The organism is Sporomusaceae bacterium (genome assembly GCA_031460455.1).
Taxonomy (GTDB): Bacteria; Bacillota; Negativicutes; order Sporomusales; family UBA7701; genus Anaeroselena.
Genome location: JAVKTQ010000004.1, coordinates 1 through 57,063, shown reverse-complemented (window position 1 = coordinate 57,063; position 57,063 = coordinate 1). Strand labels below are relative to the sequence as shown.

Annotated in this window: 58 protein-coding genes and 1 rRNA gene (1 of these 59 only partly in view); 53 read left to right on the top strand and 6 right to left on the bottom strand. The window is 63.2% G+C overall.

The window, feature by feature from the left end:
• From RIN56_08300 to RIN56_08235, 14 genes are all read left to right on the top strand, one after another.
• A protein-coding gene (locus tag RIN56_08300) for a SpoIID/LytB domain-containing protein (protein ID MDR7866808.1) crosses the window boundary here: on the top strand, positions 1-22 show its final stretch. 995 nt of this gene lie to the left of the window's left edge; the window shows 22 of its 1,017 coding nt (coding positions 996-1,017); its start codon lies beyond the left edge, outside the window; it ends in the stop codon at positions 20-22.
• Positions 13-522: a hypothetical protein gene (locus RIN56_08295; protein MDR7866807.1), complete on the top strand. Its 510-nt coding sequence runs from the start codon at positions 13-15 to the stop codon at positions 520-522. The genes RIN56_08300 and RIN56_08295 overlap by 10 nt, the downstream gene beginning before the upstream one ends.
• A gap of 496 nt (positions 523-1,018) precedes the next feature.
• Positions 1,019-1,441 (top strand): DUF1934 domain-containing protein, encoded by a 423-nt coding sequence (locus RIN56_08290; GenBank protein MDR7866806.1) that lies wholly within the window; start codon positions 1,019-1,021, stop codon positions 1,439-1,441.
• 1 nt (position 1,442) lies between these two features.
• Positions 1,443-3,134 carry an arginine--tRNA ligase gene (gene argS / locus RIN56_08285; GenBank protein ID MDR7866805.1) on the top strand — a complete coding sequence of 564 codons (1,692 nt, stop codon included), beginning with the start codon at positions 1,443-1,445 and terminating at the stop codon, positions 3,132-3,134.
• A 191-nt stretch (positions 3,135-3,325) separates the two neighbouring features.
• Positions 3,326-3,721, top strand: coding sequence for a DNA-directed RNA polymerase subunit delta (gene rpoE, locus RIN56_08280; protein MDR7866804.1), 396 nt, complete (start codon positions 3,326-3,328; stop codon positions 3,719-3,721).
• Between the two features lie 68 nt (positions 3,722-3,789).
• Positions 3,790-5,406: a CTP synthase gene (locus tag RIN56_08275; GenBank protein MDR7866803.1), complete on the top strand. Its 1,617-nt coding sequence runs from the start codon at positions 3,790-3,792 to the stop codon at positions 5,404-5,406.
• Positions 5,407-5,516: 110 nt separating this feature from the next.
• Entirely contained in the window at positions 5,517-6,449 is a 933-nt protein-coding gene (gene sppA, locus RIN56_08270; protein ID MDR7866802.1) for a signal peptide peptidase SppA, read from the top strand.
• A 9-nt stretch (positions 6,450-6,458) separates the two neighbouring features.
• Positions 6,459-7,034 carry a Yip1 family protein gene (locus RIN56_08265; protein ID MDR7866801.1) on the top strand — a complete coding sequence of 192 codons (576 nt, stop codon included), beginning with the start codon at positions 6,459-6,461 and terminating at the stop codon, positions 7,032-7,034.
• 5 nt (positions 7,035-7,039) lie between these two features.
• Positions 7,040-9,379 carry a hypothetical protein gene (locus RIN56_08260; GenBank protein MDR7866800.1) on the top strand — a complete coding sequence of 780 codons (2,340 nt, stop codon included), beginning with the start codon at positions 7,040-7,042 and terminating at the stop codon, positions 9,377-9,379.
• A gap of 111 nt (positions 9,380-9,490) precedes the next feature.
• Positions 9,491-9,892 (top strand): response regulator, encoded by a 402-nt coding sequence (locus tag RIN56_08255; GenBank protein MDR7866799.1) that lies wholly within the window; start codon positions 9,491-9,493, stop codon positions 9,890-9,892.
• A gap of 190 nt (positions 9,893-10,082) precedes the next feature.
• A complete protein-coding gene (locus RIN56_08250) occupies positions 10,083-10,712 on the top strand; it encodes a hypothetical protein (protein ID MDR7866798.1) in 630 nt (209 codons plus the stop codon).
• Positions 10,713-11,006: 294 nt separating this feature from the next.
• Complete coding sequence (locus RIN56_08245) at positions 11,007-11,858, top strand: peptidoglycan DD-metalloendopeptidase family protein (protein ID MDR7866797.1); 852 nt, start codon at positions 11,007-11,009, stop codon at positions 11,856-11,858.
• 353 nt (positions 11,859-12,211) lie between these two features.
• Positions 12,212-12,592, top strand: coding sequence for a hypothetical protein (locus RIN56_08240; GenBank protein ID MDR7866796.1), 381 nt, complete (start codon positions 12,212-12,214; stop codon positions 12,590-12,592).
• Positions 12,593-12,617: 25 nt separating this feature from the next.
• A complete protein-coding gene (locus tag RIN56_08235) occupies positions 12,618-12,860 on the top strand; it encodes a DUF2757 family protein (GenBank protein MDR7866795.1) in 243 nt (80 codons plus the stop codon).
• Positions 12,861-12,895: 35 nt separating this feature from the next.
• Here the strand turns inward: RIN56_08235 and RIN56_08230 are convergent, their stop codons facing one another.
• Positions 12,896-13,072 (bottom strand): hypothetical protein, encoded by a 177-nt coding sequence (locus tag RIN56_08230; GenBank protein ID MDR7866794.1) that lies wholly within the window; start codon positions 13,070-13,072, stop codon positions 12,896-12,898.
• A gap of 152 nt (positions 13,073-13,224) precedes the next feature.
• Between RIN56_08230 and mfd the strand changes: the two genes are divergently transcribed.
• From mfd to RIN56_08200, 6 genes are all read left to right on the top strand, one after another.
• Positions 13,225-16,512: a transcription-repair coupling factor gene (gene mfd / locus RIN56_08225; protein MDR7866793.1), complete on the top strand. Its 3,288-nt coding sequence runs from the start codon at positions 13,225-13,227 to the stop codon at positions 16,510-16,512.
• 100 nt (positions 16,513-16,612) lie between these two features.
• Positions 16,613-17,179: a stage V sporulation protein T gene (gene spoVT / locus RIN56_08220; GenBank protein MDR7866792.1), complete on the top strand. Its 567-nt coding sequence runs from the start codon at positions 16,613-16,615 to the stop codon at positions 17,177-17,179.
• Positions 17,180-17,341: 162 nt separating this feature from the next.
• On the top strand, positions 17,342-18,952 hold the full coding sequence (locus RIN56_08215) for a polysaccharide biosynthesis protein (protein MDR7866791.1): 1,611 nt from the start codon (positions 17,342-17,344) through the stop codon (positions 18,950-18,952).
• 1 nt (position 18,953) lies between these two features.
• On the top strand, positions 18,954-20,420 hold the full coding sequence (gene mazG / locus RIN56_08210; protein MDR7866790.1) for a nucleoside triphosphate pyrophosphohydrolase: 1,467 nt from the start codon (positions 18,954-18,956) through the stop codon (positions 20,418-20,420).
• Positions 20,421-20,516: 96 nt separating this feature from the next.
• Positions 20,517-20,795, top strand: a complete 279-nt coding sequence (locus tag RIN56_08205; protein ID MDR7866789.1) for an HU family DNA-binding protein — start codon at positions 20,517-20,519, stop codon at positions 20,793-20,795.
• 279 nt (positions 20,796-21,074) lie between these two features.
• Positions 21,075-22,226 carry a glycosyltransferase gene (locus RIN56_08200; GenBank protein ID MDR7866788.1) on the top strand — a complete coding sequence of 384 codons (1,152 nt, stop codon included), beginning with the start codon at positions 21,075-21,077 and terminating at the stop codon, positions 22,224-22,226.
• A gap of 80 nt (positions 22,227-22,306) precedes the next feature.
• Here the strand turns inward: RIN56_08200 and RIN56_08195 are convergent, their stop codons facing one another.
• Positions 22,307-22,762, bottom strand: coding sequence for a universal stress protein (locus tag RIN56_08195; protein ID MDR7866787.1), 456 nt, complete (start codon positions 22,760-22,762; stop codon positions 22,307-22,309).
• A gap of 166 nt (positions 22,763-22,928) precedes the next feature.
• Here RIN56_08195 and RIN56_08190 point away from each other — a divergent pair, with 166 nt between their 5' ends.
• The 4 genes from RIN56_08190 (at position 22,929) to RIN56_08175 (ending at position 27,963) form a co-directional block, all read left to right on the top strand.
• Positions 22,929-23,885 carry a SpoIID/LytB domain-containing protein gene (locus RIN56_08190; GenBank protein MDR7866786.1) on the top strand — a complete coding sequence of 319 codons (957 nt, stop codon included), beginning with the start codon at positions 22,929-22,931 and terminating at the stop codon, positions 23,883-23,885.
• A 110-nt stretch (positions 23,886-23,995) separates the two neighbouring features.
• Positions 23,996-25,642 carry a spore germination protein gene (locus RIN56_08185; GenBank protein ID MDR7866785.1) on the top strand — a complete coding sequence of 549 codons (1,647 nt, stop codon included), beginning with the start codon at positions 23,996-23,998 and terminating at the stop codon, positions 25,640-25,642.
• 1 nt (position 25,643) lies between these two features.
• Positions 25,644-26,762, top strand: a complete 1,119-nt coding sequence (locus tag RIN56_08180; GenBank protein MDR7866784.1) for an endospore germination permease — start codon at positions 25,644-25,646, stop codon at positions 26,760-26,762.
• Entirely contained in the window at positions 26,737-27,963 is a 1,227-nt protein-coding gene (locus RIN56_08175) for a Ger(x)C family spore germination protein (GenBank protein MDR7866783.1), read from the top strand. Before RIN56_08180 ends, RIN56_08175 begins: the two co-directional genes overlap by 26 nt.
• Before the next feature lie 35 nt (positions 27,964-27,998).
• Here the strand turns inward: RIN56_08175 and RIN56_08170 are convergent, their stop codons facing one another.
• Positions 27,999-28,226, bottom strand: coding sequence for a hypothetical protein (locus tag RIN56_08170; GenBank protein MDR7866782.1), 228 nt, complete (start codon positions 28,224-28,226; stop codon positions 27,999-28,001).
• Positions 28,227-28,355: 129 nt separating this feature from the next.
• Between RIN56_08170 and yabP the strand changes: the two genes are divergently transcribed.
• The 15 genes from yabP to pssA all read left to right on the top strand — a co-directional run bounded on the left by yabP (position 28,356) and on the right by pssA (position 41,770).
• Complete coding sequence (gene yabP / locus RIN56_08165) at positions 28,356-28,637, top strand: sporulation protein YabP (protein ID MDR7866781.1); 282 nt, start codon at positions 28,356-28,358, stop codon at positions 28,635-28,637.
• Between the two features lie 7 nt (positions 28,638-28,644).
• Positions 28,645-29,388 (top strand): lytic transglycosylase domain-containing protein, encoded by a 744-nt coding sequence (locus tag RIN56_08160; GenBank protein ID MDR7866780.1) that lies wholly within the window; start codon positions 28,645-28,647, stop codon positions 29,386-29,388.
• A gap of 18 nt (positions 29,389-29,406) precedes the next feature.
• Positions 29,407-29,868 (top strand): spore cortex biosynthesis protein YabQ, encoded by a 462-nt coding sequence (gene yabQ / locus RIN56_08155; GenBank protein ID MDR7866779.1) that lies wholly within the window; start codon positions 29,407-29,409, stop codon positions 29,866-29,868.
• Positions 29,869-29,979: 111 nt separating this feature from the next.
• Positions 29,980-30,255 carry a septum formation initiator family protein gene (locus tag RIN56_08150; GenBank protein MDR7866778.1) on the top strand — a complete coding sequence of 92 codons (276 nt, stop codon included), beginning with the start codon at positions 29,980-29,982 and terminating at the stop codon, positions 30,253-30,255.
• A 96-nt stretch (positions 30,256-30,351) separates the two neighbouring features.
• Positions 30,352-30,762, top strand: coding sequence for a S1 domain-containing RNA-binding protein (locus RIN56_08145; GenBank protein ID MDR7866777.1), 411 nt, complete (start codon positions 30,352-30,354; stop codon positions 30,760-30,762).
• Positions 30,763-30,970: 208 nt separating this feature from the next.
• Positions 30,971-32,047 (top strand): aromatic acid exporter family protein, encoded by a 1,077-nt coding sequence (locus tag RIN56_08140; GenBank protein MDR7866776.1) that lies wholly within the window; start codon positions 30,971-30,973, stop codon positions 32,045-32,047.
• A gap of 158 nt (positions 32,048-32,205) precedes the next feature.
• Entirely contained in the window at positions 32,206-34,611 is a 2,406-nt protein-coding gene (gene spoIIE, locus RIN56_08135) for a stage II sporulation protein E (GenBank protein ID MDR7866775.1), read from the top strand.
• A gap of 123 nt (positions 34,612-34,734) precedes the next feature.
• Positions 34,735-35,445: an NHLP leader peptide family RiPP precursor gene (locus RIN56_08130; protein MDR7866774.1), complete on the top strand. Its 711-nt coding sequence runs from the start codon at positions 34,735-34,737 to the stop codon at positions 35,443-35,445.
• 176 nt (positions 35,446-35,621) lie between these two features.
• Complete coding sequence (locus tag RIN56_08125; protein MDR7866773.1) at positions 35,622-36,380, top strand: threonine/serine exporter family protein; 759 nt, start codon at positions 35,622-35,624, stop codon at positions 36,378-36,380.
• A gap of 10 nt (positions 36,381-36,390) precedes the next feature.
• Positions 36,391-36,837: a threonine/serine exporter family protein gene (locus RIN56_08120; GenBank protein ID MDR7866772.1), complete on the top strand. Its 447-nt coding sequence runs from the start codon at positions 36,391-36,393 to the stop codon at positions 36,835-36,837.
• Positions 36,831-38,207: a tRNA lysidine(34) synthetase TilS gene (tilS, locus tag RIN56_08115; protein MDR7866771.1), complete on the top strand. Its 1,377-nt coding sequence runs from the start codon at positions 36,831-36,833 to the stop codon at positions 38,205-38,207. Before RIN56_08120 ends, tilS begins: the two co-directional genes overlap by 7 nt.
• Position 38,208: 1 nt before the next feature.
• Entirely contained in the window at positions 38,209-38,754 is a 546-nt protein-coding gene (gene hpt, locus RIN56_08110; protein MDR7866770.1) for a hypoxanthine phosphoribosyltransferase, read from the top strand.
• 137 nt (positions 38,755-38,891) lie between these two features.
• Positions 38,892-40,823: an ATP-dependent zinc metalloprotease FtsH gene (gene ftsH, locus RIN56_08105; protein ID MDR7866769.1), complete on the top strand. Its 1,932-nt coding sequence runs from the start codon at positions 38,892-38,894 to the stop codon at positions 40,821-40,823.
• Positions 40,808-41,200, top strand: a complete 393-nt coding sequence (locus RIN56_08100; protein MDR7866768.1) for a thioesterase family protein — start codon at positions 40,808-40,810, stop codon at positions 41,198-41,200. The genes ftsH and RIN56_08100 overlap by 16 nt, the downstream gene beginning before the upstream one ends.
• 66 nt (positions 41,201-41,266) lie before the next feature.
• Positions 41,267-41,770 (top strand): CDP-diacylglycerol--serine O-phosphatidyltransferase, encoded by a 504-nt coding sequence (gene pssA / locus RIN56_08095; GenBank protein MDR7866767.1) that lies wholly within the window; start codon positions 41,267-41,269, stop codon positions 41,768-41,770.
• Positions 41,771-41,891: 121 nt separating this feature from the next.
• Here the strand turns inward: pssA and RIN56_08090 are convergent, their stop codons facing one another.
• The 3 genes from RIN56_08090 to RIN56_08080 form a co-directional block, all read right to left on the bottom strand.
• Positions 41,892-42,545, bottom strand: coding sequence for a hypothetical protein (locus RIN56_08090; protein ID MDR7866766.1), 654 nt, complete (start codon positions 42,543-42,545; stop codon positions 41,892-41,894).
• Positions 42,546-42,761: 216 nt separating this feature from the next.
• The gene (locus RIN56_08085; GenBank protein ID MDR7866765.1) at positions 42,762-44,156 is read right to left on the bottom strand and encodes a HAMP domain-containing sensor histidine kinase; all 1,395 of its coding nucleotides are present in this window, start codon (positions 44,154-44,156) and stop codon (positions 42,762-42,764) included.
• Positions 44,153-44,830: a response regulator transcription factor gene (locus RIN56_08080; GenBank protein ID MDR7866764.1), complete on the bottom strand. Its 678-nt coding sequence runs from the start codon at positions 44,828-44,830 to the stop codon at positions 44,153-44,155. Before RIN56_08080 ends, RIN56_08085 begins: the two co-directional genes overlap by 4 nt.
• 262 nt (positions 44,831-45,092) lie before the next feature.
• On the opposite strand from RIN56_08080, the gene panC reads away from it, so the two are divergent.
• From panC to RIN56_08010, 14 genes are all read left to right on the top strand, one after another.
• The gene (gene panC / locus RIN56_08075) at positions 45,093-45,947 is read left to right on the top strand and encodes a pantoate--beta-alanine ligase (protein ID MDR7866763.1); all 855 of its coding nucleotides are present in this window, start codon (positions 45,093-45,095) and stop codon (positions 45,945-45,947) included.
• A 2-nt stretch (positions 45,948-45,949) separates the two neighbouring features.
• Positions 45,950-46,333, top strand: coding sequence for an aspartate 1-decarboxylase (locus tag RIN56_08070; GenBank protein MDR7866762.1), 384 nt, complete (start codon positions 45,950-45,952; stop codon positions 46,331-46,333).
• A 100-nt stretch (positions 46,334-46,433) separates the two neighbouring features.
• Complete coding sequence (locus RIN56_08065; GenBank protein MDR7866761.1) at positions 46,434-47,420, top strand: biotin--[acetyl-CoA-carboxylase] ligase; 987 nt, start codon at positions 46,434-46,436, stop codon at positions 47,418-47,420.
• Between the two features lies 1 nt (position 47,421).
• Positions 47,422-48,000: a biotin transporter BioY gene (locus RIN56_08060; protein MDR7866760.1), complete on the top strand. Its 579-nt coding sequence runs from the start codon at positions 47,422-47,424 to the stop codon at positions 47,998-48,000.
• 94 nt (positions 48,001-48,094) lie between these two features.
• The gene (locus RIN56_08055) at positions 48,095-48,871 is read left to right on the top strand and encodes a type III pantothenate kinase (protein MDR7866759.1); all 777 of its coding nucleotides are present in this window, start codon (positions 48,095-48,097) and stop codon (positions 48,869-48,871) included.
• Between the two features lie 250 nt (positions 48,872-49,121).
• A complete protein-coding gene (dusB, locus tag RIN56_08050) occupies positions 49,122-50,105 on the top strand; it encodes a tRNA dihydrouridine synthase DusB (protein ID MDR7866758.1) in 984 nt (327 codons plus the stop codon).
• Positions 50,102-51,061, top strand: a complete 960-nt coding sequence (locus RIN56_08045) for a hypothetical protein (GenBank protein MDR7866757.1) — start codon at positions 50,102-50,104, stop codon at positions 51,059-51,061. The genes dusB and RIN56_08045 overlap by 4 nt, the downstream gene beginning before the upstream one ends.
• 100 nt (positions 51,062-51,161) lie before the next feature.
• A complete protein-coding gene (locus RIN56_08040) occupies positions 51,162-51,683 on the top strand; it encodes a transcriptional regulator (GenBank protein ID MDR7866756.1) in 522 nt (173 codons plus the stop codon).
• A gap of 14 nt (positions 51,684-51,697) precedes the next feature.
• Positions 51,698-52,603, top strand: a complete 906-nt coding sequence (locus RIN56_08035) for a quinate 5-dehydrogenase (protein ID MDR7866755.1) — start codon at positions 51,698-51,700, stop codon at positions 52,601-52,603.
• Positions 52,604-52,616: 13 nt separating this feature from the next.
• On the top strand, positions 52,617-53,711 hold the full coding sequence (locus tag RIN56_08030; GenBank protein MDR7866754.1) for a shikimate dehydrogenase: 1,095 nt from the start codon (positions 52,617-52,619) through the stop codon (positions 53,709-53,711).
• Positions 53,712-53,908: 197 nt separating this feature from the next.
• Positions 53,909-54,388 (top strand): transcription elongation factor GreA, encoded by a 480-nt coding sequence (greA, locus tag RIN56_08025; GenBank protein MDR7866753.1) that lies wholly within the window; start codon positions 53,909-53,911, stop codon positions 54,386-54,388.
• Between the two features lie 25 nt (positions 54,389-54,413).
• Positions 54,414-55,910: a lysine--tRNA ligase gene (gene lysS, locus RIN56_08020; protein ID MDR7866752.1), complete on the top strand. Its 1,497-nt coding sequence runs from the start codon at positions 54,414-54,416 to the stop codon at positions 55,908-55,910.
• Between the two features lie 67 nt (positions 55,911-55,977).
• Positions 55,978-56,613, top strand: coding sequence for a LysE family transporter (locus tag RIN56_08015; GenBank protein MDR7866751.1), 636 nt, complete (start codon positions 55,978-55,980; stop codon positions 56,611-56,613).
• A 385-nt stretch (positions 56,614-56,998) separates the two neighbouring features.
• Positions 56,999-57,063: ribosomal RNA gene (locus RIN56_08010) — 16S ribosomal RNA — on the top strand; the annotation flags it as partial.

Here is a 57,063-nt window from a genome sequence, read left to right as displayed (position 1 = left end):
GGTCAAGAAGATTTGGGAGTAGAGGTTGAACTGTTTTCGCCTGGGTACCCGCCCTGGCGTTATCTTTGTCGCCGCCGGTCGAATATTTATCTGGAAAGCCTTTGTGAGGTGGTGACGGCCCGCCGGGGCGAGCTGGCCGATATCGCGGCGACGCCTTTCCGCAAGAGCGTGGAGGCGGAGCGCGTGCTGCTGGCCGATATGCAGACGCTGGGGTTCTGGCATTCGGTGACCAACCGCAAATACCGGCCGCTGTTCAAAACGGGGCTGAACTTCGAGGTGGATTTTTACCACCCCGATTTCCAGGTGGCGGTGGAGATCGAGAAGGGCGAGGTCAGCAATGTGTGGAAGAATATCTGCAAGTTCGCCGAGTCGCCGGTCATCCGCCACGGGGTGATAATGGTGCCGGTGATCCGCAAGGGGCAGACGGGCAGCACGGAGTTTTACCAGAACACGCTCAAGCGGCTGGGCAGCCTGGAGAGCATTTTCGCGTTTGTGGACAGTGTGCTGATAATAGGGTATTGATGGAACTGGGGACGGAAGCTGTGTGCCGGCCGGCGCCGGGAACAATGAATTAATATTCGCAACATTGGTCGGAGGCGACGGAGGACACAGGCGTACTGCGCCGAAGCTCCGGCCGAACGCGCCGTAAGGCTAGGGCCGACACAGCCGTACCGTCGCCAACTGTCATCCGTGACAGATGGCTCCTCGCCCGTCCGTCCATGGACGGGCGTACGTTCGTGTTACCGGCCTGCTTCGCCAACGGCGCGTATCGTCCTCCGCAACGTCGCATTACGCCTATGCCTCCGTCATCAGATTTTTTGCGTTGTTTCAAAAGCAACTGACTCGGCAATTTTGCGGCCTTGCGGGCATAGATTAATAGCGGAGAGGCCGGCGTCCGCCACAGCCTCCCCATAACAGGCGCCGCCATTCAGCTTTTGCTGAGGGCGGCGCTACGGTTTTTATTGGCAAGCTTGGCCATTATGGGTTATAATATATGAATGTGGTTAGGAGAGAATATATGCGTAAGGTTGTCGTGACGGTAGTCGGCACCCAGACCGACGCGGGCGGCGAGGAGCACCGCATCGAGTTCATGACCGTCGGGTCCCGCCAGGACAGGGACGGCGTGAGTTATATTACATATCCCGAGAGCGAGATCACCGGCATGGAGGGTACGACGACGCTGCTCAAGCTTTATCCCGACAGGCTGATCCTCGTTCGCATGGGTTCGGTGGAGCTGAAGCAGGAGTTTTTCCCCGGCCTGAAGAGTTATTGCCTGTATATAACCCCGTACGGCAGCCTGAAGATGGCGGTGTCGACCCGGCACTTCGCGATTACGGCCGAAGGCGGCAAGGAAGCGGTCAATGCCGGCTACGATCTGGAGATCGACGGCCGGTGGCAGAGTTACAATACGTTAGCGGTTGAGATTCGGGAGGAAGAATAGCATGAATGTGAAAGAGCTGCTCGCCGGGGCTATCCACGAGGCGGCGGCCGGGATCGAGGCTCTGGCCGGGGCCGAGCTGCCGGCGGTGATGCTTGAGGTGCCGCCGCAGAAGGAGTTCGGCGACTTTGCGACAAATATAGCCATGCAGCTCGCCCGGCCGGCCCGCCAGAATCCGCGGGCGCTGGCCGAAGCGATCGCCGGGCGGCTGAACGCGCGGGCCGCGCTGACCAAGCACGACCCTGCGGCGCTTCTCTGGCTTAAAGAGGCCAAGGTGGCCGGGCCAGGGTTTATCAACTTTTATCTCACGCCGGACTGGCTGTACGCGCTGCTGGCCGATATCGCGGCGGCGGGCGCGGCCTGGGGCCGCTCGGGCAGCGGCCGCGGCGAGAGGGTCCAGGTGGAGTACGTGAGCGCCAACCCGACCGGACCCCTCCATGTCGGCCACGGCCGGGGGGCGGCGGTGGGCAGTGCGCTGGCCAACTTGCTGAAGGTCGCCGGCTACGACGTGTCGAGCGAGTTTTATATCAATGACGCCGGCAACCAGATCGACTGCCTGGCGGCGTCGGTGGACGCCCGCTACCGCGAACTGCTGGGCCAGCAGGTGGAGTTTCCCGAGGACGGCTACCGCGGCCGCGATATTATCGACACCGCCCGGCGGATCGCCGACCAGGCGGGACCGCGTTATCTGCTGATGGACCCGGCCGAACGGCTGACGGTGTTCAAGGAGCTGGCCCGCGAGGAGAAGCTGGCGCTGCTGCGCGAGGACCTGGAGGCGTTCGGGGTGACCTTCGACGTGTGGTTCAGCGAGCGGACGCTGCACGCGGCCGGGGCGATCGAGGAGACCTGCCGCCAGCTGAAGGCAAGCGGCCATATGTACGAGCAGGACGGGGCGCTGTGGCTGAAGTCGACCGCTTACGGCGACGATAAGGACCGGGTGGTTATCCGCGACAACGGCGTGCCGACTTATCTGGCCGCCGATATCGCTTACCACCGCGATAAGTTCGCGCGCGGCTTCGACCGGGTGATAAATATCTGGGGCGCCGACCACCATGGCTATATCAGCCGGGTGAAAGCGGCGGTGGCTGCTCTGGGGTACGACCCGGAGCATCTTGAGGTGCTTATCCTCCAGATGGTCAACTTGTACCAGAACGGCGAGCTTGTCAAGATGTCGAAGCGCACCGGCCAGGGGGTCACGCTGTCCGAGCTGATCGAGGAGGTCGGCCGCGACGCCGCCCGCTTCTTTTTCATCATGCGTTCGACCGACAGCCAGCTGGATTTCGATCTCGATCTGGCGAAATCGCGCACTAACGAGAACCCCGTTTTTTATATCCAGTACGCCCACGCCCGCATCGCCAGCATATTCCGCCAGGCGGAGGAGGCGGGGCTGACGGCGCCCGCGCCGGGAGAAGCGCCGCTGGCGGCGCTGACGGAGGAGGCGGAGGCCGACCTGATAAAGAAACTGGGCGAGTACCCGGACGAGGTGGCGGCCGCCGCCCGCGAGCGGGCGCCGCACCATATCGCCCGCTATGCCCACGAGGTTGCCGCCCTGTTCCATTCTTTTTACAACCAGTGCCGCGTGATCGGCGCCCCGCCCGACGTCCAGGCCGCCCGCCTGACGCTGGCGGCGGCGGTGCGGGATACGCTCCGCTCGGCGCTCGCCATTCTCGGCGTCGCCGCTCCCGACAAGATGTGACAGGAATGACGCGACTTCCGCCCCGTCTGTGTCGACGGCGGCGGAAGCTTGTGCGAAAAAGCGAATAAAATTGGTGAATTTGTCAACCTTTTTTGCGCGAAATTGCCGCCGTGTCAGGCGGAATAAGGCTTTGCCGTTCGTCAGCAAAAGGAGGATTTTATCCCCCCGCGGTGAATATTACCATGTAATTTTTGAACGACGCAGCGGAGGGGGCCGAATTCATGGGCGAAATGGTGAAACAGTTGTCAGACGTTGATGCAGCTTATCAGGTTTTGGCGGAAAAAGGCTCGCCGATGTATTTCCGCGATCTTATCGGCAAGGTTCTCGAAGGCAAGGGACGACCCGTCGCTTCGGTTGCGCACGCCATGGCCGAGGTGCATACCCAGATTAATATGGATAGCCGGTTCGTCCATGTGGGCAAGGGGACGTGGGGACTGGCCGAGTGGCTGCCTCAGCGCGGCGGCCGGGCTGTCGAGGAGACGGCGGCCACCGTTTCAACGGATAGCAACCTGCGCCGGGAAAAGCTGCTGGCGGAGATTCAGCAGGATTACCCCGCCGCCGCCGTTGACGCTGAGGAAGGCGAGTAAGCAGCGTATATGATTACGGCCATGCTTGGGATAATACAGCGTGAGGCCGGTTTGTAGGAGGATAATTTATGGCTAAGTTCATTTTCGTCACCGGGGGGGTCGTTTCGTCGCTCGGAAAGGGTATCACCGCAGCGTCGCTGGGACGCCTCCTGAAGAGCCGCGGCTATAAGGTAACGATCCAGAAATTCGATCCCTACATCAACGTGGACCCCGGCACCATGAGCCCATATCAGCATGGCGAGGTTTTCGTGACCGAGGATGGCGGCGAGACCGACCTCGACCTCGGCCATTACGAGCGGTTTATCGATATCAACCTGACGAAGAGTTCGAATGTTACGACCGGGAAGATTTACTGGTCGGTAATCACGAAGGAGCGCAAGGGCGATTATCTGGGCAGCACCGTCCAGGTCATCCCCCATATCACGAACGAGATCAAGGAGCGCCTGTACCGGATCGCGAAGGAGGACAACGCCGATATCGTCATCGCCGAGATCGGCGGTACGGTGGGCGATATCGAGAGCCTGCCCTTCCTGGAGGCCATCCGCCAGGTGCGCAAGGAAGTGGGCCGCGACGACGTGGCGTATATCCACGTGACGCTGGTGCCTTATATATCTGCTGCCGGCGAGCTTAAGACCAAGCCGACCCAGCACAGCGTGAAGGAACTGAGGAGCATCGGTATCCATCCCGATGTCATCGTCTGCCGGACGGAACACGAGATTTCGGCCGACATGCGCGAGAAGCTGGCGCTGTTCTGCGATATCGACCTGAACGCCGTCATCCAGAACAAGAATGTCGCTTCTATTTATCAGGTGCCGCTGATGCTCGAGGAGGAGGGCCTCGATAAGATCGTCCTTGAGAAGCTGGGCCTGAAGAACGGCCGGCCGGATCTGAGCGAGTGGAAGGCGATGGTGAAGAAGATTCTCCAGCCGCCGCAGAGCGTGTGTATCGCGATCGTCGGCAAGTATGTCGCCCTGCAGGACGCTTATATGAGTGTGTCGGAGGCGCTGCGCCACGGCGGCATCGCCAATGACACCGCCATAAATATCAAGTGGGTGAACGCCGAGGAGATCGAGCCGGCCAAGGTGGACCTGGACGCCGTTTTCGGCGGCGTGGACGGCATTCTCGTGCCCGGCGGCTTCGGCGACCGCGGTATCGAGGGCAAGATCAAGGCGATCCGCTACGCCCGCGAGAACAACATCCCGTTCTTCGGGCTGTGTCTGGGGATGCAATGCGCGGTGATCGAGTTTGCCCGCAATGTGTGCCGCCTGAAGGGCGCCAACAGCAGCGAGTTCAACCCGGAGACGCTTTATCCGGTCATCGATTTGATGCCCGAGCAGGTGGATGTGGAGGAGAAGGGCGGCACGATGCGGCTGGGCGTTTATCCCTGCAAGGTGACCGAGGGGACGCATACGTGGGCCGCTTATCAGGACGAGCTTATCTATGAGCGCCACCGCCACCGCTTCGAGTTCAATAATGCGTACCGCCAGCAGTTCGCCGCGGCGGGGATGGTGATCGCCGGGATGCTGCCGAGCGGCCGGCTGGTGGAGATCGTCGAGCTTACCGATCACCCGTGGTTCGTGGGCACGCAGTTCCACCCCGAGTTCAAGTCCCGCCCGACGCGGCCCCACCCGCTGTTCCGCGATTTCGTGAAGGCGGCGCTGACGAAGCGGACGGGGACGCGCTAACGCAATACATGACCGGCCCGGCCGGCACATATAATGTTTATCATCGAGAACTGTTGGGCCTGCTCAACAGTTTCTTTTTCCTATCCCGAAAGGAAAGGTAGTGGATGCCTGTGTTTAAACGGTCTGTGGTGCTTTTGATCGCCGGGGTCGTCGTGGTTTCGCTGGCGGCGGCGGCTTTTCTCGTGCCGGGGATGAAGAGCAAGCGCTCTGGCGGCGAGCGGAGCAAGGTGGCGATTATTTATGTGGACGGGGTTATCGTGGGCGGCCGCGGCCAGGCTGGTCTGCTGGGCGAGTCGGGCGGCACGGACGCGATTATCAAGCAGCTTCACCAGGCGCGCGACGACGCGGCGGTGAAGGCGGTGGTGCTGCGGATCAACAGCCCCGGCGGCAGCGCGCCCGCTTCCCAGGAGGTGGGGACGGAGATCAAGAAGCTCCGCGCGACCGGCAAGCCGGTGGTGGCGTCGATGGGCGATGTGGCCGCTTCGGGCGGCTACTGGCTGGCGGCGGTGACCGACCGCATTTACGCCAACCCGGCGACGCTGACGGGCAGCATCGGCGTGTATATCCCGTACGCGAACTGGCAGGAGCTTTATAATAAGATCGGCATCCGCTCGGAGAAGATCAAGAGCGGCCCGCATAAGGATATCCTTTCCCCCGACCGGCCGATGACGGCCGAGGAACGGGCCATCATCCAGGTGATGGTGGATGATCTGTACGGCCAGTTTGTGGCTGTGGTGGCCGAGGGGCGGAAGATGGAGCCTGCCAGGGTGCGCCAGCTGGCCGACGGGCGGATTTATACCGGCAGCCAGGCGAAGGAGCTCGGCCTGGTGGATGAGCTGGGGACGATGTACGACGCGATCGACGGGGTGGCGGCGATGGCCGGGATCAAGGGCAAGCCGGTGCTGAAGGAGTATGGCAAGGTCAGCCCGTGGTCGCTGCTGTTCGGCTCCGGCGAGGACGTGAGCCTGGAGAGGCTGTTTTTCCGTCAGATCAGGCAGGATGCGCCGCTGACCGCGCCGCTGGCGATTCCGGAAAAGTGGTAGGTGAGGGGAATGGGACCGTTTCTTGAGCTGCTTTATGACGTTATCTTCAGCCCGGCCGCGGCGATGCGGCAGATCGCGGCCCGCCGCCCGGTGGGGCAGGCGTTCGCCGCTTTCCTGCTGAGTATCATCATTCCGGCGGGGGCGATATATTTCGCTCTTCAGGCGACGGCCGCCGGGAAGTTCGCCGGCGTGTTCTTCGCCGCGGCGGTCTGCGTCCGGCTGCTGATGTGGTTCGTGGGTTCGGCCGTGCTGCAGCTGATTGCTGAACTTTTCGGCGGCCAGGGGACGGCGGTCGGCCTGTTCGCGGCGATCGGTTTTGCGCATTTGCCGTTTATTTTCGCCGTGCCGCTGGCGGTGGCCGGGCTGCTGCTGCCGGCAGGGGCGGCGGCGATGCTTTTTGCCGCGGGGGTGCTTGTGCTGATTTTCTGGGTGCTGGCGCTGACGGTGGTCGCCATCCGGGGCGTCCACGGCCTGAGCGTGGCCAAGGCGACACTGGTGCTGCTGACGCCGCTGCTGGCGGCGCTGGCGGCGCTTGTGGCGGCGGTGGTGTTCGTCGGCGCGGCCTTCTGGCCGCCGCTGGGGTGACGGCTATGGGCAGATGGTTTTGTGTGGCGGCGGTGGCCGCGCTGCTGCTGACCGGGTGCGGGCTTGACAGGTCCGCGCCGTCGGCCGGCCTGGCGCCGCAGCCGCCGGCGGCGCTGGCGGCCTGGGGCGTGCCGGGGAATGTGATCGAGAAGGGCGCCGGCAACAGCTGCCGGGTTGTGAAGGGGGCTTTTCTGTCCGCGGAGGCGGCGCTGGAGCTGGCGGCCGGCGGACAGGGCGAGCTGGAGTATTTCCGTGAGGCGCCGGCGGGCGAACTTGCCGGCCGGGGCCGCGTGCAGTTTTTGTCGACGATGGGGACGGGCAGGCTGAAGCTGACCGCCCTGGACGAGGGCGGCCGGCCGCTGGGGACGGTGGGCTGGGTTTATACCGGCCCGCTGCCGGCGGACGATAAGGCGGCCAAGTGGCTGGACGGCCGCTATACGGCCAATTATGTCGGCGACTGGCTGGCTTTCGACCATGACGTGGCGGCGCTGTTCGCCGCCCACCGGCCGGAGGCGGCGGCGAAGGCGGCCAGGTTCCGGCTGAGTGTGGTGGTGGGCCAGGGCCAGCACGCGCTGGTGACGGCGCTGGGGCTGGAGAGCGTGCCCGCGCGGGCGGTGCGCGTGACGCCGGCCGCGGCGACGCTGTCGGCCGCTGTGGGCCAGGCGGTGACGGTGGCCGCCGATGTGGAGAATATTTCCCCCCGGCCGCTGGCTAACGTGGCGGTGGCGCTGGTCGAGCCGTTCGGCTACGGCCTGGCGGCGGCGGGGGACAGGCAGCAGCTTGTCGCCAGCCTGGCGCCGGGCGAGAAGCGTCGCCTGACCTGGGAGGTGCAGGCGCGGCGGCCGGACGCGGTCAATCTCGGCCGTCCGTGGCCGCTGGCTTTTACGGTGAACGGGGCGGCGGCGCCGGCCGGGACGCTGGTGACGGTGACCGACCCGCGGCCGGGCAAGGTTTTCTATGTGATGACCGAGGATCTGGAGGCTATTGACGGCGCCGGTTACGGAGCGGCGTGGGGCAACGCCGACGGCTGGCTGCAGCCGCAGGAGCTGACGGTGCAGATGGTGGCCAAGGCGGAGCGGGTGAACGGTATCGCCGAGAAGTACGGCGCCCGTTGGACCCATTATATCGCCTGGCCGCTGGTGAACGCCGCCGAGTGGGCGGCCGGGCAGTCGGCGACGGGCGAGTGGCAGAAGGCGGCGGCGGCGATCGCGCAGTCGGTGCGGAGCCAGTCGGCCCGCGGCCACGAGTACGGCATCCATCTCCATTCCGATTACGATCCTTTGCTGCCTGGCAACGTGCTGTCGTATAACCCGGCGGTGGACGGGCTGTGGGCCAACCACCTGCGCCACGGCTGGGCGCATTCGCTTGGGAGCGAGGGCGGTTACCGCGACCGCACGGGCCGGACGGGCTTCCTGTATGTTTACCAGCGTAAATTGGACGAGCTTGCGGCCGCTTCGCCGCACGGCCAGCTGATAACCGCGCGGGTCGGGTCGTTCGATTTCGGCAACGGCGAGGCGAACGAGGCGATGAGCACGCGGGTGTACCGCCGGATCGGCCTGCTGGCGGGGAGCGACGCGGACGGCAACCGCGGCGGCATTACGGCCGGCGACTGGAGCCAGGCGATTTATCTGGCAAAACCGGACGATATCAACACCCGGGCCGCCGATCTGAAGGCTATCGGGTTGGTCGAGTTCCGGCCGACGCCGAAGGATTTCATCCAGTACGACAGCCAGAGCGCGGCGGTGATGAACGCCAAGGCGGACGAGGGGATGGCGGCTTATACCGCGGGCGGCAAGGCGGTGCCCGGGGTGCACGCGATTGTCGGTTTTACGCATGTGATGTTCATCATGGGCGAGGGTGGCTGGCAGAGCACCGCCGGCGGCCAGTTCGCCGCTCTCGAAGGGCATCTGGCCTATCTGAAGGAGCGCTACGCCGACATGGGGCTGCTGTCGTTCGCGACCGCCGGCGAGCTTGTCAGGGCTTATCTCGATTATTACGCGCCGGCGCCGGTGGTTGTCTACGGGCCGCGCAGCAAGACGGGCTGGGGCAGGAGCGAGTACCCGCTGACGGTGCTGGGGCGGGATATCCCGATCGACGCCGCCCATCCCCACGCGGTGCGGGTCAAGTATCCGCTTTATCTGCGCGATTCGGCTTTCCGGATCAGCGTGCTGAAGGACGGCCGGCCTATATATACGACCTGGGGGCTGCCGACGCCGGAGAACGACATTGCTTTTACCGTCGACGACAGGAATGCCCAATATTCGCTGGAGATTTACCACAACGAAACGGCCGGCAGACTGCTGTCCCTCTGGCGTTTTGCCAGGTCGCGCCTGACGCGCGGCTGACGGTGCGCGAAAAAAATTCGAAAACGCTGATTTTTTTCCAATTTCTAGGAGGAGAATTGTCGGGCGATGGGGAATAGGGAAGTACTACTCAGTCAGCGGGAGGTTTCTCTTATGGCGGTGAAAAGACCCGTAGTGCTTGTTATCGATGATCAGCCCGGTATCCGGCGGCTGCTGATGGAGGTGCTGCAGGAGGAAGGCTATGCCGTTCTGGAGGCGTCCAACGGTTACGATGGGCTGCAGAAGGCCCGCGACCACCGGCCGGCGCTGATTCTCATGGATATGAAGATGCCCGGCATGGACGGCATCGAGACGCTGCGCGAACTCAGGCGGCTCGGTATCGGCGAGCGGGTTATCATGATGACCGCTTACGGCGAACTGGACCTCGTCACCGAGGCGAAAGAGATCGGTGCGGCCGATTATATCACCAAACCGTTCGATATCCTGGCGCTGTGCGAGATGATCAATAAGAACCTGGCGGTCGACCTGGCACCGGGCCAGATGGCTATCAGCTAGGCATTTGCGAGGGGTGCGCGGCCGGTTTCTCCGGGCCGCAGTCCGGCGCGGGATCCGGGGTTTGCAAGGGCCCCGGGTTTTGTTTGGCAAAGGAGGAGGGCGCGGGGGCGCTGCCGCGACGGCCTTTTCTCCGCCGGCGGCAGGATATTTTTCCTCACCGGCGAAGTACCTAGAGGGAAGGGGGATTAATATGCTCATCAACACAGTTTCCACGTTGGCGCTGTATTGTTCGCGCTGCGGCAAGATCGAGATGCATGACTTATCCCGCTTTACTTTGAAGAGCTCGGTGGGGCGTGAACTCACGTGCGGCTGCGGTCAGCGGCTGGCGACCGTGTCGGGTGTGGGTCACGACCAGTACCTTCTCGATATACCGTGCGTCGTTTGCGAGACGAGCCACATCGTGTGCGTGGCTGTGAAGGATTTCTGGCAGGGCCGGGTCAACAAGATTTACTGCTCGGCCGCCAACCTCGAGCTTGGCTTCAGCGGCGGACGCCGGGCCATCGAGCAGGCTATCGCCGCCCAGCAGCAGGAGTTCGCCAGCATGGTCCGCGATATGACGAGCGAGGAGTATGTCGATAATCCGCAGGTGATGTTCGAGGTGCTGAACATGGTCCACGATATCGCCGAGCGCGGCGGGGTTTACTGCCGGTGCGGCGGGAGCATCATCGAGGCCGATGTGCAGCCGGATTCGATCGAGCTGGTGTGTGTCCACTGCAACGGCCGGCGGGTGATCGCCGCCAAGACGGAGGAGGACGTGGCGGCGGTGCAGGACATCGCTTCCATCGAGATCGGCTCCGGACGCCGCTCCCATCGCCGTTAAATTTGCGAATATGATAAGCCGCCGGCACTTCAAGTGCCCGGCGGCTTTTTTGTTGCGTGGGAATGCGGACAGCGCAGGCCGCTCAGAAAGCCCCAGATGCAAGGCGCACCGGAGGCTGACACCGGAAGCGTACACGGATGTACGCTGAGGATGGCAGCCGAGGAGCAACGCCGCAGATGGAGCTTTATCAGCGGCCGTAATTTTTCCAGGGGAGGGAAGTGGAACCATAACATGCATAAAACAGCAACGCCGCGCTTATGATAGTAAGGGTAGTCCATAAGCGAGGTGAAGCGGATGCAGCTATTTATAGCGTTTGTGCTGGCTGCCGCGGTGCTGCTGTTCGGCCAACTGGCGGTGCCGGCAGGCAGAACTGCCGGGCCGCAACGCGAGGCAGTGGCCGCTCCGGCTCCGGCTGTCGCTGCTGTTATACCGGCCCCGGCCGCCAAGCCGGCGGTGAGGGTGCATACGGTGGCGGACGGGGAGAGTCTGAGTGTCATCGCCGCCCGGTATGCCATCGATGTCGATACTTTGCTGGGCGCCAATCCGGACGCGGCGGAGCTTATCCATCCGGGGGACGAGCTTGTCGTGCTGCCGCAGAAGGGCGTGCTGCATGTAGTGGCCGCCGGCGATACGCTGTGGGCGATCTCGCGGGTATACGGCGTGGGCATGACGGTCGTGAAGGAAGCTAACGGCCGGCAGGACGACGCGCTGGCGGTGGGCGAGAAGCTGTTCATCCCCGGCGCGCGGCCGCGGGGCGAGGCGGTGTCGCGCGCTTACGGCCAGAGATTTGTCTGGCCCGCGGGGGGCGAGATATCGTCGCCGTTCGGGTACCGCTGGGGACGCCATCACGCCGGGATAGACATCGCCGCCGAGGCGGGGGCGCCGGTGCGAGCGGCCAGGGCCGGGCGGGTGACGTTCGCGGGCTGGTACGGCGGCTACGGGTATACGGTGGTGATCGAGCACGGCCAGGGGTATGCAACGCTGTACGCCCATCTCGACGATTATGTCGTGGAGCGGGGCGAGTATGTGGCGACCGGCCAGCGGGTCGGCTATGTGGGCGACACGGGGTATTCGTTCGGGGCGCATCTGCATTTTGAAGTGAGGGTGAACGGTCAGACGGTGAATCCGCTGCAGTTTTTGCCGTAAAACCGGCGGGCGGAGAACGCAGGCTACGCGCCGAAGCTCCGGCCGAACGCGCCGTAAGGCTTGGGCTACCCGACCGCGACCACCGTCGCCAACGGACTTCCGTGTCCGATGGCTCCTCGCCCGACCGTCCATGGCCGGGCGTGTGGCGTCGGGTAGCCGCTACGCCGACGGCGCGTATTCGTCCTCCACAACGGCACGGTACGCCTGCATTATCCGCGCCTGACGCGCAGGTGGGCGCTTATCAACGTCCGATTACGGGCGGCGGGAAATGTTCCCGCCGTTTTTGTTTGTATATGGCTTGGGGGCGGCGGCAATAATAGGTTTAGCAGATTTTTCCGCCGGAGGGACAAGACTTGGCTTATGTTCTCGCTGTTTTGATGGCGGCGCTGAGTTTTCTGCTCAACCGGGCGGCGCTGCGGTACGCCGGTGTGCAGGCGGTTATCGGCTGGGGGCCGGTTATCGAGGAGACGGCGAAGACGGCGCCGGCGTTTTATCTGGGTGCGGATGTGCTGTTGACCCACGCGCTGTTCGGCGCGATCGAGGCGGGCCACGACTGGCGGGCGGGCGGGGGGAACGGCCCGGCGGCGGCGCTGCTGAGTGTGGCGGGCCACAGTCTGTTCGGCGGCCTGACGGTAGGGGTCATTTATTTGACAGGCAGCCTGCCGCTCGCTCTGGTGGCGGCGGCGGCGGCCCATATCGGCTGGAATGTGGCGCTCGTCCGCCTCAAGGGATAGAGCGGGAGCAGGAAAGGGAGACACGATGAGAATCCATTACAGTTGCGACAATTGCGGCGAGCCGATCGACACCATCGAGGTGGCCGCGCTCGACGAGGCGAGGTTCGGGTTCGACTGCCTGACCGGCGAGGAGAGGCAGGAGATCATCAGGTTCGATGAGGCCAGCGGCACGCTTTACGTGCAGTCGCTGTGCGATGCGTGCATCGAGGCGATGGGGCTGGCGGGCGCCGATTTGCCGGCCGCGCCGGCTAAACTTCTGCTGCACTGAACAGCCCCCGGGCTGCTGGCCCGAGGGCTGTGGCGCTATTCGACGTCTTTCTGGAGGTTGTCGGCGGAGACGGTTTCGTTGGCGACTTCGTATTTGGCGGCGGTTTTGCCGTCGCGCGGGCCTGCGGAGATGAGGCTCTGGTCGCCGACGGCGGAGCTGCCTTTGAGGTTTTTCCCGCTCCAGTATTTGTACGGGAGGTTTTTGGAGTCCATAGGTTCTCACCTGCCTTCCGTTTTAGTGTGCCCGCGTTTGTCGGCGCCATCTGTTGTAATATTTGGTTTCGCCGGCTAATACTTTGTGTTAGAATGGGTAATAACGGGGCTTTGCTGTCTGCAAAGCCCTTTTCGGCATGCGAGGTGCATAAATGGAGTTCTTGTTGAAAGCGATGCGCAGGGATCAGACGGTGGAACGGGTGGTGGCCGCTTTCGGCGCCGCCGCCCGCCAGAGCTCGGTTTACGGGGTGACGGGGACGCATAAGGCGGCGGTCATCGCCGCGTGTTTCAGCGCCCACTCCCGGCCGACGGTGGTCGTTACCTCCGGCCGCGACGCGGCGGGGGAACTGGCGGCCGACCTCGGCGCCCTGCTGCCGGCGACGCCGGTGCTGGAACTGCCGCCGCTCGATATTGTGACATTTACCGCCGCCGCCCGCAGTATCGAGCTGGCGGCCGTCCGCATGGACGTGCTCGGCCGCCTGGTCCGCGGCGAGCAAGTGATCGTGCTGGCCGGCGCGGAGGCGGCGATGCAGAAGGTGCTGCCGAAGGAGGATTTCCTTGCCGGGCGGCTTACCCTGACGGTCGGCGAGACGCTGGGCCGCGACGATTTGCTGGCGAAGCTGGTGCGGTTCGGCTACGAGCGGAACGATCAGGTCGACAGCCGCGGCCAGTTCAGCGTGCGCGGCGGCATTGTCGATGTGTTTCCCGTCAACCGCGAGCTGCCGCTTCGCCTGGAGCTGTGGGGCGACGAGATCGATTCGCTTAGGGAGTTCGATCCGGCGACCCAGCGCTCGCTGGATAGTCTGCCGATGGCCGATGTGCTGCCGATGGCCGAGCCGGAGCATGCGAGCAAATCGGCGGCGTTCCTGTCCTACCTGACCGCCGGGACGAATGTCGTCTTCGACGAGCCGACGCGGATCAGGGAGCAGATAAGCCGGCTGACGCGGGAGAACCCGGAGGTCAAGAAGCACGTTTTTTCCTGGGCTGATCTGACGGCGGCCGCCAAGGCGTATAATGTCCTGTATTTTTCGCTGATGCTGCAGCGGGTGCCGCACACCGAGCCGGCGGAGATCGTGAGCATAACCGCGAAAGGGGCGCCGCCTTTTCACCGCCAGATGGATATGCTGGTGGACGAGCTGAAGGGCTGGCAGGCCCGCGACCGCGCGACGGTGATTTTTATGGCCGGCGCCGAGAAGGCGATGGCGCTGCAGAAGAGCCTGGCGGCGGAAGGGGTGCGGGCGATATACGCCGCGAGTCCGCCGGCGCTGGTCGGCGGGACGGTGACGGTGACGGCGGGCACGCTGGCCGGCGGCTTCGAGCTGCCCCACGCCGGCCTGGTGGCCGTGACGGAGATGGATATTTTCGGGCGGCAGAAGAAGCGCCGCCTGCCGCGGGTGGCGAAGGACAAGCAGATCGCTTATTTCCGCGATATAAATATCGGCGACTATGTGGTGCACGTCAACCACGGCATCGGCAAGTACGCCGGGGTGGAGACGCTGGATGTCGGCGGCGTTCACAAGGATTATTTCCTCGTCCGCTACGCCGGCGAGGATAAGCTGTTCGTGCCCACCGACCAGGTCCACCTGCTGCAGAAGTATATCGGCTCGGAGGGCGAGGCGCCGCGCCTCACCCGCATGGGCGGCAGCGACTGGCTGAAGGCCAAGACGAAGGCCAAGTCGGCGGCGACCGACCTGGCGAAGGAGCTGCTGGCCCTGTACGCCGAGCGCCAGGTCAGCAAGGGGTTCGTATTCGGGGCGGATACGCCCTGGCAGGGGGAGTTCGAGGAGGCGTTCCCCTTCGAGGAGACGCCCGACCAGCTGACGGCGCTGGCGGAGATCAAGAAGGATATGGAGGGCGATACTCCTATGGACCGCCTGTTGTGCGGCGACGTGGGGTTCGGCAAGACGGAGGTGGCGCTGAGGGCGGCCTTCAAGGCGGTGATGGGCGGCAAGCAGGTGGCGGTGCTGGTGCCGACGACGGTGTTGGCCCAGCAGCATTACCAGACGTTCAGCGCCCGCCTCGCCGGCTTCGGGCCGGTGGTGGAGGTGATAAGCCGCTTCCGCAGCCCGCGGGAGCAGCGCGAGGTGGCGGCCCGCACGGCCGAGGGCCGGGTGGATGTGCTGATCGGCACCCACCGCATTTTGCAGGGCGACGTGACGTTCAGGGATCTCGGCCTGCTGATCGTCGACGAGGAGCAGCGCTTCGGCGTGGCGCAGAAGGAGCGGCTGAAGAGGTGGCGGACGAATGTCGATGTGCTGACGCTGACCGCGACCCCTATCCCCCGCACGCTGCATATGTCGCTGGTGGGGGTGCGGGATATGAGCGTGATTGAGACGCCGCCCGAGGACCGGCTGCCGGTGCAGACGTATGTGGTGGAGTACGACGAGGAGATAATCCGCGACGCTATCAGGCGCGAGCTGAAGCGCGGCGGGCAGGTGTATTTTGTCTATAACCGCGTGCAGAGTATCGACCGCATGGCAGAGCGGCTGAGCGAGATGATGCCGGACGCGCGGGTGAAGGTGGCTCACGGCCAGATGGCCGAGGAGCTTTTGGAGCAGGTGATGCTGGAGTTTTACGAGGGGCGCTACGATGTGCTGGTGTGTACGAGCATCATCGAGAACGGTCTCGATGTGCCGAACGCCAATACGATTATCGTGTACGACGGCGACCGCTTCGGCCTGTCGCAGCTTTACCAGATGCGCGGCCGGGTCGGCCGCTCGCCCCGGATGGCGTACGCGTATTTCACCTACCGCCGCGAGAAGGTGCTGACCGAGGTGGCGGAAAAACGGCTGCAGGCGATCAAGGAGTTCGCCGAGCTGGGGGCGGGTTTCAAGATCGCGATGCGCGACCTGGAGATCCGCGGGGCCGGCAATCTGCTGGGTTCGCAGCAGCATGGCCATATCGTGAGCGTCGGCTTCGAGATGTACTGCCGGCTGCTGGATGAGGCGGTGGCGGAGCTCAGGGGCGGGCGGCCGCCGGAGACGACGCCCGAGCCGGTGCTGGAATTTAATGTCGATGCGTATCTCGACGGCGACTATATCGGCGACGCGATGCATAAGATTGAAGTGTATCAGCGGATCGCGGCGATCAGGAACGAGGCCCATATCGGCGAGATCGTCGACGAGTTGATCGACCGTTTCGGCGAGCCGACCACGCCGGTCATGAATCTGCTGGCGGTGGCCCGGCTGAAGAATCTGGCCCGCCGGATCGGCGCCCGGTCGGTGGTGGAGTACGCCGACAGGGTGGAGATTACGTTTGGCGATGCGCCGCAGGTGACGGTAGAGAATATCCTGGCGATGAAAGAAAAATATCCCACGCGGCTGAAAATCCTGCCAGGCCCGCCGGAGACGATCCGTCTGCGGACTGGCAAGCTGGCCGCGCCATTGCTGGATTGGCTGGCCAAGGTGCTCGCCGGGCTGGCCGGCGAAGGCCGGGAATAGTTTTGTTTTTCCGTGCGGCGGGTAATGAATAAAAGCCGTGGGGCGGATATATACTATCATTGAACGAAATGTCAAAAACTGTAGAAAAGGGGGGATAATGGTGAAGGCGACTGGTATAGTCAGAAGGATTGATGATCTGGGCAGAGTTGTGATTCCGAAGGAGATTCGGCGTACCTTGCGTATTCGCGAAGGCGACCCGCTCGAGATATATGTCGACCGCGAAGGCGAAGTGATTCTGAAGAAGTATTCCCCGGTCGGCGAGCTTGGAGATTTCGCCAAGGAGTACGCAGACTCGCTGTTTGACGCTATTGGACATATAATTTTGATCGCTGACCGGGACAATGTCGTGGCAGTCGCTGGGGCGTCGAAGAAGGAGTTTCTCAGTAAGCCACTGGGGCCGGCGGTCGAGAAGGTGATGGAGGAGCGGAAAACGGCCCTGATAAACAATCCCGGAGAATACAAGCACTGCAAGGCCTGCGTTACCGACTGCGACGAAGACGAGGTTTGCAAGTTCACCGCCGAGGTGATATCGCCGATTATCGTCGAAGGCGACGCGATCGGAGCGGTGATTATCTGTTCGAAGGAACAGGGTGTCCAGATGGGCGATATGGAAGTCAAGCTAGCTGAGACTGCGGCCGGCTTCCTTGCCAAACAAATGTCGCAATGAATGGCAGGAATGATTAAAGTAGCGGACACTGTTCGCTACTTTTCTATTTGGTGCGGATAAGCCAATCTTGCTGGAAAGTGTTTTAAGTCCTAGTATATTTTGTTATAATATAATGTGCACTTGCCGGCCTGGACTTCCCGAGGGCGGCGGCATCCGAGAGGAATGAAGCTATTGAGCAAGGATACTTTCCTGAAGGGCGCACTTATACTGACCGTGGCCGGCATCGTGGTCAAACTGATCGGGTCGGTGAACCGGATTCTTTTGTCGCGCCTTTTGGGCGGCGAGGGTATCGGCCTTTACCAGATGGCTTACCCGATATATCTGCTGGCGCTGAGCATATCTTCGGCCGGCATCCCGGTGGCGATTTCGATCATCGTCGCCGAGAAGGTCGCCCTCGGCGACTGGCGGGGCGCCAACCGCGTTTTCCGCATTTCGCTGGTTGTGCTGGCCGCGACCGGGGTGGCTTTCACACTGCTGCTGTGGTTCGGGGCGGGTTGGCTGATCGAGCACCATTTCGTCCGCGATCCGCGGGCTTATTACGCTATCGCCGCGCTGGCGCCGGCGATATTCTTCGTGACGGTGCTGTCGAGCTACCGCGGCTATTTCCAGGGCCTGCAGATGATGACGCCGACGGCGATCTCGCAGATCGTGGAGCAGCTTTTCCGCGTTGTGACGATGATCGTGCTGGCTTATCTGCTGCTGCCGAGCGGCCTGGAGTTCGCCGCCGCCGGCGCGAGCTTCGGGGCGGCTCCCGGCGCGGCGGCCGGGCTGCTGATTCTTGTGTATTATTTCTGGCGCAAACGGCCTGATTTCCAGGCGCGGATGGACAGCCAGCCGGCGTCGAAGCCGGAGTCGGGCCTGAGTATTATCGGCCGCATCGCCCGCCTGGCCCTGCCGGTGTCGCTGGCCAATATCATGCTGCCGCTGGTGTCGAATATCGATCTGCTGATCGTGCCGGCCCGCCTGGAGGTGGCCGGCTATACCGTCGAGCAGTCGACGGAGCTGTTCGGTTATCTTACGGGGATGGCGGTGCCGCTGGTTAATATGGCGACCATCCTGACGGCGTCGCTGGCGGCCAGCCTTGTGCCGGCGGTGTCGGAGGCTTTCGCGCTGCGCAATCTCCACCACGTTTATCAGCGGACGGCTACCGCGATGCGGATCGCCAACCTCATCACCATCCCGAGTTTCGTGGGCATGTGGCTGCTGGCGAAGCCGATTTCGCTGATGCTGTTCGGCACCCCCAACGCCGATTCGTCGATCGCTATTCTGGCTATGGGAATTTTCCTCCTCGGCATCCATCAGGTTACGACCGGGGTGCTGCAGGGGCTTGGCCATACGGCGGTGCCGGTCATCAATATGATGGTGTCGGCCGCGGTCAAGGTGGTGCTGAGCTGGACGCTGACGGCGATGCCTGCTTTGGGCATCAAGGGCGCGGCCTGGGCGACGAACGCCGATTTCGGGATCGCGGCGCTGCTCAATATGTATTTCGTGTACCGTTACGTAGGGTTCGCCATTGACATGAAGGATACGCTGCGCACAGCGTTTGCGGCCGCCGTGATGGGCGGCGCGGTGCTGCTCACTTATCACGAGGCGATGGCGGTGCTGACGCACAATACGCTCGCTACGCTGGCGGCGGTGTGCGTCGGCGGCGCGGTCTACGGCCTTGTACAGCTCGTTACCGGCGGCGTGACGCAGCGGGATATAGAAAGGGTGCCGCGGATCGGAGCGCAGCTTGTGGCTGTCCTGCGGTCGCTCAGATTGCTGAGGAGCTGAGATGGGAGAAATCGTTATCATCGGTCTCGGACCGGGGGATTTCGGTCTGATAACGGGGCAGACGCTGGCGCTGCTGGAAACGCGGCCGCCGCTCTGCCTGCGCACCGCCCGCCATCCGGCGGTGGCCGGTCTCGTGGAGCGGGGCATTGCTTTTACGAGTTTCGACGCTTTGTACGAACGGCACGCAACTTTCGAGGCGGTGTATGCGGCGATAACCGCGGCGGTGGTGGCCAGGGCCCGGGAAGCGGGCCGGGTGGTGTACGCCGTGCCGGGCAGCCCGGCGGTGGCGGAGCGGACGGTGGCCCTCATCCGCGAGGCGGCGGGGGCTGCGGGGATGAGCGTCACGGTGCTGCCGGCGATGAGCTTTCTCGATTTGCTCTATACCCGCCTGGGGCTCGACCCGGTGGCGGGGCTGACGGTGACGGACGCCGCCGATATCGCCACGCTGCCGCCCGCATTGGGGACGGCGCTGGTGGTGACTCAGGTGTACAATAGCCGCGTGGCTTCGGACGCCAAGCTGAGCTTGATGGATATGTACCCCGACGACTTTGCCGTGACGGTGGTCCGCAATCTCGGCCTGGCCGACGAGGAGGTCAGGACGGTGCCGCTGTACGAGCTCGACCGTCTGCCGACGATCGACCATCTGACGAGCGTGTATGTGCCGGCGCCGCCAGAGCGGGCGGCAACGTTCAGCCTCGACCCGGTCGTGGATATCATGGCCAGGCTGCGCTCCCCGGACGGCTGCGTGTGGGATATCGAGCAGAGCCACCCGTCGCTCAGGCGTTATATCGTCGAAGAGGTGTACGAGGTGCTGGAGGCCATTGACCTCGCCGACGCGGACAAGCTGTGCGAGGAGCTGGGCGACCTGCTGCTGCAGATCGTTTTCCACGCGCGTATCGCCGAGGAGAACGGCGATTTTTCGATGCAGGATGTTGTCGATACGGTGACGGAGAAGATGGTGCGCCGCCACCCGCACGTGTTCGGCGATATAACGGTGCGCGACGCCGCCGAGGTCATCGTCAACTGGGAGAAGATCAAGCGCCGCGAGCATCCCGGAGAACGCACGAGCGTGCTCGACGGGGTGCCGGGCGGGCTGCCGAGCCTGCTGAAAGCGTTCAAACTGCAGTCCAAGGCGGCGAAAGTGGGCTTTGACTGGAATAGCGTTGCCCCGGTGTGGGACAAGATATCTGAAGAACTGGCCGAGCTTAAGGAGGCGGTCGCCGGCGGCGACAAGACGAAGACAGAGGGCGAGCTGGGCGATGTGCTGTTCAGCGTGGTCAATCTGGCGCGTTTTTTGGATATCGATCCGGAGACGGCCCTCAACGCGACCAACAGTAAATTTGTCCGCCGGTTCGCTTATATAGAGGCTTCGGTGAAGGAACGGGGCCTTAAGTGGAAAAATATGACATTGGATGAGCTCGATGTTCTCTGGAATGAGGCAAAAAGGCCAAAAAACCAAGAAAAATAAGTAATTTTTGACAAATATTTTTGGGGAGAGGAGGAATAAATAGAGCTGTAGCGAATAATGCTAAAAGTAACCAATATTGACAAGGAGGAAGAGATTGTGAATAAAACTGAATTGGTTGCTAGCGTTGCCGAGAAAGCCGCGATGACCAAGAAGGACGCCGAGAAAGCTATCAACGCGCTGTTCGCCAGTGTTGAAGAAGCTCTCGCGAAAAAGGACAAGGTTCAGGTCATTGGTTTCGGTACTTTCGAAGTGAAAGCTCGTGGCGCTAGGAAGGGCCGTAACCCGCAGACCGGTAAAGAAATCACCATTCCCGCTTCCAAAACCCCGGTCTTTAAAGCTGGCAAAGGCCTCAAAGACAGCGTAAACAAGAAGTAAACAGCAATAAATAGAGCAAAAACCGGGGTAATCCCCCGGTTTTTTCGTTTGCTTTGCCAGAAATGGGGGCCGCCCTTTAAAGGGGCGGTCTTTTCGCGCCAACCGACTGATAAAAACGGGGCGGCGGTTTATATTATAGGGTATAACCCGACCGGGGAGTTTGCGGCGCTGCGGGCGCTTTCCGGCGGGGCGAAAATAGCCGGTTTGCCCTTTGAACGGCTGCCGGCGGTGTGGTAATATAGAGGGGTTGACGATTTGGCTGCCGAGGTGATACAAGAGATGCCGCTTTCGTTTCAGAACGTTTTGATCGTCACCGCCTCCGTGGGCGCCGGGCACGACCAGGCCGCCAGGGCGATCGGCGCGGAGATCGGGGCGCGGTACCCCGCGGCGCGCGTTACGATCGCCGATTTCATGGGGGAGGAGAATTCCTACCTGAACGCGCTGCTCAAAGATACCTACCTGAAGATGATCAGCGTGTCGCCGCAGGTGTACGATCTGCTGTACCGCTGGTCGCAGTCGCGCCAGTTGCCGGGGGTCCAGCACCTGCTTGCGCGGGCGATGAAGCGCAGTATGCGGCGGCTTTATGTCCGCTACCGCCCGGATTTGATTATTTTCACCCACCCGTTCCCGTGCGGGGCGGCGGCGTACCTGCGCCGCAAGGGCAAGCTGGATGCGCCGCTTGTGGGGGTGGTAACCGATTTCAGCGCCCATCCGCTGTGGGTGCACGATGAGGTGGACTTGTACTTCGTGGCCGCCGACGAGACGAGGGACGAGCTTGTGCGGCAGGGGGCGGCGGCGGAGCGCGTTTTTCCGACCGGCATCCCTATCGACGCGAGCTTTGGCCGGCTGCTCGACCGCTGTGCGGCGACAAGGGAGCTGGGGCTGACGACGCGGGAGCCGACGGTGCTGATAATGGGCGGCGGCCTGGGGATCGGCCCGGTGGCCGACGCGGTCCGCAGCCTGGACGGCATCGAGCGCGCTTTGCAGGTCGTGGTCGTCGCCGGCCGCAACGCCGGGCTGCGGCGCCGACTGCGGGCGATCGCCCGGGCTTCCCGCCATTCTATTGTCGCTCTGGGCTATACCCGCAGGGTGAGGGAGCTGATGGCCGCGGCCGATTTGCTGATAACCAAGCCGGGTGCGCTGACGGTCAGCGAGGCGCTGTCGGCGGGGCTGCCGATGGTGCTGGTCAGCCCGTTGCCCGGCCAGGAGGAGGATAACGCCGCTTATCTCGTGGACCGGGGGGCGGCGGTGCTGCTGGCCGACGCCGGGGAGGCCGGGGCGACGGTGGCGGGTTTACTGGACAGGCCGCAGGCGCTGGAGGAGATGCGCCGATTGGCGCGAAGCCTCGGGCAGCCGCGGGCGGCAAGCGCGGCGGCCGGCATCATCGGCAGCCGCCTGGCGGCCCGCCGGGACGCTGCGGCGGGGGTGTGAAGATTATAAAAAAGGCTTCGCGTGCATGCGCGAAGCCTTTTTTGTATCGATTGTAGTGATAATAGCTATCAACGTCCGAACTAATCGATTTTCTCAGTACCTTTGACAATCAGCACCGGGCATGGGGCGTAGTGGACGAGGTGGTTGCTGACGCTGCCGAGGAGGAGGCCGGTGACGCCGCTGAGGCCGCGGCGGCCCATGACGACGAGCGAGTAGCCTTCGTCGACGACCATGTCGACAAGTTGTTTGCCGGGGGGGCCGTATTCCAGTCTGGTGGTCACTTTGCCGGTAAAGCCGGCGAAGGCTTCTTCGGTTTTGGCGAGGATGGCTTTGCCGGTGGCTTCGAGGTCCTGCATGACCGACAGGGGGATGGCGACCGTGTCCGGCATGCTGAAGGCGGGCAGGGCGTAGTAGTTTTGGACGATGTGGACGAGGGTGATGTTGCCGCCGAATTTCTCCGCCACCGCCCGCGCTATTTTGGCGGCGTGGAGGGCCATGTCCGAGCCGTCGGTGGGAACGAGGATGTTGTTGAACATGTCGTTACCTCCTAAGTGTCTTTTGGAAAGACTTTCGTTATCGCGCGGCGGATATCCTGCCGGGACAGGCTGCGGCGATAAAGCGCCGGCGATTTTCGCGTGCTGTCTGCTGCATAGTATGCCGCCTGGCGCTGTAATACTAAGGGAAACGGAAGGAGGCACAGCAATGCGTAAACGATGGTTTTTCATCCTCACGATGCTGCTGGCGGCAGCCCTGGTGGCCGCCGGATGCTCGATGTTCAAGACGCCGCAGAAGAAGCCCGGCGGCGGCCCGCAGCAGGCCGTGCAGGGAACCGAGCCGCAGATCACGGTGTATATGCACGAGACGGGCGAGAAGAAGACGATGAAGATGGAGGAGTATATCGCCGGGGTGGTGGCCGGGGAGATGAATCCCGACTGGCCGGTGCAGGCGCTGGCCGCCCAGGCGATCGTCGCCAGGACGTTCACGCTGGAGGAGATCGAGAACAAGGGGGGCGTGCCGGAACGCGGCACGCAGGCGTCGACCGATATCAAGGAGTTTCAGGCTTATAACGCCAAGGAAGTGAACGACAATGTGAAGAAGGCGGTGGAGATGACGCGGGGGATGGTGGCCGTTTATCAGGGCAAGCCGATCCGCACGTGGTTCCACGCCTCGGCCGGCGGCATCACCGCGACCGCCAAGGAGGGGCTGAATTTCCGCGAGGCCGAGCCGCCGTATATTCAGTCGGTGCAGTCGCCCGACGATCTGGCGCCGGCGGAGGTGAAGAATTGGACGGCGTCTTTCGGCAAGATGGAGGTTATAGCCGCGTTGAGCAAGATGGGGCAGAAGGTTGCGGCCATCGACAGCGTGGAGATCGGGGAGAAGGGGCCGTCAGGCCGGGCGACGAGTCTGGTGTTCAATAAGGACGTCAAGGTTTCCGCCGCCGATTTCCGGGTGCAGATCGGCAGCACGGAGCTTAAGTCGATGCTGCTGGACAAGGTGAGCGTCGAAGGCGATAAGGTTACGTTCAGCGGCAAGGGCTACGGCCACGGGGTGGGCATGTCGCAGTGGGGCGCCCACAAGATGGCCAAGGAGGGCAATAAGCCCGAGGATATCGTGAACCATTATTTCAAGGGAGTAACGGTGGAGAAGCGGTGGCAGTAGTCTGGGGGGGCGGCCGATAATACGGCCGCCCTTGGCTTTGTCCGTATACCAGGGGTAGGGGTTTGGGAGAATAAGGTGTATGCGGGGGACGGGGATGGTGCGATTGGGCGATGGGTAGAAGGGGACGGCGGGTCGGCGACATCCTCCGGCTGTCGGCCAGTTTCGCCCCGGCGTCGCTGGCGGCGACGGCCGGGCAGCTGCGGGGGCTGAAGAGGCTGCTGGCTGACAGCCGGCAGATCGTCGACAGTCTGGCGAATATTGCCGATCGGCTGAGAAAGGTGGCGGCGCCTGAGGGCGAGCCGTTTATTTTCACGACACGGCTGGCGGAAAACGAGCGGCTGCTGCGGCAGGTATTCCAGGACTGCGACGATGTGAAGTTCCGGAGCTTCACGGCTGCCGGCAAGGGCGGGCTGCTCGTTTATCTGGACGGGATGACGGATAGCGATCTCTTGGAGAGACAGGTGCTCGAACCGCTGCTGAAGCTGAAGGACCCCAAGCAGTTGGCGGACACGGACGTTATCGCCGGCCGGGTGCTGACGGCGGCGTCGGTGACGGTGGCGGTCGGCGCCGGCCCCTGCCTGGAGGAGGTGCTGACCGGCAACGCGCTGCTGCTGGTCGACGGCCTGGCCGAGGGGATCGTGGTCGGGGCGGTCAAGCACGTCAAGCGCGGCGTTCAGGAGCCGAAGACGGAAGCGGTGGCCCGCGGACCGCACGACGCGTTCACGGAGACGCTCAACGACAATCTCGTGCTTGTCAGGCGGCGGGCGCGGGACGCGAATATCAAGGTGAGGATTTTCCAGATCGGGGAGCGCACGCAGACCGCCCTGGCGCTCGTTTATGCCGCCGATCTCGTCAAGCCGGGGCTGGTGGCCGAGGTGGAGCGCCGCCTCAGCCGGATACGGATCGACCAGATCACGCTCGCCGCCCAGGTGGAGGAATTCATCATCGACCACCCCTGGTCGCCTTTCCCGCAGACGTTTGTGACCGAGAGGCCGGATGCTTTCATAATTTCGCTTTACGAAGGCCGGGTCGGCCTGATAGTGGACAATACCCCCCACGCCATCATCGTTCCCTGTACTTTGCCGTCGCTGCTGCAGAGCACCGAGGATTTCACCGTCCAGCCGGCGGTCGCCAGCCTGATCCGCCTGACCCGCTATATCGCCGCGGCGCTGGGCATCTTCCTGCCGGCGATGTATGTGGCGATTGTCTCCTACAATCCGGGGATGCTGCCGACGGCGCTGGCGATCAGCATCGCCGAGCTAAGGGCGAAAACGCCTTATCCCGCTTTCATGGAGGTCGTCATTATGGAGGTCATCCTGGAGCTTTTTCAGGAGGCGGTTCTCCGCATACCGCAGAAGATCGCGCCGGCGGCGAGTATCGTCGGCGGTTTCGTCATCGGCACGACGATCGTCCAGGCCGGACTGGTCAACGCGCTGCTTGTCGTCGCCACCGCCGGCACGGCGATCGCTTCGTACACGATGCCGTCCTACAACCTGGGGCTGGCGCTGCGCTGGCTGCGTATTCCCACCATTATCGCCGCATCTGTGCTCGGTTTCTACGGGCTGGTGCTGGCGTATCTGGCGATTATCGTCCATATGTGCAGCCTGCGCAGCTTCGGCGAGTCTTTTCTGGGCGGGGTGTTCGACGTGACGACGGCGGAGGATATGCAGGACAAGCTGGTGCGGGCGCCGGCGCCGCGGATGGGGTCGCGGCCGAAGGTTTTCGGATCGCAGGACCGTTCGCGGGTGGGGGACTGATATGGCCAATCTCGAAGTGAAGACGCGGATGTCGCCGCTGCAGCTGGCGATTGTGGTCGCGACATCAATGATGGGCATCTCCGGCCGGGTTATGGAGCCCATCCAGGCGGCGAGCGGCCACGGAGCGTGGCTGGCGGTGCTGGCGGGGGGGGCGCTGTTCTACGGCGCGGCCTGGCTGATGATAAAGCTGGGGGAGACGTTTCCGGACGAGAGCTTTGCCGAGTACCTGCCGCGCCTGCTGGGGCGATGGCTCGGCGGCGCGGTGGTGTGGCTGTTCGTGCTCGTCCTGTTTCTGTGGGCAAGCCTCGTGCTGCAGGGGGTGAGCCGGGAGATCACGTTTTTCATGTTCGACCGCACGCCGTTCGAGGTGGTGGAGGCCGGGCTGCTGCTGGTGTGCGTGTACTGCTGCCTGCAGGACTGGGGCACGATCGTGCGGGTGGTTCAGTTCGTCTTTTTCACCGCTCTGCCGCCGTGGCTGTTCCTGCTGGCGGTCAGCCTGCTGAGGTTCAGATTCATCAACTTCCTGCCGCTGTGGCCGGAGAACGCGGCCGGGGTGGCGGCGGGGGCGCTGCACTCCTGGAACCTCTTCCAGGGGTACGAATGCGTGCTGCTGCTGCTGCCGCTGGTGTACAAGGGGAACGTTAAACCGGCAAAAGCGGTGGCGGGGGCCTTCGCTCTCGCCACCAGCGTATTTATACTGCGCATCGTGCTGGATATCGGCGTGCTGACACTGGAGGGGGCGAGGAACAGCCCGTTCACGATGCTAACGATTGTGCGGACGGTGGAGATCCCGGGCACTTTCCTGGAACGGCTGGACACCTATTTCCTGGTTTTTTGGGTGCAGGGGATATTCGCCAGTCTGACGCTGGCGCTGTATATGATGGCCCAGTCGCTCGCCCGGCTGTACCGCTTCGCCGACCACCGGCCTTTCGTGCTGGCGCTGGCGCCGCTGTTGTTTTTCCTCGGCGACGCCGCCCACCACGTTGCGGTGTTCGAGTGGCTGCGGACGGCGACGGAGTGGGCGGGGCTGGCGTTTTCGCTCGGCGTGACGCCGCTGGTTTATGCGCTAGTCTGGTGGAGGGGGCGGAGCCGCGATGCGGGACAGGGCAAGGGGCTGTAGCCCTTGGCGGCGGGCGGCCCTGGCGGCCGTCCTGGCCGCCGTCTGCCTGCTGACGGCCGGCTGCTGGGACCGGGTGGAGATCCAGGACCGGGCGTTTGTGCTGGCGGTGGCGGTGGATGTGGCCGAGGAGGGGGCGGACAAGGAGCCGGGCAAGGCGAAGGTGGAGAGCTATGCCCACCCCGCCCCGCCCGACCGCTACCGGGTGACCTTCCAGGTGCTGCGGTTCGGCGAAGCGAAGGGGGGGCAGGACAGACCGGGGGGCGGCGGGGGCCGGACTTTCCTGGTGACGGGGCGGGGGCCGACGATGCTCGACGCGGTGCGCGACGCGCTGGGCGAGAGCAGCAAGGGACTGTGGTTCGAGAATCTCCAGGTGCTGATTTTCAGCCAGAAAGTGGCCGAGCGCTACGGTCTGGCGCCGGTCGTGGACTTCTACCGCCGCGACGCGGAGATGCGCGGCCGGGCCCAAATCTACATCACCCCCGGCGAGGCGGCGAAGCTGCTTGCGATCACGCCGCCGTCCGGCGAACCGGGCGGCGTATTTCTGGCCAACGTGGCCAGGAGGTATCCCAAGGACATTCATCTGCCCATTGCCCGCACCGACATCAGCTTTGCCTCCCTGGCCCTGGACAACAGGGCGGATATGATGTTCCCGGTGCTGGAGGCGGCGGGCGAGACGATGAAGGCCAAGGGGGGGGCGCTGTTCAAGGGGGATAAGTTCCTGGGCTATCAGGACGAGTATTTCATCCGGGGGGTGAGGATTATCCGGGCGACCGAGAAATCGGCCGCGATCAGCTTCGAGTGCCCGACCCACCCCGGGAGTGCTACGACGTTCGAGCTTTTCCGCCATCAGACAATCCTCAAGCCGCACGTGGCGGGGGAGAGGGTGTGGTTTACGCTCGAAATCGCCATGCGGGGCAACCTGGACGAGATCCAGTGCGGCCACCAGCACGACACGCTGGACGCGGCATACCTCGGCAAGGCGCAGAAGCGGGCGGCGGACGAGGTGGAGCGCAATATCCGGCACACGCTGGCGGTTTCCCAGAAGCTGGGGTGGGAGATGTTCTATTTCAAACAGAGCCTGCAGGCTTATAAGCCGAAGGACTGGGAGCGGATAAAAGACCGCTGGGAGGAGATTTACTCGACGGCGCCGGTGGAGGTGAAGGTGAGGGTGTCGATTATCGGCGTCGGCGAGCACAAGTGAGTTACGGCCGTTGATATAACAGCCGTTTACCACGTTTACGTGAGGAAAAATCGGGCGGTGATGAGGAAGGCGAGCAGGCCGGCGTAGGCGGCGGCGACGCGGCGGGCCAGCCTGGCTTCGCGCGCCCTGGCGTTGTGCGTGTCGAGGACGCGGGAAAGGACATAGGCGGCGGCGGATGTGACAAGCAGGACGAGCGGCAGCTCGAAGACGGTGACGTGGGTGAGGAGAAAGAGTGTTTTGTCCCAGATGAGGGCGAGATCCACGGCCAGGCCTCCTTGCGGTTTTTTATTAGTATGGCCGTGTACGGGGTTTAGCAATGGTCTATATGTTGTACTACTTTCGCGGCGTCTGTCATATACATAAACGAATTCATACGCGGGGAGGGGAGAGGCATGCCGCTGGAGGACAAAACGCCGCGGTGGCGACACCAGTTCACGCTTACCGACCGTGAGGATATGACGGTGGAGGGCGTGGTGAGCCTGGGCAGTTTCGACGAAAAGGAGATTGTGATGGAGACGGAGCAGGGTATGCTCACCGTCAGGGGTGAAGGGCTGAATATCAAGCAGCTCAATCTCGAAAAGGGCAATATCATGGTGGAGGGCACGGTCAGGTCGGTAGCTTATGAGGACGAGGTGCGGCAGAAGAAAGGCCTCCTGGAGAGGCTGCTGAAATAGGGCGGGGGTGCGTCTGAAACTGCGGGCCGGTTGGATGGCGGGGTGGTATCTGCTGCTGGCGCTGCTGGCGGCGGAGGCGGCGCTGTATTTCGCCGCCGGCTGGGCGGCCGGCGTCTGCCGCCAGGCGGCGCGGCGCGATTTCAACGCCGCGGCGGTCCGTTGGCGCGAGGTAGACAAGGTTCCTTATGCCGGGCTGATAAATCTCTGCGCCTGCCAGGAGGGGGTGAGCGCCATGGTGGTGGCCGCCATCATCCGGGCGGAGAGTTCTTTCCAGCCGCGGGCGGTGTCGCGAACCGGGGCGGCGGGTCTGATGCAGGTCATCCCCGGGACGTGGCGGGAGGTGAACGGCCGCATCGGGGCGTGCCGCGGACGCCACGAAGGGGAGTGCGGGCCGGGCTGTTACTTCGACCCTGAGCTTAACATCCGCGTCGGCACAGCGTATTTCGCCGAGCTCGTCCGCCGGTACGGCGGCGATCTGGCGCTGGCGCTGGCCGCTTACAACGCGGGGCCGGGGACGGTGGACCGCTGCGGCGGGGCGCCGCCGTACCCGGAAACGCAGGAGTATGTGGCGCGGGTCGTGGCCTATTGGTACGGGTATGCGGGGCTGCCGGCGCCGTCCGGCGACCGGGCGGCGGGACGCTGGGAGGACGCGCGCCGGGCGGCGGCCTGGGGGGCGCCGGCCACGCTGGCGCTGGCGGCGTATACGGGGCTTAGGCTGCTCAGGCGCCACCGTTCGTGGCGCTGGCGCTAGGCGATGGGGGAGGAAGCGATGAACGCCGAGGGGCAGATAGATGCGTTTGTGATTACGGTCGCGACCGGGATGCTCCTGGGGGTGACCTTCGATTTTTACCGCGTGCTGCGAACGGTTTTCCGGCCGCCGTGGCTGCTGACGTCCCTCGCCGATCTCGGCTATTGGCTGCTGGCTACGGGGGTGGTGTTCCTGGCGCTGCTGTTCGGCAACTGGGGCGAGCTTAGGCTGTATACCTTCATCGGCCTGGCGCTCGGCGCGTTCGGCTATTACCGCCTGCTCAGCCGGCAGGCCGTCCGCGTTATCATCGCGCTGCTGCGCCTGACGGCGGGCGTGGCGCGAGCGGTGAGGACAGCTGTCGCGTATCTGTTCGTCAGGCCGGCGGTGTATCTGGCCGGATTGGCCGCGCGGCCGGTCCGCTACGCCAGGAGGAAGCTGGCGGCCCGCCGCCCGCCGCCGGACGACGCCATGCCGCCGCGGTGAGAAAATCTGCTATAATAGAGGAATGTTTACATAGTGCGGCGAATAGTCGAATATATTGATGCTGAAATAGCCGTATTCAGAGGTGGCGGTATGGCGGCTCCCAAACGTCCAGTGAAATATCGCATCCGCTGGTTCCGCGTGACGGTGCTGGCCGTCGTCGGTTATTGCCTGTATGTGCTGGCCGGGCAGCAGATCGAGATGAACGCTTTGAACCGCGAAGCGGAGGCCACCCGTATACGCCTGGAGCAACTGCGCCAGGCGAACCAATCGCTCGCAGACGAGAAGGGCAAGCTGACGACGCCCGCTTATGTGGAGAAGCTGGCCCGCGAGGAGCTGGGGCTTGTGAAGCCGGGGGAGGTTCCGTATATCCCGGTGGAAAAAAATTAATAACTGGCGCTTTTCTTGACACCTTTTCCGCGCCAAGAGTATAATATGTTTGCAAAACATAGTATTTATAGTCTTTAAGGAGGAACTTTGAGCAGCATGTCCATTCAGGTTGGCAGTGTGGTTGAAGGAGTCGTGACAGGGATAACCAACTTCGGCGCCTTTGTAGAGCTGCCGGGAGGAAAGGTAGGCCTCATACACATTTCCGAGGTTGCCGACGTGTATGTCCGCGATGTAAAGGATTTTCTCAAGGAAAAAGACAAGGTCAAGGTGAAAGTCCTGTCGGTGGACGAACGCGGCAAGATTGGCCTATCGATCAAGCAGCTCCAGGAACCCAGCACCAGGAAGCCTCCTGCCACCGAGGGCCGACGTCCGGGCCGCTTTATGCCGCCGGCGTCTTTCGAAGACAAGCTCACCAAGTTCCTCAAGGATAGCGACGAGCGTCTGACCGACCTGAAGCGCAACACGGAGTCGAAGCGCGGCGGCCGCGGCGCCCGCCGGGCAGAGTAGCCCCAGGCCAACAGGGAGCATCCCGTACGGGATGCTCTTTTTTGTGGCCGTCCCGCCGACGATGTTGCAGGAATTGGGAATAAACGACGAGAATTACCAGTAACCTAAGCGTAGACCGGGAGGTTCCCGGCGGGACGCGGTCCGTTTCCGCCGGGCCATGCCGATAGTGTGGCATGACCGACGGGGGCGAGGACCAAGGGGGGACAGAGTGAGAATAGGCGCGCGCGTTATAAAAACGGGGATAGCGGTCGCGATAACGATGTTTTTGTGCAAGCTGCTGGGGCTGGAGCCCGCGTTCTTCGGCGCGGTTTCCGCGGTGATAAATATTCAGCCGTCGATTTTTTTGTCGCTGCGGGAAGCGCGGAACCAGGTTTTGGTCCATGTGCTGGGAGTAGCGGCCGGTTTCTTTTTCGGGCTTTTCCTGGGCGTAAATCCGCTGTCGGCGGGGTTGATCGTTATTTTGCTTATCACGCTGTTCAGTAAGCTGAAGCTTAACAGCGGGATAACGATGGGGATTGTGGCGGCGCTGTTTGTGCTGAGTTCGAGCACCGAGGAGTTTATGGCGCACGCTTTAGCGCGGACGGGAGTTATCTTCGTGGGGCTGGGCTCGGCGATGCTTGTCAATGTGTTTTTGTGGCCGCCGCGGTATACGGAGCAGCTCAAGGAGAAGCTGCGGCAGAGCAACGAGGCGACGGTGCTGTATTTCTGCCATGCGGTGCAGGAGTATGTCGGCCTCGAAGGTAAGGAGTACAGTGGCGATACGGCGCAAAGAGCGCGGGTCGAGAAGCTTAACAAGGAGGCGCGCAGGCTGCTGGAGCTGCTGAGCAGGGAGCGGACGGTGGTCGCCGAGGCGGCCGAGCCGACCGGATGGCTTACGCTGGCGGAAAAGCTGATCGATTATAACGAATCGATCACCCACAAGGGCAACCGTATTATCGATCTTTTGCCGGGACGGCTGGAGCGGCGGATAAATTCGGGCGATCCGCCGATCAGCGACGAGTTCAGGGCGATTTTGAGCCTGCTGGCAAGCGGCTGCGTGACGGTTGTCAGGCTGAACGGCAAGCTAAGGTCGGTAATTGTCGACGGCGGCACGGCTGCCGCGGAGGAGATCAGCGAGGATTACTGGGAAACGCTTACCAAGGCGATCGAGCAATGGCAGCCGAGGCTCGCGGGCAGTTATTACCTGCATGCGCTCTTGGAGGTGGCGGTAACGGCGAACGAGATCAAGTGGGCTTCGCGGCAGGCCAAGCTGCTGCTGTCGGAAAGCCTGGAAGCCGGGAATTGATATTGAGGCGCCTCCGCTCGCGAAAGGCGAGCGGAGGCGCGTTTTTTATTTGCGGTTCTTGTCGGATTTTTTTTCGTTCCCGCGACGCGGTTAGACAAACGGACTGGTGGTAAATTATGTAAAATAGTAGCATGATGCACTACCGGGAGAGGGATTAGATGCCTAAGGGAACGGTTGTCACGATACCCGGCGGGACGGCCGCGGCCGAACCTGTCGGCCGGGCGGGCAAGACGAGCTGGACCGCGCTCGCCGCCTGGCTTATGTCGTCGTTGGTGCGGCCGGCCGATCTGCCGTTCAATGTCCTGGCTTTTCTGCTCGGCCGGGTGTCGATTGTGGGGGAACTGGCGCCTTTCGGTCTGGCGTTTTGCGCGGCGGTGGCCCTGACGGCGCGGCGACGGGCGCCGGCGGCGGCAGTGGCGGCGCTGGCGGGGATGCTGTCGGTGGGGCGTTTTGTGGAGGCGGGGCTGTATCTGTTCGCCATGCTCGTGTACGCCAAATTGGCGGACAGGCTGTCGCGGCAGCAGCGGAAGCTGCAGGCCGTGCCGCTTTATGTGTTTGCGGCGGTGGTTTTCGGCGGCGGTATGGCCGTGCTGTGGCAGCAGGCGCCGCTTTACAGTCTGTTGCTGGTGTTTTTCGACGCGGCGCTGTGCGTGGTGCTGACGTATATTTTCGCGGCGGCGCTGCCGCTCGTGGACGGCCGGCCCGACCGGGCGGCGGGGAGCGAGACGGTGATGTGCCTGGTGGTGATGCTGGCGGCGGCGGCGGCCGGCTTTGGCGAGGTGGCGGTGGCGGGGTTCAGCCTCCGCAATGTCGCCAGCAGCCTGGTTATTATGCTGCTGGCGTTCACCGGCGGCGCGGGGCTGGGGGCGGCGGCGGGCGTGGCGGTGGGGATGGTGGCCGGGCTGGCTGACGGCAGCGCGGCGCTGACGATCGGTCTTTACGGCGTCGCCGGCTTGCTGGCCGCGACGTTTCGCTCGCTGGGCAAGCTGGCGGTGATGGCCGGGTTTCTGCTCGGCGGCGCGATCGCCGTGCTGGAGTTCGCCCAGCCGGTGGCGCTGACAAAGGTGTTGGCCGAGGGGGCGGTGGCGGCGGTGGCGTTTGCGGCTGTGCCGGTGGAGTGGCTGCGGGTGTGGCGTCGCGGGCTGAAGGAGAAGGCGGGCGAGGAACGCGCGGCGTCGCCGGCGCGCGAGGCGGCGGCCAAGCTGGCGCGAGTGGCCGATATTTTCGCCGGCCTGGCGGCGGTGCTGGGACGGCGGGCGGCCCAGAACGGGGCGCTGGTGAGGGACGAGGAGATGAACAGGCTGCTGGCGGCGGCGGGGGAGAAGGTTTGCGGCCCCTGTCGCCGGCGGGCGGCGTGCTGGGAGCAGGACCGGCAGCGCACGGTCCAGGCGCTGCAGGCCGCGCTGGCGGCGGCGGACAAGGCCCGCCTGACGAGCGCGGCTCTGCCGGAGCCGCTTAAAGAGCGGTGCGAGCACGGGCGGGAGCTGGCGGAGACGGTCAATGCCGCCGCCGACAGGAACAGGGCGTTGTCTTTCTGGGACAAGAAGGCGGCCGAGGCTAGGGTGCTGGCGGCCGAGCAGCTGCGGGCGGTGGGAACGATTATCCGCAATCTGGCCGGAGAGGTGAGCCGGGGCGAGGCCGCCGAGTTTGCCCTGGCGGCGACGCTGAAGGAGCAGGCGGCGGCCGGCGGATGCCCGTTGGAGACGGCCGGGCTGGAATATGGCGGCGGCCGGCGGCTGGTGAAGGTGACGAAGCAGCCGTGCCAGGGGCGGCGGGAGTGCCTCAATACGGTGCTGCCGCTGGCGGCGACGCTGCTGGGGGAGAGGCTGACGCTGGAGACGGAGTGCGGCGACGCCGGGAGGCGGGAGCTGTGCCGCCTGGCGATGGGGTCGGCGGGTCGCTACCGGGTGACGACGGGGCTGGCCTGCGCCGCAAAGGAGAAGGTGTCGGGCGATACGGCGGCCGTGCTGCCGCTGCCGGGCGGTCAGGTGGCGCTGGTGCTGAGCGACGGTATGGGCACGGGCAGCCGGGCGGCCGGGGACAGCGCGGCGACGGTGCGGTTTCTGGAGCGTTTGTTGACGGCCGGGTTTGCGGTGGATGTGGCGGTGAAGACGGTAAATTCGCTGCTGCTGTTGAAGCTGCCGGAGGAGAGCTTTACGACGGTGGATATGGCGGTGATCGATACCGCCGGCGGCGAGGCGGAGTTTTTGAAGGTGGGGGCGGCCCCCAGTTTCGTGAAAAGGGTGCGGGAGGTGGCGACGGTCAAGTCGTCGTCGCTGCCTGTGGGGATAATGCAGCAGGTGGAGATCGAGCCGGTGAGGTGGCTGCTGGCGCCGGGCGATATTATCGTGATGGTGAGCGACGGGGTTGTGGAGGTGCCCGGCCGCGGCCTGGAACGGGAGGCCTGGGTGGCGAACTTCCTGCGGCGGCTGCCGGACGGCGACCCCCAGGAGCTGGCGGAGCGCATCCTGCAGGAGGCTGTGGCGCTTTCGGGGGCGAACCGGCGCGACGACATGACGGTGCTGGTGGCGCGGGTGACGGAGAAGCCGGGGCTTGAGCAATGAGGGTAAATAGCGACGAAGATTGGCCGTGGCCGCGGGGCAAACCGCGGGCCACGGTTTTTGACGTATTGCGGCAGAAATTATTTGACGTAAAAATAGCCTAGAGTTATAATTTTCTCAGAACGTTTGCGGCGAAGGGTGGTCGAGGACATGGAAAACGCGCATATCGAGGAGAAGAGCGCGGCGGTTATCCGTGAGGCGTGGAAGAATCCAGCTTATCTGGGGGAACTGAAACGCGATCCCGGCGGGGTGATCGCCCGCGAGTTCGGCGTGGAGCTGCCGGCAGGCACCGAGGTTCGGGTGCTGGAAGACACCGCCGATTCGGTCAATATGGTATTGGTCGATCCCGATCATCTCCCGGAATCGCAGCGCACGACGCCGCGCGGGTTGCTGGCGGCAAAAGCCTGGCATGATCCGGCCTTCAAGCAGGCCCTGCTGGCCGATCCGCGGGCGACGGCCTCAGCCGCGCTGGGGGTCAAATTCCCGGCGAATTTCAAGGTTGCGGTGTTTGAGCAGACCGATAACCCGTTGTATGTTGTAATCCCCTTCCGGCCTCCGGCGCTGAGCGACGCGGACCTCGACAAGGTGGCTGGCGGCAGCGGCTTTTTCAAGGAGGCGTGGAAGCTAACCCGCGAATTTGGGGAGGAATTTGTGGAGTATAATTACAACGGTGCGAAAAATGCCGTCGAAAACGAGTTCTGGTACGACACTTCCGGCAGCCAGTTCGCAATGGTCGACCAGATGGCTTATCACGGCGGCAAATATGCCGGCAAGGAGCTTTACAAGGGCGGCAAGAAAGCGTATCACGCCATCAAGAAGGTTTGCCACGGCTGGTAATCGGGTTTTGCACGGTTATCGAACCCCCTGTGCGCGGTTTTCCGCCCGCATAGGGGGTTTTTGCGCGGCCGATACTATGGGGGAGCGGCAAAAGAGCCGCGGTCGGCGATATTGCAGGAAAACGGCGGACGGCGGGAGAATGTAGCCAAGGCAAAGAATCGGAAGGGCGTGAACCTGTGAAGGACGTGCCGCTCGAGGATATTGTCAGGCTGGCCGTGCTGGCCGGCGAGGTGCTGCTGCGCAACGGGGCCGAGACTTCGCGGGTGGAGGAGACGATGTACCATATCGCCCGCGCCTGCGGCGCCGATAAGGCGGAGTGCTTCGTCATCCCGACGGGGGTTTTTCTGACTGTGACCGATTTTTCCGGCCGGCCGCTGACGACGATGCGGCGGATCAAGGGCCGGACGATCAATCTCGACCGCATCGCGAAGGTTAACGAGCTGTCGCGCCGCCTGGCCGACGGCCGGATCGATTACGCCGGGGCGCTGGCGCTTTTGGACCGCATCGCCAAGGAGCGGACGGGCTTTTCGCTCGTGCCGTCGATGGTCGCCTCCGGTCTGGTGGGCGGCAGTTTCGCCGTGCTGCAGGACGGCGGGTCGGGCGAGATGGCGGCCGCGCTGCTGACGGCGATGACGGTGCGGTATATTGCCCATGTTGTTTCGCGCCTGCACGGGGTGCAGTTCACGTTCGAGTTTCTCGGGGCGCTGGCGGCGGCCATGCTCGGCAGCCTGGCTGTTTATCTCTGGCCCTGGCTGAACCGCGATGTCATCGTGGTGGGCGGCATCATGCCGCTGGTGCCGGGGATGGCGATCACCAACGCCATCCGCGACGTGATAGCGGGCGATCTGCTGAGCGGGGTGTCGCTCGGCCTGGAGGCGGCGATGACGGCGGTGGCGGTGGCGATGGGCGTGGTTATCGTGCTGGCGGTGATGTGAGGTGACGGCGATGATGATGAAGATCGCGGCGGTGTTCGTGATGGGAACGGCGGTGGGTATTTTGTACCGCATCCCGCGCAATCTGCTGCTTTACGGGGCGCTCAACGCTACGCTGGCGTGGCTGGTGATGGTGCTGCTGATCGCGTCGGGCACGAACGCGGTGGCGGCGAATTTCTTCGGCGGCATCGCCCTGGGGGCGGCGGCCGAGGCGCTGGCGAGGCGGCTGCGCCAGCCGGCGACGATTTTTATCATCCCCGGATTCTTTCCGCTCGTGCCCGGGCGGGAGGCGTATACGACGATGCGTTATGTGGTTGAGGGCCGGTACGGGCCGGCGACGGAGATGGCGGTGCAGACGCTGCTGACCGCCGGCGCGATCGCTTTCGGCATTTTCGTGAGTGTGACCGTTTACCGGCTTTTGCTAGCCAACGGCTTGAAGAAAGGGATAGGCCAATGCTGACCGCGGTTAGGGAATGGATCGGGCGCCACGGCGTTCCGGGAGCGGGCGACAGGGTGCTGGCCGCCTGTTCGGGCGGGGCGGATTCGCTGGCCCTTGTCCAGGCGCTGCATGCGCTGAGGGAGGAATACGGCTTTTTCCTGGCGGTGGCCCATGTCAACCATTTGCTGCGGGGGGCGGAATCGGACGCCGACGCCGTTTTCGTCCGCGAGTTCGCGGGCGCGCTGGGACTGCCTTTTTACGATACCGAAGTTGACGCCGCCGCTTTCGCCGCCGCCGAGGGCCGCTCGCTGGAGGATGCGGCCCGCGTGCTGCGCTACAGATTCCTGCGGGAGACGGCGGCGAAACTGGGCGGGGCGCTGATCGCCACCGGCCACCACCGCGACGACCAGGCCGAGACGGTGCTGCTGAACCTTTTCCGCGGGGCGGGCGGCGCCGGGCTGGGCGGCATGAAGCCGGCGGCCGGCGGCGTGATCAGGCCGCTGCTGGCCGTGGAGCGGGAGGAGATCGAGGCGTACTGCCGCGCAAACGGGCTTATGCCGCGGACGGACAGTTCCAATTTTTCGACCGAGTATCTGCGCAATTATCTCCGCCTGGAGCTTATGCCTAGGCTGGCGGCGGTGTTCAACGCCAATATCGCGGCTACGCTGTGCCGCACCGCCGAGCTGGTCGGCGACGAGCACGATTTCGTGGCCGCCGCGGCTTTGGCGGCGTGGCCTGAGGTGGTGAGCGGCGAGGGGGACGGGCTGACGGTCGACTGCGAGGCGCTGGGGGCGCTGCCTGTCGCACTGCGCCGGGAGCTTCTCCGCCAGGTGGTGGCAAAAAATCGCGGCGATTTAAAAGGAATAAGCTTTTTCCATGTGGAAAAATTATTAGAATTAGCTTTAGCGGGAACGACCGGCAATGCGGTCGAACTGCCGGGCGGGCTTACCGTCCGCCGGGAATACGGCCGGCTGGTTTTCGCGGCCGCGCCTTTGCCGGCGGCGCCGCCTATCGGGCCGCCGGGGATCGCGCTGACCGTGCCGGGGACGACGCCGCTGCCCGCGCTGGGCATGACGGTGACGGCGAGGCTGTCGGCGGAGCCGCCGATGGGCGACGGGCCGCACAGGGCGGTGTTCGCCTGGGAGGAACTGACGCCGCCGATCCGTGTCCGCACCCGCCAGGCGGGGGATCGCTTCCGGCCGGACGGCAAGAAGGTGAAGGAATTCCTCATCGATGCCAAGGTGCCGCGGCATCTGCGGGGCAGCATCCCGGTGTTCACCGACGGACAGGGGATCATCTGGCTGGGCGGGGTGCGCCTGGGTAAGCGCGGCCGGCCGGGGCGACAGACAGGAACATTTCTCGAACTCATCATCGAACAACAGGAGGACTGACGTGAATCAGGATAAGGACATAAAAGAGGTGCTTGTGAGCACCGAGGCCCTGGCGGCCAGGATCAAGGAACTGGGCGAGGCGATCAGCGCCGATTATGCCGGCAAGGATATTCTCATGGTCGGTGTACTGCGCGGCGCGGTGATTTTCATGGCCGACCTGGCGCGGGCCATCAGCCGCCCGGTGACGATCGATTTCATGGCCGTGTCGAGCTACGGGGCTTCGACCAGCTCCAGCGGCGTCGTGAAGATCGTCAAGGACCTGGACGAGGACGTGGCTGGCAGGCATCTGCTGATTGTCGAGGATATCATCGATTCGGGCCTGACTCTCAAGTACCTGTTCGAGAATCTGAAGTCGCGCAAGCCGGCGAGCGTGAAGATCTGCACGCTGCTGAGCAAGCCTTCCCGCCGCAAGGTCGATGTGCCGGTGGATTACAACGGCTTCACCATCCCCGACGATTTTGTGGTCGGCTACGGCCTGGATTTCGCGGAGAAGTACCGCAACCTGCCGTATGTGGGCGTGCTCAAGCCCGAGGCCTACGGCAGCTAGGCGGCGCATAGGATATAATGACGGCTGCGGCCGCAGGCAGGAGTTGGATTGTCACTGGAGTTTATTTGTGATATAATTATCTCCTATGAATACAATCGCTTTTTTCGCTTCAGCTCCAGTGAAAGGGGGTTAAGTTGTTGAACAAGTTTTTCCGTAATGTCAGTTTCTATCTGCTCATCATCATCATCGCCATATCGATAATCGACTACTACTCCTCGCGCACCACCACCAAGACGGAAATCAGTTACACCCAGTTCTTGCGCAGTGTCGAAGAACAAAAGGTGGAGCGCGTGACGATAGTGGAGAACACCGTCCGCGGCAAACTCAAAGACGGCACGGAGTTTACCACGGTTACTCCCAACGATCCGACGCTGATCGGCTCCCTGCGGGAGAAGAATGTCGATATCAAGGCCGAACAGCCGCCGCAGCCGCCGTGGTGGACGACTATTTTCTCGTCCGTGCTGCCGATGCTGTTGCTGATCGGGGTCTGGTTCTTCATCATGCAGCAGACCCAGGGCGGCGGCAACCGGGTGATGTCGTTCGGCAAGAGCCGCGCCAAGCTGCACGGCGAGGATAAGGTGAAGGTGACCTTCGCCGACGTCGCCGGCGCCGACGAGGCCAAGCAGGAGCTCGAGGAAGTGGTCGAGTTTCTGAAGCATCCCAAGAAATTCAACGACCTGGGCGCGCGCATCCCCAAAGGGGTGCTGCTGGTCGGGCCGCCGGGCACGGGCAAGACGCTGCTCGCCCGCGCGGTGGCCGGCGAGTCCGGGGTGCCGTTTTTCAGCATCAGCGGCTCGGACTTCGTCGAAATGTTCGTCGGCGTGGGCGCCTCGAGGGTGCGCGACCTGTTCGAGCAGGCGAAGAAAAACGCGCCGTGCATCGTTTTCATCGACGAGATCGACGCCGTCGGCCGGCAGCGGGGCGCAGGCCTCGGCGGCGGCCACGACGAGCGCGAGCAGACCCTCAACCAATTGCTGGTTGAGATGGACGGTTTCGGCGTCAACGAGGGGATCATCATCATCGCCGCCACCAACCGCCCGGACATTCTCGACCCCGCCCTCCTCAGGCCGGGACGCTTCGACCGCCAGGTGGTGGTCGACCGGCCGGATGTGAAGGGCCGCCAGGAGATCCTCAAGGTTCACACCAAGGGTAAGCCGCTGGCCAAGGATGTCAGCCTGGAAGTGCTGGCCCGCCGGACGCCGGGCTTTACCGGCGCCGACCTCAGCAATCTGATCAACGAAGCCGCGCTGCTCGCCGCCCGCCGCAACAAGAAGCGCATCGACATGCCCGAGCTGGAGGAGTCGGTGGAGCGGGTGGTCGCCGGGCCGGAGCGCAAGAGCAAGGTTATCAGCGACAAGGAGAAGAAACTCACCGCGTATCATGAGGCCGGGCACGCCCTGGTCGGCATGATGCTGACCCATACCGACCCTGTGCATAAGGTGTCGATCATCCCCCGCGGGCGGGCGGGCGGCTACACGCTCATGCTCCCCAAGGAGGACCGCTACTACGCGACACGGTCCGAACTGCTCGACCAGCTCAAGACGCTGCTGGGCGGCCGGGTGGCCGAGGCGCTGGTGCTGAACGAGATCAGCACCGGGGCCCAGAACGACCTGGAGCGGGCCACCGAGCTGGTGCGCAAGATGATCACCGAGTATGGCATGAGCGAGGTGCTGGGGCCGATCACCTTCGGCCGGCGCCAGGACCAGCAGGTATTCCTCGGCCGCGATATCGCCCGCGACCGCAACTACAGCGAAGAGGTGGCCTACTCGATCGACAAGGAGGTCCGCCGTCTGATCGAGGATGCCTACGCCAAGACGGAAGAGATGCTCAAGACCAATATGGATAAGCTTCACATCGTCGCCGACGCGCTGATCGAGCGCGAGACGCTGGAAGGCTCGGAGCTCCAGCAGCTGCTGGACAACGGCAAGATCGAGGAGAAGGAGAAGCCGGCCGAGGATCAGCCCCAGGCCGCTCCCGTGAACGCTACCCCTACTCCCGCCGATGAGCCGGGTCCGAAGGTCGTGTATACTTTCCGCCGGGGGGACGACGAAGTATGGGGAACGCGCTGACCGTCGGCGCCGCCGGTGAAGCGGCTGTGACCGTGACGGCCGACAATACCGCCGAGCGCTTCGGCAACAAGGGGGCGGCCGTGTTTGCCACCCCGCTGCTTGTGGCCCTTATGGAGCAGGCCGCGATCGCTGCCCTCAAGCCTTATCTCGCCGACGGCGAGGGCTCGGTCGGCACGCGGGTGGAAATCTCCCATCTGGCGGCGACGCCGGTGGGGATGACCGTGCGGGCGAGAGCCGAGCTGGTGGAGCTCGCCGGCAAGAAACTGACGTTTGCCGTGGAGGCCTTCGACGACCGGGAAAAGGTCGGCGAGGGACGCCACGAGCGGTATATCATCGACAACGCGAAGTTTATGGCCAGGGTGGCCACAAAGAAGTGAATCTTACGGAAAGCTCGGGAGCCGCGGGGGCGGCGCCGAGCTTTCCGCGGCTTGAGGTGGTTTTTTATGCCGCGTCGCTGGATTCCCAATATCCTGACGGTGACCAACCTGTCCGCCGGCCTGGTGGCTATTTTGCTGTCCCTTGTCGAGCAATGGGCGCTGGCCGTCGCGCTGGTGTTCGGCGCGGCGCTGTTCGACAGCCTCGACGGCCGGGTGGCGCGGCGGCTGAACGTCGCCAGCGAATTCGGCAAGCAGCTCGATTCTCTGGCCGACCTGGTCTCGTTTGGGGTGGCGCCGGCGCTGATCGCCTACCAACTGGTCTTCGCCGACATCGGCTGGAGCGGCTATGTACTGGCGACCGTTTTCCCGGTCTGCGGGGCGCTCCGCCTGGCCCGCTTCAGCGTGTCCGGCGTCAGGGGCCACTTCGTCGGCCTGCCGATAACGGTGGCCGGGCCTGTCCTCGCGGCGTGCGCGTATTTCGCGCCGCTGCTGCCGGCGACGGGGCAAGCGTTTATTCTGCTGATTTTGTCGTGGCTGATGGTTTCGACGATAAAGGTGCCGAAACTGTAGGCGGCCGTTGATAGGCCGCGCACATTCCAGGAAACGAAAATAACGGCCGAAGGGTTTCTGTCGTTTAACAAGAAAAAGCCGTCGCACACGGAGCGACGGTCTTCTCTTATTTGTTGCTTATTCACTTGCCGCGGTGGTGGCGGTTGCCGTGACCGAAGGCTTGCCTGAGTTTGAGCATATCCTGCTTGAGCGTCTCGTCGCTGACTCCCAGCGAGCCGGCGACATCCCGCCAAGTGTTGTTGATTTTCTTCATTTCCAGGACGCTGGCCGGGGTTTTGTCGGCGTTCTCGGCCAGGAGGCCGGCCACGGCGATGTCGCGGGTTTTGTAGCCTTGCTCCAGGAGGCCGAGGACGGTGGTGCGGTCAAGGCCGAGCTTGGCGTTGAGCCTGTCGGCCGACAGGGCGTGGAAGGCGGCTTTGGTCTGTTCTTTGGTTACGCCGAGGTTTTTGGCGACATCCTTCCAGGTGTTGTCGCCTGTTTTGAGGTCGAGCACCTCGTCGAAGGTTTTGCCGCTGGCCTTTGCCAGGAAGGCTGCGCGGTGGATGTCGCGGAAGCTGGCTCCGCCGCTGACGCGGGTGAGGATGGTATCTTTGCTGATGCCGTAAGTTTCCGCAAGCCGCTGGGCGGCCTTGTCGGGGTCGTGCTGACGCTTTTCGTGCGCCGGACGGGCTTTTTCGGCTTCGGCGGCCTGGGCGAGGGGGGAGAGGGCTGCGCCGGCAAGCACGAACGCCCCGAGGACGAAGATGGCAATTGTCTTTTTGCTGACCAGTCTCATTTGTCATACCTCCGAATCTATATCTCTGCAGCCTGAAGCGGCTGTTTGAGGTTATTATAGACTTCGAGTATGACAAATGTATGACAGGGAAAATCTGAGGGGAGAAGGGTGTGTAGAAAGCTCCAGATGCAAGGCGCACCGGAAAAGCGCGCCGCGCCGCGTACTCGGGATGTACGCAAGCCAGCGCTTTGAGGAGCAACGCAGCAGATGGACTTTCTACGCACCCGAAACCGGAAGAGTGAAGGTGAATTTCGCCCCCTGGCCTACCGTGCTTTCCAGGGTTATTTCGCCGTTCATGGCCTGGACGAGGCGCTTGGTTATCGCGAGTCCCAGGCCGGTGCCGCCGCCGCTGCGGGCCCGCGATTTGTCGACCCGGTAGAAGCGCTCCCAGATGTGGGGCTGGTCCTCAGGCGGGATGCCTGGGCCGCAATCGCTGACGGCGACGGCGACTTTGCCGGCGGTGGGCTGCACGGTTATGACGATGGTTTCGCCGGCGGGCGAATGGCGGGCGGCGTTGGAGACAAGGTTGGCAATTATCTGCGCCAGCCAGCCGGGGTCGGCCAGCACGGGCGGGACGGCGGCAGGGGCTGCGACGCGGAGGGTGAGGTCCTTTTCGGCGAGCAGGTGGTCGTATTTGGCGGTTTCGCGGCCCAGAAAGGCGACGAGGTCGGTTTTTTCGGGGACGATGGACAGTTCGCCGGCCTCAAGCTGCGCCAGGTCGAGGAGGTCGCGGATAAGGCGGTCGATGCGCTGGCTTTCGCCGACGATGGTGGCGAGGTAGCGCTGCTGGTGCTCGGGCTCCGTCGCGACGCCGTCGGCGAGGGCTTCGGCGAGGGCCTGGATGGAGGTGACCGGTGTTTTGAGCTCGTGGGAGACGGTGGCGAGGAATTCGCGCCGGTTGTATTCGACTTTGGCGAGCGATTCGGCCATGGTGTTGAAGGTCCGGCCGAGGCCGCCGATTTCGTCGCCGCCGGTGGCGCCGGTGCGGCTGGCGTAGTCGCCGGCGGCGAAGCGGGCGGCGGCGTGGCTGATGTCGGCGAGGGGCCGGGTGAGGGTGCGCGATATGAGCAGGGAGAACAGGATAGCGGCAGCGGTGCCGAAGAACAGGGAGAGGAGGAGCAGGCGGTCGATGGCCCCGATGGCCTGGTTGACGCCGGTGATGGGGGTGTAGAAGAAGACGGCGGCGGGATAGGGAGAGGCGAGGGGAACGGCGACGACGATCGAGGGGTCGGTCTGGTCGCGGCCGCTGCGGATCCAGGACTGGGGCGCGCCGGCGAACAGGGCGTCGATGCGCGGCGAGTTTTCGGGGAAAGGTCGGTTCCAGCGGGGCGGCGGGTTGCCGGCGAGTATATTGCCCCGTTGGTCGACGACCCAGATCTGGGCGCCGAGCAGCTCGCCCATGACTTCGAGACGGTCGGGCAGGCGGCCGTTGTTGAGCGCGCGGTTGACGACGGCGGCTACGGCCTGACTTTTGGCAAGCATCTCGATGCGCTTGGTCTCGATGACGTGCTCGCGGACGAGATAGGCCATGAGGGCGCCGAGGGTGACGGTGACGAGGAGGATGACGACGATATGGGAGATGAAAAGACGGCTGAAGATCGAGCGGATCATGGCGCGGTCACCTCGAATTTGTAGCCGGTGCCCCACACGGTATGGATGAAGGTGTTGTCTTTGTCGGCGATTTTATGGCGCAGCCTTTTGACGGTGGCGTCGACGGTGCGGTCGTCGCCTTCGAAGCCGTAGCCCCACACGTTGGTGAGGAGCTGCTCGCGGGTGAAGACGATGCGGGGGTGGCGCGCCAGGAAGAGGAGGAGGTCGAATTCCTTGGGGGACAGGGCGATCGACCGGCCGCCTTTTTCGACCGCCTGGGTGGCGGGACGGATGGCGAGGCCGGGGAAGCTAAGTTCGTCGCCGTCGGCGAAGATGAGGCCGCTGCGCCTGAGCACCGCCTTGACTCTGGCCACCAGTTCGCGGGGGCTGAAGGGTTTGGTGACATAGTCGTCGGCGCCGAGGGAGAAGCCGGTGATTTTGTCGGCTTCGGTGCTTTTGGCGGTGAGAAAGATGACGGGGACGCGGCGGGTGAGGGCGCGGCATATCTCCCAGCCGGTGCGGCCGGGCAGCATGATGTCGAGGATCAGGAGGTCGGGCCGGGTTTCGGCTTCGAGCTCAAGGGCGGCGTCGCCGTCGGCGGCGGTGTGGACGATGAAGCCTTCGCGTTCGAGGTAGAGCTGGACGACTTCGCGGATGCTGGCCTCGTCGTCGGCCACGAGTATTTTTACGGTCATTTTCTTTCCTCCGTGCTTGTATATGTAACGAAAAGATGCTATTATAGTCGTGGTTAAGTTATCCTTGAAGATCGCCGGATAACGGGCGGCATCCCTCGCCGGGAGCCGTACCTCCGTGGCGGCCTCTCAACCGAATACATACTTGGGTTTAGACCGCTTTGATCCGCAGGGACTGAGACGGCGAGGACCGGAGCAAGGTTTTTTTGAGCCTTCCTGTCTTTTGCCGGGAAGCTTTTTTATTTTCCAGTGGGGAGGGTTTGGAATGGAGATCGTGACAAGGGTGGCCGATATAAGGGCGCTGGTGCGGCAGGCCAGGGCGGCGGGCAAGACCGTCGGGCTGGTGCCGACGATGGGGTTTCTGCATGAGGGACATCTGACGCTGATGCGCACGGCGCGGGCCGCCCACGGGCTGGTCATCGCCAGTATTTTCGTCAATCCTTTGCAGTTCGGGCCCAGCGAGGATTATGCCGTTTATCCGCGCGATCTGGAGCGGGACGCGAGTCTGGCCGCTTCCGCCGGGGTGGACGCGGTGTTCGCGCCGCCGGTCGAGGAGATGTATCCGCAGGGACCGGCCGGCATGCTCACCTTCGTCGAGGTGAAGGATATCACCGAGCGCCTCTGCGGGGCGAAGCGGCCGGGACATTTCCGCGGCGTGGCGACGGTGGTCGCCAAATTGTTCAACATTGTCGAGCCCGATGTGGCTTATTTCGGCCAGAAGGACGCCCAGCAGGTCGTGGTCGTCAGGCGGATGGCGGCCGATCTGAGCATGAACACGCGCATCGCCACCGTGCCGATCGTCAGGGAGGCCGACGGTCTGGCACTCTCTTCGCGCAATGTGTACCTAAATCCTGCCGAGCGACAGGCGGCCATCGTGCTCAATCGGGCCATCCGGCTGGCGGCGGAGCGGCTCAGGGCCGGGCAGCGCGACGCTGCGGCCATCCGCCGGGAAATGTTGGAATTTATCGGCGGCGAGCCGTTGGCCGCCTGCGACTATGTTTCCGTGAGCGATCCGGCCACCCTCGAGGAGCTGGACACGGTCGCCGGGCCGGCGCTGGTGGCGCTGGCCGTGCGGATCGGCAAGACGAGACTTATCGATAATCTGCTGTGGGAGGGATAATCATGTTCCGCACCGTATTCAAATCGAAGCTGCACCGGGCAACCGTAACCGAAGCAAATCTCAACTACGTGGGCAGCATCACCATCGACGAGGACCTGCTGGACGCCGCCGAAATCTGTGTCAACGAGAAGGTCCAGGTGGTCAACAACAACAACGGCGCGCGGCTGGAGACGTACGCCATCCCGGGGCCGCGCGGCTCGGGGGTTGTGTGCCTGAACGGCGCTGCCGCGCGGCTGGTTCAGCCCGGCGACAAGGTTATTATTATCACTTACGCGGTTATCGACGACAAGGAGGCGAAGGCTTTCAAGCCGACGGTGGTGTTTCTCGACGACGCCAACCGCATCGCCGAGGTCAAGGACGCGGAGAAGCACGGCGAGATCCGCTGAGGGGGCTCGATATTCTCTTTAGGCCGTTGGGACGGCCTAACTTGACGAATTGTTAACTATTCCATATAATATAGATAACAATTCCCGGGAGGTTGGTTTGGTGCGCGGAGAGATACTGCAAATGCTGCGCGGGGAGTCGGGCCGCTATGTGTCGGGCGAGGAGGTTTCCCGCCGGCTGGCCGTGTCGCGGACGGCGATCTGGAAGCATATCCGGGCCCTCAAGCAGGACGGCTACGATATCGAAGCCCACCCCCGCCTGGGGTACCGTCTGTGCCGGACCCCCGATCTGCTGCTGCCGGCCGAGATCGAGGCCAGGCTGACTACCCGGCGCCTGGGGAGGCCGGTCGCCTATTTCCGGCGGGTCGAATCGACCAACAATGAGGCTAAGGCGCTGGCTGTCGCCGGCTGCCCGGAGGGCCAGATCGTGGTGGCCGAGGAGCAGTCGGTCGGGCGGGGGCGGTTGTCGCGCGGCTGGTTTTCGCCGTTCGCGCGCGGGGTGTGGTTTTCGATCGTGCTCAGGCCGCCGTTCAATCCCCAGGACGCCCCAAAGTGCACGCTGCTGGCCGCCGTGGCCGTGTGCCGCGCCATCCGCCGGACGACGGGCGTGGCCTGCGGCATAAAGTGGCCGAACGATATCCTTTATAACGGCAAGAAGCTGGTGGGCATTCTCACCGAGATGTCGGCGGAGATGGACGCCATCAACCATATCGTCATCGGCATCGGCGTTAACGTGAATATCGGCGCCGACGATTTTCCCCCGGAGCTCCGCGACCTGGCCACCTCGCTGTCCCTGGCCGCCGGGCGGCCCTTGTCCCGGCTGGATATCTTCATGGCCGTCCTCGAGGAGCTGGAGCGGGTGTACGAGCAGACGCTCGACCACGGGTTCGCGCCTGTTCTCGACGAGTGGCGCCGCGAGTCGCTGACGCTCGGCCGGGCGGTGGACGTGATCGGTATCGGCCAGCGGTTCTCCGGGATGGCGGTCGACATCGACGCCGACGGGGCGCTGCTGGTGAGGACCGCCGACCGGGTGGAGAGGGTGCTGGCCGGCGATGTATCGATCAGACCCGCAGAGGGAGGAGCAAGCTAAGATGCCGATTCGCAATATGATTCTCGCCGGGCTGTTCGCCGCCCTCATCGCCATCAGTTCACAGGTCTCCATCGTTTTGCCGCCGAGCCCGGTGCCCCATACGCTGCAGGTGCCGTTCGTGCTGCTCGCCGGGCTGGTGCTCGGCGGCCGGTGGGGGGCGGTGAGCGTACTCGTCTGGGTGCTGCTGGGGGTGTTCGGTTTGCCGGTGTTCGCCCAGGGCAAGGCCGGGGCTGCGGTGCTGCTCGGTCCGACCGGCGGGTTCCTGTTCGGGTTCATGGTGTGCGCCTACCTTGTCGGCCGGCTGACCGAACGCGCCGCTGACGGTGTGAGCCGTACATTCGCGTTTATGATGCTGGGGCTGTTGGTCGCCTATGCCATAGGGATGCTCGGATTTATGGCCAACTTCACCTTCTTTTTGAATAAGCCTATGACGTGGGAAAAGGCGGCAATGCTGACAGTGGCGCCTTTCCTGCCGTACGATATCGTCAAGACGGTGATCGCCGCTTATGTCGGCGCCAGGGTGAAAAGGGCGCTGGCGAGGGCGGGGTATATTTTGACGGTGGAACATAAAAGCCGCTAGTGACGGCTGTTGATAAATGTTGATAAATATAAAACGGTTCACATCGAGGCCGGGTTTTATCAACGGCCGACACAGATAGCAAGGGGAGATTTAAATGCTGTTGGTTTTCGACGTTGGCAATACCAATATAGTTCTCGGGGTCTATGACGGCGACGAGCTGCTCCATCACTGGCGGATATCGACCGACCGCCTGAAGACGGCCGACGAGTACGGCGTGCTGGTGAAGAATCTTTTCGACCATCGCGGTATAAGTCTGGACGCCATCGGCGCGGCGATAATCTCGTCCGTCGTGCCGCCGCTGATGGCGCCGCTGACGCGCATGACGCAGCGCTATTTCGGCGTCGACCCGCTGGTGGTCGGCCCCGGCATCAAGACAGGCATGGTCATCAAGTACGAAAACCCGCGGGAGGTGGGCGCCGACCGCATCGTGAACGCCATCGCCGCTTTCGAGAAATATGGCGGACCGATAATTATCGTCGACTTTGGCACCGCGACCACCTTCTGCGTCGTCGACAAGGGCGGCGACTATCTGGGCGGCGCCATCGCCCCCGGCATCGGCATCTCCACCGAGGCGCTTTTCCAGCGGGCCGCCAAGCTGCCCAGGATTGAGCTGGCCAAACCGCGGACGGTTATCTGCCGCAACACGGTGTCGAGTATGCAGTCGGGGATAATCTTCGGCTTCGTCGGCCAGGTGGACGAGATCGTCCGCCGCATGGAGCTCGAGCTGGGCGGGCCGGCGGAGGTTGTCGCCACCGGCGGGTTGGCCAACCTTATCGCCCAGGAATCTTCGAAGATCAAGCATGTCGATCATTTTCTGACGCTGGAGGGCCTCCGCATCATTTATAACCGGAATTCCGTCGTCGGCCGTTGATAAGCGCCCATCTGCGGCGTTGCTCCTCAGAGCGCTTGCTAGCGTACATTCCGAGTACGCGTCGCGGCGCGCTCTTCCGATGCGTCTTGCATCTGGGCACTTCTAAACGGCCTCCAATCCGCTGCTGTTTCCGGTCCCCCGTCCTTACCGGGCGGGGGCTTTTCGTTGCGCCGGAGGAATTACGTTTGTTTGCTGCGAATTGTGTTAATAATAGCGGGTGTTCCCCCGGATAGAGAACAGGAGTGATTACATGCTGATCGGCGCGGTTGCCGTCGCCGAGCCGGCGGTGGCGCTGGCCCCCATGGCCGGCGTTACCGACCTGCCTTTTAGGCTGCTGGCGAAAGAGATGGGCTGCAGCCTGCTTTACTCGGAGATGGTGAGCGACAAGGGCTTGCTGCACAATAACTGTCATACGCTGGACATGCTGCGGATCGACGACCGGGAACGGCCGGTGGCGGTGCAGATTTTTGGCTCGGAACCGGGCCCGATGGCCGCCGCGGCCCGTATCGTCGCGCGCGCCGGCGCCGATATCGTCGATATCAATATGGGCTGTCCGACGCCGAAGATCGTGAAGAACGGCGAGGGCTCGGCCCTGATGCGCCGGCCGGAGCTGGCCGGGGATATCCTGGCCGCGGTGGTGGACGCTGTGGCGGTGCCGGTGACGGTGAAGATCCGCAAGGGCTGGGACGAGGCGTCGGCGAACGCGGTGGAGATCGCCGCGCTCGCCGAGCAGGCCGGGGTAGCGGCCATCGCCGTCCACGGCCGGACCCGCGAGCAGTTCTACTCCGGGACGGCCGACTGGGATATTATCCGCCGCGTCAAGGAGCGGGTGAGCATTCCGGTGATCGGCAACGGCGATGTCCGCACCCCCCAGGACGCGGCGCGGCTGCTGGCTTACACCGGCTGCGACGCGGTGATGGTGGGGCGGGCTGCCCAGGGCAATCCGTGGCTTTTCCGCCAGATCGGCCACTACCTGGCGGGCGGCGGGCTGCTGCCGCCGCCGTCGCTGGCCGAGCGCCTGGAGGTGCTTGCCCGCCATCTGGAGATGCTGATCGGGCATAAGGGCGAGCATATCGCCATTAGGGAGATGCGCCGCCACGCCGCCTGGTACACCAAGGGGCTGCCGCGGGCGGCGGAGATACGCCTGAGACTGAACCAGGCGGAGAGCCGCGGGGATTTCGCCCGCATTCTGGCGGCTTTGAGCAGCCGCCGGGAAGGGAGGGACGGCGAATGATGCCGATTTTGCCTGTGGCGAACGGGGTTATGCCGCGGCCGGGCGGCGGACGCGTAACCGGCGTGTTTCTGCTCGAACAGGGCGGCGAGCCGCTGTTCCGGGCGGGAGCGGGACGGGATGTGCTGGTCTGCCCGTGGGTGGCCGAGGACGGCGGGCTATACCCGGTCGGGGTGGCGGCCAGGGTTATGAATATCGGGACGCACACGACCGTGGACGCCGCCGGCGGGGAGCTGCCCGTGCTGACGGCGACGCTGGAGGGGCGGGGGCATGCCCGCTGGCACACCCTCAAGGCGGCGGGCGGTCTTGTCGCTTCGCCGGATGTGGAGGCTGTCGATCTCAGGGCGATGCGCCGCGAGTATCCGGCCATATCGGGGGCGGGGTGGCTGCCGGCAGGCGGATTTACCGAGTTCCGCGACCCGACGGATATCCCGGTGACGATATACGGGGCCGATATCGAGACAGGCAAAGAGGTCAGCGTTTGCGCCAACCTCGGCGGCCTCGTCAGTCAGGAGCAGGCGCATACCATCGAGCATGGCGTCATCCGCGCCCTGCGCACGTACGGGCTGTGCACGCCCCGCACGCTGCTCGATTCGCTTGCCAGGGAGACGGCCGAGCTGAAGCAGTCGGTCGAGTTGGGCCTGCGTTTTGCGCTGCCGGAGATTATCGGCCGCACAGGGACGGGCGCCTGCGGCAATCAGATGACCAACCTCGCCCAGTTTTACCTGGCGAAGGAGTTCGTCGACAATGTCGCCGCCGGCAAGTCCTTCGGCCGCTCGCTGTCCGACGCCAGACGGCGGACGATGTCGCACCTTACCGGCGAACTGGGGATCACGATGCAGCGCGACCTCAGGGTGCTCCAGGGTCTTAAAAAAGGCATGAGCCACGACGACACCCGTCTGCGGGTCGAAACAGGTAAACGGGTGATCGGCAGGTTCCCCGTCGACCCCTGGGGCTAAATGGAATTAATTGGGAAAAACGCTTGTCGTTGGCAAAAAAAAATGCTAAAATGAGTATGTACACAAGATTGTGCACATATAATATGGGGGAGCGAATGTTATGCTCCGGCGTATTGGCGACAAGATCATCAACCCGCAGAAAATACATAAGGTGATTGATGAAGTGCTCGAGATGCGCGTCCGCGGTCTCTCGCAGCAGGAAATCGCCAACAGGGTCGGCATCGACCGCACGGTAATTTCGCGCCTGGAGACGCTGGGCGAGGTCCGCAAGGGCGGCCGCATCGCGCTCATCGGTTTTCCAATCAAGAATTGCGACGAACTGGCGGCGATGGCCAGGCAGGAGGGTGTGGACTACTGTCTGCTCCTGTCCGAGAAGGAGCGCTGGGATTTCGTCGAGAGCAAAAGCGGTGTGGAGCTTTTCAATACGATCATGGAGATTATCGGCACGCTCCGCTCGTACGACCTCGTCATTATCATCTGTTCCAATATGCGTATCAAGCTTATCGAAGCGCTGCTGGACAAGGATGTTATCGGTGTGCAGATCGGCGAATCGCCTATCAACGAAGATAAGTACGTAAAACCGGAATCGATACGCGCCATCATCCGCCAACTGCATTTCTAGCCAGGAGGCCCGCCATGAAAAGGATCGTCAGCATCAGCCTGGGCTCCGCCAAGCGCGACCACCAGGTGGTGAGGGAGTTTGGCGGCGAGAGCTTTCTGATCGAACGCATCGGTACCGACGGCGACAAGGATCGGGCCATCGCGCTGATCCGCGCCCTGGACGGCAAGGTGGACGCCTTCGGCCTGGGCGGCACCGATCTGTATATCTACGCCGGGTCGCGGCGCTATACTTTCCGCGATACGGCCCGCATCGCAGCCGCCGCCCGCATTACGCCCGTCGTCGACGGCAGCGGCATCAAGAATACCCTGGAACGCCGCGTCGTCCGCTTTTTGGAGAAGAAGCACGCCATGAGTTTTGCCGGCAGGAAGGTGCTGGTGGTGTGCGCCGTCGACCGTTTCGGCCTGGCCGAGGCGCTGGCGGAGGCGGGCGCGCGGACGGTGTTCGGCGACCTGATGTACGGCCTGGGGCTGCCGTTTCCCCTGCACACGCTGTGGGCCCTCGATCGCCTGGCCCGTGTGGTCGCTCCGCTGATAACGCTGTTGCCTACCAGTGTGTTTTATCCTACCGGCGAGCGGCAGAACGAGTCGCGCCCCCGGTATGGCAGTTACTTTCGGGAAGCCGACGTCGTGGCCGGCGATTTCCACTTTATCCGGCGCTATATGCCGCCCGACCTGACCGCCAAGACGATCATCACCAACACGGTAACTCAGGCTGATGAGGAACTGCTGCGGGGGAGCGGGGTCGCGACGCTGGTGACTACGACCCCGGAGATGGGCGGCCGGTCGTTCGGGACCAATGTGCTCGAGGCGGTGCTGATCGCCATCGCCGGCAAGCGCCCGGAAGAGATGACCGCCGATCAGTATGGCCTGCTGCTCGAAGAGATGAACATCGAACCGCGGATTAAAGCGTTGAATGAGTAGGAGGTATTAAGCATTGGAAAAGTTCGCTTTTATCGTCCATCCCATCACCGCCCGCGATTTCTGCCGCAAATTCCCTTTTGCCAAGAATTGGTCGGACGGTTTTATCGAGGGGTTGATGAAGTATATCCCTCCCTTCAAGGTGTCCCATATCAACGGGGTAAATTCGTCCCATAACCAGACCGAGGGCTGGTTTGTGGGCTGCCCGCTTACCTCGCGCCAGATGGTCGAGATGCCTGAGGAGTATGTGATAAGGAAGATAATCAAGGCCGGCAAGGTCGCCGAGAGACTGGGCGCGAAGATTGTCGGCCTGGGAGCCTTCACGTCGGTGGTCGGCGACGGCGGCATCACCATCGCCAAGAATCTCAACATCGCCGTGACGTCCGGCAACAGCTACACCGTGGCCACCGCCCTTCAAGGGACCCGCCAGGCTGCCAAAATACTCGGCATCAACATGGAGCGGGCCAATGTCGTCGTGCTGGGCGCCACCGGGTCGATCGGCGCAGCCTGCGCGCAGATACTGGCGCGGGAGGTCCGCTACCTGACGCTGGTCGCCCGCAATGAGGCCAAACTGGAGAAAATTGCCGGGCAAATATTCCGAACGACAGGATTAGCCGCGAAGGTTACGGCGAATACTAAGGGGGCACTCAAGGCGGCAGATATTGTCATCGCCGTCACGAGCGCCGTCGATACCCTCATCGAGCCCGAGGATCTCAAGACGGGGGCGATCGTATGCGACGTCGCCAGGCCCCGCAATGTGTCCCGCGCCGTACTCGAAGCGCGCGACGATGTACTGGTGATCGAGGGCGGCGTGGTAGAGATTCCCGGCGAGGTTGATTTTGGCCTCAATTTCGGCTTTCCGCCCCGGACGGCTTATGCCTGTATGGCCGAGACGATGATTCTGGCGCTTGAAAAACGGTACGAAAATTTTAGCCTCGGGCGCGACCTGACGGTGAAGCAGATCGAGACTATCGAGCAGTTGGCGGCCAAGCACGGCTTTCGTCTGGCCGGCTTCCGCAGCTTTGAACGGGCTGTGACTCCCGAGGAGATTGAAAACGTCAAGGAGAAGATCAGGGCGAGATCTGCCCTGCCGAAGGAGGGAATCTGTTAGAAAGCGTTGACAAATGGTGGTTTTGCGCCTATAATAAATGCCAATGAGGGGGTAACATCCTTATAGAAACAAGTGTCAAGTTGTTCGCTTGACACTATTTATATTGCCTGGCTCGGCCGGGGTGCAACTATCCGGTCAGACGAATAATATAAATACAGGTTAGGACGCAATCCACGGATAAGAAGGGGAGCAAAAGAATGCCGGAAAAGCAGATTATCCTTACCGCTGAAGGGCTGAAAAAGATAGAGCAGAAGTTGGACCACCTGAAGTCGGTGCGCCGTCGCGACGTTGCCGAAAGGATTAAGCAGGCGATTGAATTCGGCGATATCAGCGAGAACTCCGAGTATGAGGATGCCAAAAACGAGCAGGCGTTCATCGAGGGCGAAATTCTCACCCTCGAGAAGATGCTCCGCAACGCCAAGCTTATCGACGAGGACGAGATCAGCGCCGATGTTGTGACGATCGGTTCCACGGTCGTGCTCAAGGATCTCGAGTTCGGCGACGAGCTGGAGTACACCATCGTCGGCTCGGCGGAGGCCGATCCGACCGAGAGCCGCATTTCCAACGAATCGCCCGTGGGCGAGGCCATCCTCGGCCGCAAAGTCGGCAGCGTCGTGGAAGTTAACGTGCCGGCAGGGTCGCTGAAATACGAGATAGTCGACATCAAAGGGGCTTAGGGTTCCTGCCTGAGGGGATGCTTTTATGACTGACAACCGCGAGCAGGTCGCTTTGACCGGCGAAGAATTGAATGAACTATTACGCGTACGGCGCGAGAAATTGGCGGCCATCGCGGCTCGTGGCATCGAGCCGTTTGGCCGCAAATATAATTTTAGCCATCATGCCAAGGAAATCATCGCCGACTTCGACAAGCTGGAGGGCCAGACGGTCCGCCTGGCCGGGCGGGTTGTGGCCGTGCGCGGTCATGGCAAGGCCAGCTTTGCCCATCTGATGGACATGTCCGGGCGCGTCCAGCTTTATTTCCGTCAGGATACCATCGGCGACGCAGCTTACGAGAACTTCGGCCTGCTCGATATCGGCGACATCATCGGCGTCGAGGGCGAAGTATTCCGCACTCAGAAGGGCGAAATCAGCGTCAAGGTGACGAGCTTCGAAATCCTCGCCAAGTCGCTGCGGCCGCTGCCGGAGAAATGGCACGGCCTCAAGGACGTGGAAACCCGCTACCGTCAGCGGTACCTCGATCTGATCGTCAACCCCGAAGTCCGCGACACGTTCGTCGCCCGCAGCAGGGTAATCCAGGCGCTTAGGCATTACTTCGACGCCCAGGGGTACCTCGAGGTCGAGACCCCGATGATGCATCCCATCGCCGGCGGCGCGGCGGCGCGGCCCTTTATCACCCACCACAACGCGCTCGACATGCGTCTCTACATGCGGATCGCCCCCGAGTTATACCTAAAACGTTTGATCGTCGGCGGCTTTGAAAAGGTTTACGAGATCAACCGCGTTTTCCGCAATGAGGGCATTTCCATCAAGCACAACCCCGAATTCACCCTGCTCGAATCGTACCAGGCCTTTGCCGACTATAACGACATAATGGCCCTTACCGAGCAGGTTATCGCCCATGTCGCCCGCGAGGTGCTGGGCACCACCAAGATTACATATCAGGACCAGGAGATCGACCTCACCCCGCCGTGGCCGCGGATCTCCATGACCGAGGCCATAAAAAAATACGCCGGCGTGGATTTCGCCGCCGTCAAAACGGTGGCCGAGGCGCGGGCGATCGCCGACAAGCTGGGGGTTAGGTACGAGGCCAAGCAGGGCATCGGCGGCATTCTTAACAACGTGTTCGAGGAAGTGGCCGAGAAGCATCTCATCCAGCCGACCTTTGTCACTGGCCATCCCACCGAGATTTCGCCTCTCGCCAAGCGCAACAAGGACAACCCCGATATCACCGACCGTTTCGAGGCCTTCATATTCGCCCGTGAGATTGCCAACGGCTTCTCCGAGCTCAACGATCCCATCGACCAGAAGGAGCGCTTCCTCGGCCAGGTGGCCCAGCGCGAGTCGGGGGACGACGAGGCCCACATGATGGACGACGACTATGTCACCGCGCTCGAGTTCGGCATGCCGCCCACAGGCGGACTGGGCATCGGCGTCGACCGGCTGGTGATGTTCTTTACCGATAATTACTCCATCCGCGACGTAATCCTCTTCCCCCATATGCGTCCCCAGCGGGATTGAATTTTACCGTCAACGAAGCAGACCGCAGGGTCTGCTTCATTTTATTTCTGTCATCAAAGGAGATAAGTTGGATACTGCAATAGCTTTCATCCACGGTTTCATTCTGGCGCTGGGGCTTATCCTGCCCCTCGGCGTGCAGAACGTCTTTGTGTTCAACCAGGGGGTCTGCCAGGAGAAACTGGGCAGGACAGTGCCGGTGGTCGTCACCGCCGCGCTCTGCGACACACTGCTGATCCTCCTGGCCGTGCTCGGCGTCTCGGTGGCGGTGCTCAGCTTCATCTGGCTCAGACTGGCGCTCTTGGGCGCCGGCGTCCTCTTCCTCGCCTACATGGGCTGGGTGACGTGGACGAGCGCGGTCGCCGCCGAGGTCGCAACCGAGAGCGAGACCTGGCCGGTCAGACGGCAGGTGGTATTCGCCCTGTCCGTCTCGCTCCTCAACCCGCATGCCATTTTAGATACCATCGGCGTCATCGGTACAAGCTCGCTTGCTTACGGCGGTAACGCCCTGGCTGCGTTCACCCTCGCCTGCGTGCTGGTGTCATGGCTATGGTTCGCGCTGCTGGCGGTGGCCGGCCGGCTGACGCGCGTTCTCGACGGCTCAGGCGCCGTTTTGCGGCTCCTGAACAAGGTGTCGGCGATAATTATGTGGGCAAGCGGCCTGTATCTGTTCCACGGGCTCAGCACCGCCCTGCGGGCGGGTTGACAATCGGCCGCTGCTGTGATATTATAACTTCTGCGCCGCATAAGTGATTGCGGCGGTTTTTACCGGGAAATACCTATTGACACCGCCCTCCGGGACGTGTTAATATAACAAAGTCGCCGCAAGCGGAGCTGGTGTAAAAGACCAGGCAAGGCAAGCAGCGACAAGGTTTCCAAAAACTGAATGTTGACAGCGCCGTCAAGGTTATGTTAACATAGAGTTCCGGTCAAGCGCCGGAACGAGGTCGCTCTCAGCAGCGACCGGAGTGTTCCTTGAAAACTGAACAATGTAGGTAATTAAGCCAGATGTGCGGGCTGCGCTTCTTCGGAAGTGTAGTCAAAAACACAAACATGTTTCAAAAGAGCCATCAAAGGCTCCAAGAATAAATTTTTTGGAGAGTTTGATCCTGGCTCAGGACGAACGCTGGCGGCGTGCTTAACACATGCAAGTCGA

What these genes read in the sequence shown, in the direction of transcription:
- RIN56_08290 (MDR7866806.1), top strand. Translation starts at nt 1,019, where the DNA reads ATGCGTAAGGTTGTCGTGACGGTAGTCGGCACCCAGACCGACGCGGGC.
- argS (MDR7866805.1), top strand. Translation starts at nt 1,443, where the DNA reads ATGAATGTGAAAGAGCTGCTCGCCGGGGCTATCCACGAGGCGGCGGCC.
- RIN56_08275 (MDR7866803.1), top strand. Translation starts at nt 3,790, where the DNA reads ATGGCTAAGTTCATTTTCGTCACCGGGGGGGTCGTTTCGTCGCTCGGA.
- RIN56_08265 (MDR7866801.1), top strand. Translation starts at nt 6,459, where the DNA reads ATGGGACCGTTTCTTGAGCTGCTTTATGACGTTATCTTCAGCCCGGCC.
- RIN56_08260 (MDR7866800.1), top strand. Translation starts at nt 7,040, where the DNA reads ATGGGCAGATGGTTTTGTGTGGCGGCGGTGGCCGCGCTGCTGCTGACC.
- RIN56_08255 (MDR7866799.1), top strand. Translation starts at nt 9,491, where the DNA reads ATGGCGGTGAAAAGACCCGTAGTGCTTGTTATCGATGATCAGCCCGGT.
- RIN56_08250 (MDR7866798.1), top strand. Translation starts at nt 10,083, where the DNA reads ATGCTCATCAACACAGTTTCCACGTTGGCGCTGTATTGTTCGCGCTGC.
- RIN56_08245 (MDR7866797.1), top strand. Translation starts at nt 11,007, where the DNA reads ATGCAGCTATTTATAGCGTTTGTGCTGGCTGCCGCGGTGCTGCTGTTC.
- RIN56_08235 (MDR7866795.1), top strand. Translation starts at nt 12,618, where the DNA reads ATGAGAATCCATTACAGTTGCGACAATTGCGGCGAGCCGATCGACACC.
- RIN56_08230 (MDR7866794.1), bottom strand. Translation starts at nt 13,072, where the DNA reads ATGGACTCCAAAAACCTCCCGTACAAATACTGGAGCGGGAAAAACCTC.
- mfd (MDR7866793.1), top strand. Translation starts at nt 13,225, where the DNA reads ATGGAGTTCTTGTTGAAAGCGATGCGCAGGGATCAGACGGTGGAACGG.
- RIN56_08215 (MDR7866791.1), top strand. Translation starts at nt 17,342, where the DNA reads ATGAAGCTATTGAGCAAGGATACTTTCCTGAAGGGCGCACTTATACTG.
- mazG (MDR7866790.1), top strand. Translation starts at nt 18,954, where the DNA reads ATGGGAGAAATCGTTATCATCGGTCTCGGACCGGGGGATTTCGGTCTG.
- RIN56_08200 (MDR7866788.1), top strand. Translation starts at nt 21,075, where the DNA reads ATGCCGCTTTCGTTTCAGAACGTTTTGATCGTCACCGCCTCCGTGGGC.
- RIN56_08195 (MDR7866787.1), bottom strand. Translation starts at nt 22,762, where the DNA reads ATGTTCAACAACATCCTCGTTCCCACCGACGGCTCGGACATGGCCCTC.
- RIN56_08190 (MDR7866786.1), top strand. Translation starts at nt 22,929, where the DNA reads ATGCGTAAACGATGGTTTTTCATCCTCACGATGCTGCTGGCGGCAGCC.
- RIN56_08185 (MDR7866785.1), top strand. Translation starts at nt 23,996, where the DNA reads ATGGGTAGAAGGGGACGGCGGGTCGGCGACATCCTCCGGCTGTCGGCC.
- RIN56_08180 (MDR7866784.1), top strand. Translation starts at nt 25,644, where the DNA reads ATGGCCAATCTCGAAGTGAAGACGCGGATGTCGCCGCTGCAGCTGGCG.
- RIN56_08175 (MDR7866783.1), top strand. Translation starts at nt 26,737, where the DNA reads ATGCGGGACAGGGCAAGGGGCTGTAGCCCTTGGCGGCGGGCGGCCCTG.
- yabP (MDR7866781.1), top strand. Translation starts at nt 28,356, where the DNA reads ATGCCGCTGGAGGACAAAACGCCGCGGTGGCGACACCAGTTCACGCTT.
- yabQ (MDR7866779.1), top strand. Translation starts at nt 29,407, where the DNA reads ATGAACGCCGAGGGGCAGATAGATGCGTTTGTGATTACGGTCGCGACC.
- RIN56_08145 (MDR7866777.1), top strand. Translation starts at nt 30,352, where the DNA reads ATGTCCATTCAGGTTGGCAGTGTGGTTGAAGGAGTCGTGACAGGGATA.
- spoIIE (MDR7866775.1), top strand. Translation starts at nt 32,206, where the DNA reads ATGCCTAAGGGAACGGTTGTCACGATACCCGGCGGGACGGCCGCGGCC.
- RIN56_08120 (MDR7866772.1), top strand. Translation starts at nt 36,391, where the DNA reads ATGATGATGAAGATCGCGGCGGTGTTCGTGATGGGAACGGCGGTGGGT.
- tilS (MDR7866771.1), top strand. Translation starts at nt 36,831, where the DNA reads ATGCTGACCGCGGTTAGGGAATGGATCGGGCGCCACGGCGTTCCGGGA.
- RIN56_08100 (MDR7866768.1), top strand. Translation starts at nt 40,808, where the DNA reads ATGGGGAACGCGCTGACCGTCGGCGCCGCCGGTGAAGCGGCTGTGACC.
- pssA (MDR7866767.1), top strand. Translation starts at nt 41,267, where the DNA reads ATGCCGCGTCGCTGGATTCCCAATATCCTGACGGTGACCAACCTGTCC.
- RIN56_08090 (MDR7866766.1), bottom strand. Translation starts at nt 42,545, where the DNA reads ATGAGACTGGTCAGCAAAAAGACAATTGCCATCTTCGTCCTCGGGGCG.
- RIN56_08085 (MDR7866765.1), bottom strand. Translation starts at nt 44,156, where the DNA reads ATGATCCGCTCGATCTTCAGCCGTCTTTTCATCTCCCATATCGTCGTC.
- RIN56_08080 (MDR7866764.1), bottom strand. Translation starts at nt 44,830, where the DNA reads ATGACCGTAAAAATACTCGTGGCCGACGACGAGGCCAGCATCCGCGAA.
- panC (MDR7866763.1), top strand. Translation starts at nt 45,093, where the DNA reads ATGGAGATCGTGACAAGGGTGGCCGATATAAGGGCGCTGGTGCGGCAG.
- RIN56_08070 (MDR7866762.1), top strand. Translation starts at nt 45,950, where the DNA reads ATGTTCCGCACCGTATTCAAATCGAAGCTGCACCGGGCAACCGTAACC.
- RIN56_08060 (MDR7866760.1), top strand. Translation starts at nt 47,422, where the DNA reads ATGCCGATTCGCAATATGATTCTCGCCGGGCTGTTCGCCGCCCTCATC.
- RIN56_08055 (MDR7866759.1), top strand. Translation starts at nt 48,095, where the DNA reads ATGCTGTTGGTTTTCGACGTTGGCAATACCAATATAGTTCTCGGGGTC.
- dusB (MDR7866758.1), top strand. Translation starts at nt 49,122, where the DNA reads ATGCTGATCGGCGCGGTTGCCGTCGCCGAGCCGGCGGTGGCGCTGGCC.
- RIN56_08045 (MDR7866757.1), top strand. Translation starts at nt 50,102, where the DNA reads ATGATGCCGATTTTGCCTGTGGCGAACGGGGTTATGCCGCGGCCGGGC.
- RIN56_08040 (MDR7866756.1), top strand. Translation starts at nt 51,162, where the DNA reads ATGCTCCGGCGTATTGGCGACAAGATCATCAACCCGCAGAAAATACAT.
- RIN56_08035 (MDR7866755.1), top strand. Translation starts at nt 51,698, where the DNA reads ATGAAAAGGATCGTCAGCATCAGCCTGGGCTCCGCCAAGCGCGACCAC.
- greA (MDR7866753.1), top strand. Translation starts at nt 53,909, where the DNA reads ATGCCGGAAAAGCAGATTATCCTTACCGCTGAAGGGCTGAAAAAGATA.
- lysS (MDR7866752.1), top strand. Translation starts at nt 54,414, where the DNA reads ATGACTGACAACCGCGAGCAGGTCGCTTTGACCGGCGAAGAATTGAAT.